General features: G+C 70.6%; 48 protein-coding genes and 1 tRNA gene (1 of these 49 only partly in view). 24 read left to right on the top strand and 25 right to left on the bottom strand.

Annotated features, from left to right (window positions below; all coding sequences use genetic code 11):
- Both ABZ027_RS27020 and ABZ027_RS27015 read right to left on the bottom strand, forming a co-directional pair.
- Nucleotides 1–2,378, bottom strand: partial view of a LamG-like jellyroll fold domain-containing protein gene (locus ABZ027_RS27020; RefSeq protein WP_356772729.1) — the beginning only. 8,680 nt of this gene lie to the left of the window's left edge; only the first 2,378 of its 11,058 coding nucleotides appear in the window; its start codon is at nt 2,376–2,378; its stop codon lies off the left edge, out of view.
- 225 nt (nt 2,379–2,603) lie between these two features.
- Nucleotides 2,604–3,347, bottom strand: coding sequence for an N-acetyltransferase (locus ABZ027_RS27015; RefSeq protein WP_356772727.1), 744 nt, complete (start codon nt 3,345–3,347; stop codon nt 2,604–2,606).
- 276 nt (nt 3,348–3,623) lie between these two features.
- Between ABZ027_RS27015 and murJ the strand changes: the two genes are divergently transcribed.
- Nucleotides 3,624–5,192, top strand: a complete 1,569-nt coding sequence (gene murJ / locus ABZ027_RS27010; protein WP_356772725.1) for a murein biosynthesis integral membrane protein MurJ — start codon at nt 3,624–3,626, stop codon at nt 5,190–5,192.
- Nucleotides 5,193–5,258: 66 nt separating this feature from the next.
- Here murJ and ABZ027_RS27005 read toward each other — a convergent pair whose 3' ends face one another.
- Nucleotides 5,259–6,038, bottom strand: a complete 780-nt coding sequence (locus tag ABZ027_RS27005) for an HNH endonuclease family protein (protein WP_356772723.1) — start codon at nt 6,036–6,038, stop codon at nt 5,259–5,261.
- A 160-nt stretch (nt 6,039–6,198) separates the two neighbouring features.
- Between ABZ027_RS27005 and ABZ027_RS27000 the strand changes: the two genes are divergently transcribed.
- Nucleotides 6,199–6,381 carry an antitoxin gene (locus tag ABZ027_RS27000; protein ID WP_356772722.1) on the top strand — a complete coding sequence of 61 codons (183 nt, stop codon included), beginning with the start codon at nt 6,199–6,201 and terminating at the stop codon, nt 6,379–6,381.
- Nucleotides 6,382–6,522: 141 nt separating this feature from the next.
- On the opposite strand, the gene ABZ027_RS26995 is transcribed toward ABZ027_RS27000, so the two are convergent.
- Nucleotides 6,523–7,437 (bottom strand): hypothetical protein, encoded by a 915-nt coding sequence (locus ABZ027_RS26995; protein ID WP_356772720.1) that lies wholly within the window; start codon nt 7,435–7,437, stop codon nt 6,523–6,525.
- A gap of 121 nt (nt 7,438–7,558) precedes the next feature.
- On the opposite strand from ABZ027_RS26995, the gene ABZ027_RS26990 reads away from it, so the two are divergent.
- Genes ABZ027_RS26990 through ABZ027_RS26980 form a run of 3 tightly spaced genes read left to right on the top strand, consistent with a single transcriptional unit; the run spans nt 7,559 to nt 9,398 of the window.
- Nucleotides 7,559–8,143, top strand: a complete 585-nt coding sequence (locus tag ABZ027_RS26990; protein WP_356772718.1) for a TetR/AcrR family transcriptional regulator — start codon at nt 7,559–7,561, stop codon at nt 8,141–8,143.
- Between the two features lie 59 nt (nt 8,144–8,202).
- Nucleotides 8,203–8,988, top strand: coding sequence for an SDR family oxidoreductase (locus ABZ027_RS26985; RefSeq protein ID WP_356772716.1), 786 nt, complete (start codon nt 8,203–8,205; stop codon nt 8,986–8,988).
- A gap of 38 nt (nt 8,989–9,026) precedes the next feature.
- Entirely contained in the window at nt 9,027–9,398 is a 372-nt protein-coding gene (locus tag ABZ027_RS26980; protein ID WP_356772793.1) for a MerR family transcriptional regulator, read from the top strand.
- Nucleotides 9,399–9,459: 61 nt separating this feature from the next.
- Here ABZ027_RS26980 and mfd read toward each other — a convergent pair whose 3' ends face one another.
- Complete coding sequence (gene mfd / locus ABZ027_RS26975; protein ID WP_356772714.1) at nt 9,460–12,999, bottom strand: transcription-repair coupling factor; 3,540 nt, start codon at nt 12,997–12,999, stop codon at nt 9,460–9,462.
- A gap of 593 nt (nt 13,000–13,592) precedes the next feature.
- Between mfd and ABZ027_RS26970 the strand changes: the two genes are divergently transcribed.
- On the top strand, nt 13,593–15,056 hold the full coding sequence (locus ABZ027_RS26970) for a DUF2079 domain-containing protein (RefSeq protein ID WP_356772712.1): 1,464 nt from the start codon (nt 13,593–13,595) through the stop codon (nt 15,054–15,056).
- A 98-nt stretch (nt 15,057–15,154) separates the two neighbouring features.
- Here the strand turns inward: ABZ027_RS26970 and ABZ027_RS26965 are convergent, their stop codons facing one another.
- Entirely contained in the window at nt 15,155–17,719 is a 2,565-nt protein-coding gene (locus ABZ027_RS26965; protein WP_356772710.1) for an FtsX-like permease family protein, read from the bottom strand.
- Nucleotides 17,716–18,504: an ABC transporter ATP-binding protein gene (locus ABZ027_RS26960; RefSeq protein WP_356772708.1), complete on the bottom strand. Its 789-nt coding sequence runs from the start codon at nt 18,502–18,504 to the stop codon at nt 17,716–17,718. Before ABZ027_RS26960 ends, ABZ027_RS26965 begins: the two co-directional genes overlap by 4 nt.
- A 458-nt stretch (nt 18,505–18,962) precedes the next feature.
- Between ABZ027_RS26960 and ABZ027_RS26955 the strand changes: the two genes are divergently transcribed.
- A complete protein-coding gene (locus ABZ027_RS26955; protein ID WP_356772706.1) occupies nt 18,963–20,456 on the top strand; it encodes an MFS transporter in 1,494 nt (497 codons plus the stop codon).
- A gap of 38 nt (nt 20,457–20,494) precedes the next feature.
- On the opposite strand, the gene ABZ027_RS26950 is transcribed toward ABZ027_RS26955, so the two are convergent.
- On the bottom strand, nt 20,495–21,715 hold the full coding sequence (locus ABZ027_RS26950) for an alpha/beta hydrolase (protein WP_356772704.1): 1,221 nt from the start codon (nt 21,713–21,715) through the stop codon (nt 20,495–20,497).
- A gap of 247 nt (nt 21,716–21,962) precedes the next feature.
- On the opposite strand from ABZ027_RS26950, the gene ABZ027_RS26945 reads away from it, so the two are divergent.
- Nucleotides 21,963–22,451, top strand: a complete 489-nt coding sequence (locus ABZ027_RS26945) for a GNAT family N-acetyltransferase (RefSeq protein ID WP_356772702.1) — start codon at nt 21,963–21,965, stop codon at nt 22,449–22,451.
- Nucleotides 22,452–22,456: 5 nt separating this feature from the next.
- Here the strand turns inward: ABZ027_RS26945 and ABZ027_RS26940 are convergent, their stop codons facing one another.
- The 3 genes from ABZ027_RS26940 to ABZ027_RS26930 form a co-directional block, all read right to left on the bottom strand.
- Nucleotides 22,457–23,344, bottom strand: a complete 888-nt coding sequence (locus ABZ027_RS26940; RefSeq protein ID WP_356772700.1) for a cellulose-binding protein — start codon at nt 23,342–23,344, stop codon at nt 22,457–22,459.
- A 211-nt stretch (nt 23,345–23,555) separates the two neighbouring features.
- Nucleotides 23,556–26,576: an SUKH-4 family immunity protein gene (locus tag ABZ027_RS26935; protein ID WP_356772698.1), complete on the bottom strand. Its 3,021-nt coding sequence runs from the start codon at nt 26,574–26,576 to the stop codon at nt 23,556–23,558.
- 8 nt (nt 26,577–26,584) lie between these two features.
- Nucleotides 26,585–27,604 (bottom strand): SMI1/KNR4 family protein, encoded by a 1,020-nt coding sequence (locus tag ABZ027_RS26930; protein ID WP_356772696.1) that lies wholly within the window; start codon nt 27,602–27,604, stop codon nt 26,585–26,587.
- A 616-nt stretch (nt 27,605–28,220) separates the two neighbouring features.
- On the opposite strand from ABZ027_RS26930, the gene ABZ027_RS26925 reads away from it, so the two are divergent.
- Entirely contained in the window at nt 28,221–28,685 is a 465-nt protein-coding gene (locus ABZ027_RS26925; protein ID WP_356772792.1) for a YwqJ-related putative deaminase, read from the top strand.
- 92 nt (nt 28,686–28,777) lie between these two features.
- The gene (locus ABZ027_RS26920) at nt 28,778–29,272 is read left to right on the top strand and encodes an SUKH-3 domain-containing protein (protein ID WP_356772790.1); all 495 of its coding nucleotides are present in this window, start codon (nt 28,778–28,780) and stop codon (nt 29,270–29,272) included.
- A gap of 24 nt (nt 29,273–29,296) precedes the next feature.
- Here the strand turns inward: ABZ027_RS26920 and ABZ027_RS26915 are convergent, their stop codons facing one another.
- Nucleotides 29,297–30,607 (bottom strand): histidine kinase, encoded by a 1,311-nt coding sequence (locus ABZ027_RS26915; protein ID WP_356772694.1) that lies wholly within the window; start codon nt 30,605–30,607, stop codon nt 29,297–29,299.
- Between the two features lie 168 nt (nt 30,608–30,775).
- Here ABZ027_RS26915 and ABZ027_RS26910 point away from each other — a divergent pair, with 168 nt between their 5' ends.
- The 8 genes from ABZ027_RS26910 to ABZ027_RS26875 all read left to right on the top strand — a co-directional run bounded on the left by ABZ027_RS26910 (nt 30,776) and on the right by ABZ027_RS26875 (nt 37,355).
- Entirely contained in the window at nt 30,776–31,636 is an 861-nt protein-coding gene (locus ABZ027_RS26910) for a hypothetical protein (protein ID WP_356772693.1), read from the top strand.
- Nucleotides 31,637–31,650: 14 nt separating this feature from the next.
- A tRNA-Gln gene (locus ABZ027_RS26905) sits at nt 31,651–31,725 on the top strand.
- 112 nt (nt 31,726–31,837) lie between these two features.
- Nucleotides 31,838–33,286, top strand: coding sequence for a bifunctional UDP-N-acetylglucosamine diphosphorylase/glucosamine-1-phosphate N-acetyltransferase GlmU (glmU, locus tag ABZ027_RS26900; protein ID WP_356772691.1), 1,449 nt, complete (start codon nt 31,838–31,840; stop codon nt 33,284–33,286).
- Between the two features lie 133 nt (nt 33,287–33,419).
- Nucleotides 33,420–34,400, top strand: coding sequence for a ribose-phosphate diphosphokinase (locus ABZ027_RS26895; protein ID WP_356772689.1), 981 nt, complete (start codon nt 33,420–33,422; stop codon nt 34,398–34,400).
- Nucleotides 34,401–34,642: 242 nt separating this feature from the next.
- Complete coding sequence (locus ABZ027_RS26890) at nt 34,643–35,236, top strand: 50S ribosomal protein L25/general stress protein Ctc (RefSeq protein ID WP_356772687.1); 594 nt, start codon at nt 34,643–34,645, stop codon at nt 35,234–35,236.
- Between the two features lie 71 nt (nt 35,237–35,307).
- Nucleotides 35,308–35,910 carry an aminoacyl-tRNA hydrolase gene (gene pth / locus ABZ027_RS26885; protein ID WP_356772685.1) on the top strand — a complete coding sequence of 201 codons (603 nt, stop codon included), beginning with the start codon at nt 35,308–35,310 and terminating at the stop codon, nt 35,908–35,910.
- Between the two features lie 53 nt (nt 35,911–35,963).
- A complete protein-coding gene (locus tag ABZ027_RS26880; protein ID WP_356772683.1) occupies nt 35,964–36,473 on the top strand; it encodes a hypothetical protein in 510 nt (169 codons plus the stop codon).
- Between the two features lie 135 nt (nt 36,474–36,608).
- Complete coding sequence (locus tag ABZ027_RS26875; protein WP_356772681.1) at nt 36,609–37,355, top strand: LPXTG cell wall anchor domain-containing protein; 747 nt, start codon at nt 36,609–36,611, stop codon at nt 37,353–37,355.
- A gap of 67 nt (nt 37,356–37,422) precedes the next feature.
- Here ABZ027_RS26875 and ppc read toward each other — a convergent pair whose 3' ends face one another.
- The gene (gene ppc / locus ABZ027_RS26870) at nt 37,423–40,176 is read right to left on the bottom strand and encodes a phosphoenolpyruvate carboxylase (protein WP_356772679.1); all 2,754 of its coding nucleotides are present in this window, start codon (nt 40,174–40,176) and stop codon (nt 37,423–37,425) included.
- A 290-nt stretch (nt 40,177–40,466) separates the two neighbouring features.
- Between ppc and ABZ027_RS26865 the strand changes: the two genes are divergently transcribed.
- Nucleotides 40,467–41,477: a fatty acid desaturase gene (locus ABZ027_RS26865; RefSeq protein WP_356772677.1), complete on the top strand. Its 1,011-nt coding sequence runs from the start codon at nt 40,467–40,469 to the stop codon at nt 41,475–41,477.
- Nucleotides 41,474–42,151, top strand: a complete 678-nt coding sequence (locus tag ABZ027_RS26860) for a TetR/AcrR family transcriptional regulator (protein ID WP_356772676.1) — start codon at nt 41,474–41,476, stop codon at nt 42,149–42,151. The genes ABZ027_RS26865 and ABZ027_RS26860 overlap by 4 nt, the downstream gene beginning before the upstream one ends.
- A 15-nt stretch (nt 42,152–42,166) precedes the next feature.
- Here ABZ027_RS26860 and ABZ027_RS26855 read toward each other — a convergent pair whose 3' ends face one another.
- Nucleotides 42,167–42,982 (bottom strand): trans-aconitate 2-methyltransferase, encoded by an 816-nt coding sequence (locus ABZ027_RS26855; RefSeq protein WP_356772674.1) that lies wholly within the window; start codon nt 42,980–42,982, stop codon nt 42,167–42,169.
- A gap of 118 nt (nt 42,983–43,100) precedes the next feature.
- On the opposite strand from ABZ027_RS26855, the gene ABZ027_RS26850 reads away from it, so the two are divergent.
- Complete coding sequence (locus ABZ027_RS26850; RefSeq protein WP_356772672.1) at nt 43,101–43,598, top strand: MarR family transcriptional regulator; 498 nt, start codon at nt 43,101–43,103, stop codon at nt 43,596–43,598.
- Here ABZ027_RS26850 and ABZ027_RS26845 read toward each other — a convergent pair.
- Nucleotides 43,557–44,324 (bottom strand): response regulator transcription factor, encoded by a 768-nt coding sequence (locus ABZ027_RS26845; protein WP_356772670.1) that lies wholly within the window; start codon nt 44,322–44,324, stop codon nt 43,557–43,559. The two genes, ABZ027_RS26850 and ABZ027_RS26845, sit on opposite strands and share 42 nt — an antisense overlap.
- A 257-nt stretch (nt 44,325–44,581) precedes the next feature.
- On the opposite strand from ABZ027_RS26845, the gene ABZ027_RS26840 reads away from it, so the two are divergent.
- On the top strand, nt 44,582–45,037 hold the full coding sequence (locus ABZ027_RS26840; protein WP_356772668.1) for a GNAT family N-acetyltransferase: 456 nt from the start codon (nt 44,582–44,584) through the stop codon (nt 45,035–45,037).
- 1 nt (nt 45,038) lies between these two features.
- Here ABZ027_RS26840 and ABZ027_RS26835 read toward each other — a convergent pair whose 3' ends face one another.
- From ABZ027_RS26835 to galT, 10 genes are all read right to left on the bottom strand, one after another.
- Complete coding sequence (locus ABZ027_RS26835; RefSeq protein WP_356772666.1) at nt 45,039–45,824, bottom strand: enoyl-CoA hydratase/isomerase family protein; 786 nt, start codon at nt 45,822–45,824, stop codon at nt 45,039–45,041.
- Complete coding sequence (locus ABZ027_RS26830) at nt 45,727–47,085, bottom strand: cytochrome P450 (RefSeq protein ID WP_356772664.1); 1,359 nt, start codon at nt 47,083–47,085, stop codon at nt 45,727–45,729. Before ABZ027_RS26830 ends, ABZ027_RS26835 begins: the two co-directional genes overlap by 98 nt.
- A gap of 141 nt (nt 47,086–47,226) precedes the next feature.
- On the bottom strand, nt 47,227–48,528 hold the full coding sequence (locus tag ABZ027_RS26825) for a cytochrome P450 (RefSeq protein ID WP_356772789.1): 1,302 nt from the start codon (nt 48,526–48,528) through the stop codon (nt 47,227–47,229).
- A 101-nt stretch (nt 48,529–48,629) separates the two neighbouring features.
- Entirely contained in the window at nt 48,630–49,232 is a 603-nt protein-coding gene (locus tag ABZ027_RS26820) for an ATP/GTP-binding protein (RefSeq protein WP_356772662.1), read from the bottom strand.
- On the bottom strand, nt 49,207–49,581 hold the full coding sequence (locus tag ABZ027_RS26815) for a DUF742 domain-containing protein (RefSeq protein ID WP_356772660.1): 375 nt from the start codon (nt 49,579–49,581) through the stop codon (nt 49,207–49,209). The genes ABZ027_RS26820 and ABZ027_RS26815 overlap by 26 nt, the downstream gene beginning before the upstream one ends.
- Nucleotides 49,578–49,979: a roadblock/LC7 domain-containing protein gene (locus tag ABZ027_RS26810; protein WP_356772658.1), complete on the bottom strand. Its 402-nt coding sequence runs from the start codon at nt 49,977–49,979 to the stop codon at nt 49,578–49,580. Before ABZ027_RS26810 ends, ABZ027_RS26815 begins: the two co-directional genes overlap by 4 nt.
- Entirely contained in the window at nt 49,976–51,199 is a 1,224-nt protein-coding gene (locus tag ABZ027_RS26805; RefSeq protein ID WP_356772656.1) for an ATP-binding protein, read from the bottom strand. Before ABZ027_RS26805 ends, ABZ027_RS26810 begins: the two co-directional genes overlap by 4 nt.
- Before the next feature lie 286 nt (nt 51,200–51,485).
- Nucleotides 51,486–52,649 carry a galactokinase gene (gene galK, locus ABZ027_RS26800; RefSeq protein ID WP_356772654.1) on the bottom strand — a complete coding sequence of 388 codons (1,164 nt, stop codon included), beginning with the start codon at nt 52,647–52,649 and terminating at the stop codon, nt 51,486–51,488.
- 31 nt (nt 52,650–52,680) lie between these two features.
- A complete protein-coding gene (gene galE, locus ABZ027_RS26795) occupies nt 52,681–53,646 on the bottom strand; it encodes a UDP-glucose 4-epimerase GalE (RefSeq protein ID WP_356772652.1) in 966 nt (321 codons plus the stop codon).
- Nucleotides 53,643–54,716, bottom strand: coding sequence for a galactose-1-phosphate uridylyltransferase (galT, locus tag ABZ027_RS26790; protein ID WP_356772650.1), 1,074 nt, complete (start codon nt 54,714–54,716; stop codon nt 53,643–53,645). The genes galE and galT overlap by 4 nt, the downstream gene beginning before the upstream one ends.
- Nucleotides 54,717–54,892: 176 nt before the next feature.
- On the opposite strand from galT, the gene ABZ027_RS26785 reads away from it, so the two are divergent.
- Complete coding sequence (locus tag ABZ027_RS26785; protein WP_356772648.1) at nt 54,893–56,584, top strand: sodium:solute symporter family protein; 1,692 nt, start codon at nt 54,893–54,895, stop codon at nt 56,582–56,584.
- A gap of 21 nt (nt 56,585–56,605) precedes the next feature.
- Entirely contained in the window at nt 56,606–56,908 is a 303-nt protein-coding gene (locus tag ABZ027_RS26780; protein WP_356772646.1) for a hypothetical protein, read from the top strand.
- The last annotated feature ends 161 nt before the right edge of the window (nt 56,909–57,069 follow it).

The raw sequence follows: 57,069 nt of genomic DNA, 5'->3' as shown, positions 1-57,069 counted from the left end.
TACCCGCCGGAGCCCAGGGACTGGGTGAACGTGTAGACGGTGTCGTCCTTGTCGGTCAGCGTGTAGCCGCCGGTGACCGTCTTGAAGGTGGCGAAGCGTCCGTTGCCGGAGGTGAAGGAACCGTCGCCGTTCTTGCCGTAGCCGACCTGCGAGCCGTCGGGGTAGGTGACCTGGACGCTGGCGACCGCGCCGGAGGCGGTGTACTGCTCGGTGGCCCTGGAGTCGAAGATGCTGGACCAGCCGGAGCCGAAGGCGCCCGTCCAGCGCGGGTCGCGGGAGTTGTAGTCGCGGTCGACGTCCAGCGACGGGCCGACGGTGGAGATCGAGGCGTCGGTGTCGGAGGTCGTGTAGTTGCCGATGGCCGCGTCGAAGCCGTGGTCGCTGCTGTTCTGCGACAGGCCGGAGGTGATCACGGTCTGCGGGACCTGCACGGACAGCTCGTACGGCGTGGCCGGCGAGTACAGGTTGGTGGCGGAGTCGTACGCCTGGACGGTCCAGGAGTAGGACTTGCCCCAGGCGAGCTTGCCGGCGGGCGCGATCCAGTCGCCGGTGGAGACCAGGCCGGAGTCGGCGACCTTGGTGCCGCTCGCGTCGTAGACCCGGAACAGGTACTGGTTGCCGCTGCCGCTGGTGGAGTTGGCGCCGCCCGCCCAGGCCGTGAACTCCGGTGTGGTGGTGCCCACCACGGCGTTGTCGGCGGGGAACTGCTCGTACAGCTGCGGGGCGGTGTTGCCGGTGTAGGTGACCTCGATCCACGGGCCCTTGTTCGGGTCGTTGAAGGAGCCGAACTGCTTCCAGTGCAGGGCGTCGGTGGTCGAGGCGTACACCGCAAGTCCGTTGTCGGCGCTCGCGCCGCTGAACCAGCCCTGGATCGCGGACGTCGACAGCGGGACGGTCACCCAGTCGCCGACGCTGCGGTCGGCGCCGGTGTTGGCGCAGGCGTTGGGCACGCTCGGGGTGGCGTTGCCGATGGAGGAGCCCTTGGCGGGGCCCGGGTAGCTGGTGACGGACTCCGGGGTCCAGGCGCTGGTCACCAGGGCCACGTCGAACCGCTCGGGGGTGCAGGTGGCGGCCCAGGTGTCGAACAGGTGCAGGGACGCGGAGGTGACGGTGGCCTTGCTGCCGTCCCAGGCGGTGTCCCAGTGGTTGACGAAGCTGTTCGCCGCGTGGGTGCCGGAGTCGTAGGAGCCGACCTTGACGGTCTGCTCGTAGGAGTGGTCGATGTTGTTGCCGGTCCCGGACTCCGCGTAGGTGGTGGTCCAGCCGTCCTGGACGGTCGGGTCGACGGTGACCGGGAACACCCGCTCGTCGCTGTGCAGCCAGGCGCTGTCCAGGGTCACCCGCAGCGCGTAGCCGTCCTCGGTGCGGACCAGTTCCGTGGTGACGTCGTGGGTGGTGGCCGGGTCACCGGAGCGGCGGTTCACCTTCGAGTCGTACGCGTACGCCGGAGGGATGCGCTCGACGGTCTTGCCGGCCGAGTCCCGCAGGTCGATCCAGCCGGTGTCGCGCTGGACGGGCGTGAGGCCCTTGAGGCTGAGGGGGAAGGTCCAGGTGTTGCCGGCGTCCGCGGAGTGCAGGACGACGGACTCCTTGACGCCGGTCGCGGTGGGGGCGACCGCGAGGTCGGTGTCGTCGAGGACGTTCGCGTACGTGACGGTCGAGCCGTCAGCGGTGCCCTGGACGGGGGCGGCGCCCTGCAGGGCGTAGGCGACGCGGTGCTTCTCGTCAGAGGTGAGGGAAGCGAGGAGGGGATCGGTGGCGTCGGCGGCGAAGTCGACGGCGAGGGAGTTGGCCTTCTCGTGCCAGCGCCCGTCCGGACCCGCCCGCACGTCGACGTCGATCGGCGCCCATCGTCCGTCGCCGACCTGGTAGTTGACGGGGGTCGGGGATATTCGGCGGGTGACGGAGCCGTCGGCGTTGTCGTAGACGGTCTCGTTGCGCGCGGACTTGGCGGCGCTGCGCTTGCTGGTCTTGGCGTTGAAGCGGGCGGCGACGGCGCTGCGCCCCTTGTGCACGGTGGCCTTGTGCGCGTGGTACCCGGGCAGTTCACCCTTGCCCTTGCCGGGGGCGTGGCCCTTGCCGCGGTGGGCCGCGGTCGCTGAGGCGGGCACCTGGTGGCGGTGGCCGGCGGCCATGCCGGACTGCTGGTGGGGCAGCTTGCCCCAGTGCGGATCGGTGAACCACGACGCCAGCGAGGACAGGCTCATGCTCGGCAGCTCGACGCGGCCCAGCTGCCTTCCCTCGGCGACGGCCTGATCGGTCGTCAGCATCAGGACGAGGGTGGTGAGCACGAGCGCGGCGACTCCGCGCAGCGCGCGGCGGGTGCGGTGGGGACGGCGTACGGAGCGCGCGCGATTGAGCGGCCGGTGGGGCAGCACGGCTTGGTCTCCAGATGAAGAGAAATCGACAAAGAAGCCTGCCGATCTTGCCATCTGTGAAGATTGTATGAATGCACCGTGGAGGCGGACTTGTGCAGTTCTTGACCACTCCTCACCGAACCTGACCGCTTTTCAGCCCGTCTGCACCTTTGCGATTTGGAAGATTCTTTGCCGGTGCCCAGGATGTGGGCCTTGGCCTTTGGTTGACGCTTAGTCAGTTGCTATTCACAAGGTGTGCCGCATCCACACATTCGGCTCGACATAGACGGCGTAGCCCCGCTCCGGCTCGCACCGCACCGGCACCAGCGCCCCGGGCACCTCGATGTCGCCCGCCCTGTCGAAGGCGAGCCCGGTCCAGCGGCGCCACTGTTCCAGCGAGCCGGACACCGTCATGGAGGCCGGTGCCACAGACTCGACGGTGGCACCGGCCCGGGCGTGGACGCGTAGCCACGGGTCGTGCGGGAGCCCGTCGGGGCGCACCCGGTGGGCGTACTCCTCGATCGGAGTGTGCGGTTCCAGGTGCTTGGCGTTGGGGCGGACCGGGGCGACGACCTCGTGGAAGCCCAGGGCCCGGGCGCTGTCGCGCATCGCCGACAGCATGCGTCCGGACAGTCCGCGACCTTGGAGGCCCGGAGTGACGGCGATGGAGATCGCGCTGACCGTGTCGGGCCGCACGCCGCGGCGCAGGTCAGCGAAGGCCCACAGGAGCACCTGGTCCCAGCCTCGGGCGGGCAGTTCGCGGCGGCCCTCGACATCGAGGGCGAACGGCACGCTGTGGGCCTGCGCCACGACCTCGCCGCGCTCGTCCTCCGCGAACAGCACGTGCTGCGGGAGTTCGGTGGCGATCCGCCCGAAGTGGGAGTCGGCCACGGCGTCCTGGCTCACGAACTCGGGCCAGCTGCTGGCCATCGCGTTGACCCGCTCGTACATGTCCGGGCGCTCGGCGAGGCTCGACACCTTCAGTTCCATACGGTCACCGTAGGCCGGGGGGCGCGGGAGGGGACATCGGATTTCGCGCGCCCTGACCCCAACGTCCCTTTGTCTGCGGCTGGTTGGTGTCCGTAGATCGTGTCGGCGTAGGTTGGCGGCATGCTGGAGGGGGCGAGGACCACGGGGAACACACCGGGCAGGACAACCGGGAACGTCACGACGGAGGCCTTATCCGACGCCGCGTCGGGGACCACCACTGAGTCGGAGTCTGCGTCGGCGTCGAAGTCGGCGGGACTGGCCCGGTCCTCGTTGCTCATGGCGGCGGGCACCGTCGTGTCGCGGGCGACGGGACTGATCCGTACGGTGCTCCAGGCGGCGGCGCTCGGCACCGGTCTGCTGGCGACCACGTACAACACCGCGAACACCGTGCCGACCAGCCTCTACACGCTGCTCATCGGCGGAGCGCTGAACGCGGTCCTCGTACCGCAGCTGGTACGGGCCCGCGCCACGCACCCGGACGGCGGGCGGGCCTACGAACAGCGCCTGGTGACGCTCGTCCTGACCGTGCTCGGGGTCGGGACCGCGCTGGCGGTGTGGGCGGCGCCGCAGATCGTCACTGTGTACGTCCGGGACACACCCGACACCCACCAGTCCTTCGCGCTGACGGTGGTCTTCGCCCGGTTCCTGCTGCCGCAGATCTTCTTCTACGGCGTGTTCGCCATCTTCGGCCAAGTCCTGAACGCCCGAGAGAAGTTCGGGGCGATGATGTGGACGCCGGTCCTCAACAACGTCGTACTGGTCGGCATGTTCGCCGCCTATCTGGGGCTGACGAGTGTCCCGGACGGGGTGGAGGACGTCACCGCGGGGCAGGTGCGGCTGCTCGGAATCGGGACCACCGCCGGTATCGCCGTACAGGCCCTGGCATTGATCCCGTTCGCCCGGGCCGCAGGGTTCCGGTTCCGGCCACGGTTCGACTGGCGTGGCACCGGACTCGGCTCGGGCATCCACGCGGCCAAGTGGACCTTGTTGTTCGTGCTGGCCAACCAGGTCTCCCTGACGGTCGTCACCAACTTCGCGGGCAGCGCCGACCAGGAACAGGCGAACTCGGGCGTCGGCTACAGCGCCTACACCTACGCGCAGACCATCTGGATGCTTCCCCAGTCCATAGTCACCGTCTCCCTGGTGACCGCGCTGCTGCCTCGGATGAGCCGTGCCGTGGCCGAGGGCCGGATCGGGGATCTGCGGGCGGATCTCTCGCGGGCCCTGCGGGTGAGCGGTGTCGTCATCGTGCCCGCCGCTTTCCTCTTCGTCGCGCTCGGGCCGCAGCTCGCCGCGCTGATGTTCGCGCACGGGGCCACCGACGCCGCCGGCGCCGAGCCGCTCGGGCAGATGTTGCAGGCTTTCGGGCTCGGTCTGATCCCGTTCTCCGCGCAGTACCTGTTGCTACGCGGTTTCTACGCCTTCGAGGACACCCGCACCCCGTTCCTCATGGCCTGCTGGATCGCCGCGGTGAACATCGCTCTGGCCACGGTGTGCCAGGTGGTGTTGCCCGTGCGGTGGGCGGTGACCGGTATGGCCGGTGCCTACACGCTGTCGTATTTCGCCGGGCTCGCCCTGACGGCACGGCTGTTGCGCCGGAAGGTCGGTGGCCGTCTCGACGACGGGGCCCTGCGTCGCACCTACGCGAAGCTGCTGTGCGCCGCCGGTCTCGCCGCCGTGCTGGGCTGGGCCGCCGCGCACGCCTGTGCCGGCTTCACCGACCCGGGCACCTGGTCCACCGCGCTCGCCCTCGTGGCGGGGACGGTCACCATGGCACTGGCCTACCTCGGTCTGGCCCGTCTGTTGCGGGTCGGTGAGCTGCGGCGGCTGCCCGGCCTGCGGTGAGCGTCACCGGCCGGGCGGCAGGCCGGCCGCCGAAGCCCGCGCACCCGTGGTCGCGCGGGCGTCGTCTCACCCGTCGCACTGCTTCAGCATCATCTGCCGGTCCGGGGCGGTCACCGGCAGCTCGTACTTGACGGCGACCTGCGCGAAGCGGACGACGTAGGCGCACCGGATCTGCTTGCTCGGCGGGAGCCAGGACGCGGGGCCGGAGTCACCCTTGGACGAGTTCGCACGGCCCTCGGCGGGGATGAGGTTGAGCGGGTCGTTGGCCAGTTGTTTCCGTTTCTCCTCCGACCAGCGCGAGGAGCCCATCTGCCAGCTGTAGGAGAGCGGCACCACGTGGTCTATCTGCACCTCGGTGGCCTTCTGCTTGCGCCACTGGATGGTCGTGCCGGTGTACGGGTCGTGCAGGGTCATGGCGACGACCACGCAGTCGGAACCGGAGCGGAAACGCAGACTTTGGCCGTCGCGTTTGAGCAGGTCGTTGCGGGTGTCACACCCGTTCCTCGCCAGCGGCACCCCGTCGGCCGTGTCCATCCAGGCGTAGCCGAACTCGTCCCGGTCGTAGCCCGTCTTGGGGCCGCGGCCCTTGGTGCGCAGGCTCTCGATGAGTTTGCGGGCGGCGGCCTCGTCGGTGTCGCTGGTGACGGGTGCGAGGCCCGGCTTCGTGCCGTCCGGATTGTTCAGTGGGCTGACGGATCGCCCGTCCGGCGCGGGTGCCGGCGCGCCGCTTTCCGGTGTGGAGCCACTCGTGTCGAGGCCTTCGCATCCGGCGACCAGCGTCACGGCGGCGCACGCGGCCAGTCCGGTCATGACGGCGGAACGCGGCCCGCCCCTCAGACGCATCATGCTGCGCCCCTCCCCTGCCTTCCGGTTCCGCCTCCGCACGGGCGGTTGTCGGGGATTCACGGTAGTGGCCAAGAGGTCCAGACCATACCGGGCCTAAATGGGCATTCCTCAGGTGTCGGGCGTATCGTCGAGTGCGAGTCGTCTCCGGAAGGAGCTCCGGATGGGCATCTTCGACAGATTCAAGAGCCAGGCGAAGGGCAGCAAGGGCAAGGACATGTCCGACGCCGCGGAACGCAAGGCCAACGAGAAGACGGGCAACAAGTACGAGCGCCAGGTCGACGACGCGCAGCAGCGCATCGAGGACCAGGCAGGCATGGATCGCGACAGGCCCGAGCAGCCTTAGGGACCGGGAGACTCACGGGGGCCATGGCGACTGTCCGCGCCGGAGACGGCGGCTGACCGGTTCACTTCGCTCACCCACCATGCCGTCGAGCGGATGGAATGCCGCCCGCGGAGGCTCACCTCCCGCGGGCGGCTTCGACGCTCACGTTTTCCCGATTCCCAGAGTCGTCTCCGAGGGCAGCAGCCCCGAGGACAGGACGGCGACCCAGAACTCGCCCAGCAGGTCGGCGAGCCGGGCCGTGTCGTCCGAACCGAGGGCCCGCCAGGGTGCGGCGGCGAGCCGGTCGGTGTCCTGCTCGACGCGGTGACGCAGTGCGCGGCCCGCGTCCGTGGCCGTGCCGTCCGCATCGACGAGGCCGCGCACTGACAGGCGCTCCCGGGCGGCCGTCCATTCGGCGGCACTCCAGCCCCGGCTCTCGAAGCGCTCGGCACTGGCGGCACCTATAGCGGCGAAGGACACCAGTGACTCCACCGGGTCCAGGCCCGCCACCAGCAGGGCGGCGACATGGCCGTCGCCACGGTGTTCCCGCAGGATCGTCGCCGCCTGCCAGAGCTGGAGGTGCGGAGCCTCGGGCCATTCCAACGCGGCGTTGGCCGCTGCCAGGGGGCGGCCCGCGGTGTTCGCCGACTCGGCCGCACGTCGGGCCAGGGCCGCCGCCTCGGCCAGTTCGGGACTGTCCGCACGGTCGCCGAACATGGCGCGGTAGGCCCGGTCGATGCCGCGTCTCCTCGCCGCCAGCATCACCTCGGGGCTCGCGATGTCCCAGGCGGGAGCCATGTGCTCGGTGACCATGCGCGGGCTGAAGCTGTAGAAGGCGGACGACACGCGTTCGCCGCCCACGGCACCCAACGGGCCAGCGCGGTAAGGGAAGTAGGTCGGCCAACGCTCGTGGACCTCGTACCCCAGAGCCGCCGCCTCTTCGAAGACCTCCGGCGCGTAGTACAGCACCGCGTGCAGAGGCTCAAGCAGGTGCCAGAGCTGACGCACACGGGAGAGTTCCACACCGCCGCCGTCCAGGGACACCGTCCCCGCGGCCTCACTGCCGTACTCCGACATGACGCGCCTCCTCGCCGTGTTCCCCACAGGGCCGATTCCCGCCCCCATAACTTGCCACTGACAAGATTGCCCGAACCGCCCTCAACTTGTCAACGCCTAGATGCGGCGTACGCTGCTTGCCATGGCCCCCACGGAAACGAAGCCCGGCAGCCGCCCCTACCACCACGGCGACCTGCGGCGCGCCATCCTCACCGCCGCACTCGACGTCATCGCCGCCGACGGCCCCTCCGCGCTGAGCCTGCGCGACCTCGCCCGCCGCGCCGGAGTCTCACACGCGGCGCCCGCCCACCACTTCAAGGACCGCACCGGGCTGCTCACGGCCATCGCCGCCGAGGGCTTCGGACTGCTCGCGGCCACACTGGCGGACGCGGCGGACCTGAAGGACGCGGGCGTGCGCTACGTACGCTTCGCCCGCGAGCACCCGGCGCACTTCCCGGTGATGTTCGCGCCCGAGCTGCTGCGCGCCGAGGACCTCGAACTCGCCGCGGCCCGCGCTCTGGCCGCCGACGCCCTGCGCCACGCGGTCTCCGCCGTACAACCCGAGGACTACGGGATCGACACCCGCCTCGCCGGGGTCGCCGCCTGGTCCCTGGCGCACGGTTTCGCCACGCTCCTCCTCGGCCACAACCTGGACGCCGCAGTGGACGACCAGAACCCCGAGGAGGTGTTCCGGACCCTGGCGGCCACACTGTTCCGCGCCCGCTGACGTCGTTGAGCGGTTGCGCTTGACCTTGACACCGGCGGCAGGGTTCGACCATCGCCCCCATGGACACCAACACGCCGCCGAGCAACCCCAACGGCAACCCCAATCCGCCTCGAACCGTCCTCGTCACCGGCGCCGGCACCGGAATCGGCCGGGCCACCGCCCGCGCCTTCGCCGCGCGGGGCGCGCACGTCGTCGCCGTGGGCCGACGCGAGGCGCCGCTCGCGGAGACCGCCGCGTACGACGAAGCCCGCATCACTCCGCTCGCCATGGACATCACGGCCGAGGACGGCCCCGAGGCGATCGTCCGTGCGGCGCGGGAGAGGTACGGCCGTCTCGACGTCCTGGTCAACAACGCCGCGATCGTCACCACCGAGTCCCTGCGCACGTACACGCGCGGGTCGGCGCACGCCCAGCTCGCGACCAACCTGGTCGCACCCGTGCTGCTCACCCAGGCCGCGCTCCCAGCACTGGAGGAGAGCCGCGGTGTCATCGTGAACGTGACGACGTCGGTCGGCCAGCGCGGCTGGCCCGGAAACTCCCTGTACGCGGCGGGTAAGACGGCCCTGGACGCACTCACCCGCAGCTGGGCGGTGGAGCTGGCCCCGCACGGCATCCGCGTCGCCGCCGTGGCCCCCGGCGCCATCGAGACCCCGATCGCGGACCACTCCGGCTACACGCCCGAGCAGCGTGCCGCGATCCGTAAGTGGCAGCTCGACCACACCCCACTCGGCCGGGTGGGCCGGCCCGAGGACGTCGCCTGGTCGATCATCCAACTCGCCTCGCCCCAGGCGTCGTTCATCACCGGGGTGGTCCTGCCGGTGGACGGCGGAGCCGTCGTCACATGAGACTGGCCGTCATGTCACAGCCCTTCCCACAGCCCCGTATGCGGATCGGTGAGCTGGCCGAGGAGACCGGCACGACACCGCGCGCCCTGCGCCACTACGAGCAGTCGGGGCTCATCACCTCCGAGCGTGCCGCGAACGGCTACCGGCTCTACGATCCCGCGACGACCGTCCGCATCCGCAACATCCGCCGCCTCCTGGACGCCGGCCTCACCCTCGACGACGTGCAGGTGTTCCTGTCCTGCCTGGACGGCGATGTCACCGCCGGGCCGCCCTCCGACCAGGCCCTGCGGGTCATCGCCGAGCGCCTCGCCGTGCTGGAGCAGCGCATCGCCGCCCAGACCGCCGTACGCGACAGGCTGGCGGCGGCGCTGCGCCAGGCCACCGGCGCACGGGCACGTCCGGTGGCCTGATCTCCTTGCGAGGGATGCCTCCGCCCCAGGGCAGGAAACCCGCGTCCCCAGGCCAGGAGCTCTACGACCCCAGGATCGACGTCAGGAACTCCCCCACCCAGCCGAGCAGTTCCCGTCCGACCAGCGGCTTGCCGCCGACCTTCGCGGTCTTCGGGCGGGGGACCAGGACCTGGTGTGCGGCCGGTTTGATGACGGTGCCCGGGTACAGCCGCTTGAGCCTGAGTTCCTGGGACTCGCGCAACTCGACCGCCGCGAAGCGGATGTTGGTGCCCTGAAGGACGATCTCGCCGACGCCGCACGCGCGGGCCAGCATCCGCAGGCCCGCCACCAGAAGCAGGTTCTCCACCGGTTCGGGCAGCTTGCCGTAGCGGTCGACGAGTTCCTCGCGTACGGCCTTGACGTCCTCCTCGGAGTTCACCGAGGCGATCGCCCGATACGCCTGGAGGCGCAGCCGCTCGCCGGGGGCGTAGTCGTGCGGGACGTGCGCGTCGACCGGGAGCTCGATCTTGACCTCCAGCGGCGGCTCCTCCTCCACACCGCCCTCCAGGGAGGCGCGGTAGTCCGCGACCGCCTCGCCGACCATGCGGACGTACAGGTCGAAGCCGACGCCCGCGATGTGGCCGGACTGCTCGCCGCCCAGCAGATTGCCCGCGCCGCGGATCTCCAGGTCCTTCATCGCCACGTACATGCCCGCGCCCATCTCCGTGTGCTGGGCGATGGTCGCGAGCCGTTCGTGCGCGGTCTCGGTCAGCGGCTTCTCCGGCGGGTAGAGGAAGTACGCGTACCCCCGCTCGCGGCCTCGGCCGACGCGGCCGCGCAGCTGGTGCAGCTGGGAGAGGCCGAAGTTGTCGCCGCGCTCCACGATCAGGGTGTTCGCGTTGGAGATGTCGATCCCGGACTCGACGATGGTGGTCGACACCAGCACGTCGAACTTCTTCTCCCAGAAGTCGACCACCACCTGCTCCAGGGCCCCTTCCGACATCTGGCCGTGGGCGGTCGCGATGCGGGCCTCGGGCACGATCTCGCGCAGGCGGGCCGCGGCGCGGTCGATCGACTCCACCCGGTTGTGGATGTAGAAGACCTGGCCCTCGCGCAGCAGCTCACGCCGGATGGCCGCGCCGATCTGCCGCTCCTCGTACGGTCCGACGAAGGTCAGCACGGGGTGCCGCTCCTCCGGCGGGGTGGTGATGGTCGACATCTCGCGGATGCCGGTGACCGCCATCTCCAGGGTCCTGGGGATCGGAGTGGCGGACATGGTGAGCACGTCCACGTTCGCGCGGAGCTTCTTCAGCTGCTCCTTGTGCTCGACGCCGAAGCGCTGCTCCTCGTCGACGATGACCAGGCCCAGGTCCTTGAACTTGGTCTCCGAGGAGAACAGGCGGTGGGTGCCGATGACGATGTCCACCGAGCCGTCTCTGAGGCCCTCCAGGACGGCCTTCGCCTCCGCGTCGGTCTGGAAGCGGGAGAGCGCCCGCACGTTCACCGGGAACTGCGAGTAGCGCTCGGAGAACGTCCCGAAGTGCTGCTGCACCAGCAGGGTCGTCGGGACCAGCACGGCGACCTGCTTGCCGTCCTGGACTGCCTTGAAGGCGGCCCTGACCGCGATCTCCGTCTTGCCGTAGCCGACGTCGCCGCAGATCAGGCGGTCCATCGGGACCGTCTTCTCCATGTCCTCCTTGACCTCGGCGATGGTGGTGAGCTGGTCGGGGGTCTCCGCGTACGGGAAGGCGTCCTCCAGCTCGCGCTGCCAGGGGGTGTCCGCCGCGAAGGCGTGCCCGGGGGCGGCCATCCGCGCGCTGTACAGCCTGATCAGGTCGGCCGCGATCTCCTTGACGGCCTTCTTCGCGCGGGCCTTCGTCTTCGTCCAGTCGGCGCCGCCCAGACGGTGAAGGGTGGGGGCCTCACCGCCGACGTACTTGGTGATCTGCTCCAGCTGGTCGGTGGGGATGTAGAGGCGGTCGCCGGGCTGCCCGCGCTTGGCGGGGGCGTACTCCACGACCAGGTACTCGCGGGTCGCGCCCTGCACGGTCCGCTGCACCATCTCGATGTAGCGGCCCACACCGTGGTTCTCGTGGACGATGTAGTCGCCCGCTTCCAGGGTGAGCGGGTCGATGGTCTTGCGGCGGCGGGCGGGCATCCGGGCGCCGTCCTTGCCGGCCGCCTTCTGGCCGGACAGGTCGGTCTCGGTCAGGACGGCCAGCTTCAGCGCCGGGTCCACGAAGCCGTACTCGATCGAACCGCACGCCACGTGTACGACGGACGGCTCGATCTGCCCGAGTTCCGCGTCCAGGCGGGCCGCGATGCCCTCGCCGCCGAGCACCTCGACGGTGCGGGCCGCCGGGCCGTGCGCCTCGGTCACGAAGACCGTGCGCCAGCCCTCGGCCAGCCAGCCCTTGGTGTCGGCGAGGGCCTTGGCGGTGTCGCCGCGGTAGGTCTCCGGGGCGTGCATGCCCAGCTTCAGGGTGTCCCCGTCCAGGGCGTCCAGTTCGAGGTCCGCCGCGAACGGCGACACCGACCACCACATCATGTCCAGCTCGCGCGCCCGCTCCCGGACGTCCGCGATGGACCACAGGGAGGCCGCGCCGACGTCGATCGGGGCCTCGCCGCCGCCTGCGGTGGCCGCCCAGGACGCCTGCAGGAACTCCTGGCTGGTGGCCACGAGGTCCGCGGCGCGGGTGCGGACCCGTTCCGGATCGCATACGACGGCCATGGCGCCCTTGGGCAGCACGTCGAGGAGGAGTTCCATGTCGTCCACCAGGACGGGGGCCAGGGACTCCATGCCCTCGACCGCGATCCCCTCGGCGATCTTGCCGAGCAGTTCGCCGAGCTCCGGGTGCTGTTCGGCGAGGTCCCGCGCGCGGGCGCGGACGTCGCCGGTCAGCAGGAGTTCGCGGCAGGGCGGGGCCCACAGGCCGTGTTCGGCGATCTCCAGGGAGCGCTGGTCGGCGACCTTGAAGTAGCGGATCTCCTCCACCTCGTCGCCCCAGAACTCGATGCGCAGGGGGTGTTCCTCGGTGGGCGGGAACACGTCGAGGATGCCGCCGCGGACGGCGAACTCGCCGCGCTTCTCGACCAGCTCCACGCGCGCGTACGCGGCGGCGGCGAGGGCCTCGACGACCTGGCCGAGGTCAGCGGTCCGACCGGTCCTCAAAGCGACGGGTTCCAGGTCACCGAGGCCCTTGACCTGCGGCTGGAGCACGGAGCGTACGGGCGCCACGACGACGGAGACCGGGCCGGTGTCGGGGTCGTCGGGGCGGGGGTGGGCGAGGCGGCGCAGGACTGCCAGGCGGCGGCCCACGGTGTCGCTGCGGGGGCTGAGGCGCTCGTGCGGGAGGGTCTCCCAGGACGGGAAGTCCACGACGCCCTCCGGGGGGAGCAGCGAGCGCAGGGCCGCGGCCAGGTCCTCCGCCTCACGGCCGGTCGCCGTCACGGCGAGGACCGGGCGGCCGGAGTCGCGGGCCAGGGCGGCGACGGCGAGGGGGCGGGCCGCGGGGGGTCCCACCAGGTCGACGTGCATACGGTTGCCGTCTGCGGCCGCGGTGATCGCTTCCGTGAGGGCGGTGTCCTTGACGACGGCGTCGAGCAGACCGTGCAGGCTCATTCGGGGGCGGCTTTCGTCCGGGGGTGGGCAACGCGAATCGCCCGACGCGGGTTAGGTCCTGGCTGACAATTCCCGTCGTCGCCCGAAGGGCGGCCGCGCGGCGTCAGGTGCGTGCTCTCGGCGTGCCGGGCGTGGACCCTCGTACTGGACGTACGTGGGTCTGCGCCCGGTGCGGCGAGAGTGCGTGCATGGCGTCGCGCGGCAGACGGGAATTGTCAGCCAGGGCCTACGGGCCGGGGGTGTCCAGCGTACGACGGCGCTGTCGCGGACGTCGGGGGCTGTGGACAACCTCCGTGGCGGGGTGCGCGTGGGCGGGGTGGGCGTGGGGTGTCCGGCCCCCGGGATGCCCCGCCCTTCCAGAGGATCCGGCCCCTGGACGCCCCGGAGGTTTCTCGCCCCCGACGCCCCTACCCTTCCCGTCCTCCAGGGGCGCTGCCCCTTCGGCCCCGTCCTGGGGCTGTGCCCCAGACCCCCTTCGGCCTGAACGGCCTTGTCTTCAAACGCCGGACGGGCTGAAGCAACCCAACCGCCGGACGGGCTGAAAGGACCGCACTCACGCCCAGTAACCTTCGGCCCACACCCCGCCCCGATTCATGAGGCCCAATATGCCGGTTCCCGCTCTGCCGTCCGCGTCCGCGCACCCCCTCATACCGGAGCCGGTCACGCATCCTCCGCGTGACCGGCTCGTTTCTCCCTCGCGGCGGGATGCGTGGGTGTTGGCCGGGGTACTTTTCCTGGCGTACGCGGTCGTGTCGCTCAGCCGGTACCGGCATATGACCAACCGTTCCTGGGACTTGGGGATCTTCGAGCAGGCGGTCCGGGCGTACGCGCATCTGCGGGTGCCGGTCGCGGATCTCAAGGGGCCGGGGTTCGACATCCTGGGCGACCACTTCAGCCCGGTGACCGCGCTGCTCGCCCCGGTGTACCGGGTCTTCCCGTCCCCCGTGACCCTCCTCGTGGCGCAGGCCGCCCTGTTCGCGGTGTCCGCGGTGCCGGTCACCCGGGCCGCCGGGGCGCTGCTGGGGCGGCGGCGGGGGCTCGCGCTCGGGCTCGCGTACGGGCTGTCCTGGGGGCTTCAGCGGGCGGTCGACTTCGACTTCCACGAGATCTGCTTCGCGGTCCCGCTGATCGCCTGGTCCCTGGAGGCCGTGCTCGCCGGGCGGTGGCGGCGCGCCCTGTGCTGGGCCGCTCCGCTCGTCCTGGTGAAGGAGGACCTGGGGGTGACGCTGGCGGCGATCGCGGTGGTGGTCGCGATACGCGCCCGACGTACGTCCTCGCGGGCCGCTTGGTACGCGCTCGGGGTCGCCGTCCTCGGACTGGCCGCCACAGTCCTCACGCTCACCCTGGTCATACCGGCCTTCAACACCAGCGGGGCGTACGGCTATTGGGACAAGGTCGGCGGCTCGGGCGGCGGTGGCCCCTTCGACGGCCTGGACACGAAACTCCGTACGCTCGCCTGGCTGTTGATCCCCACCAGTGGACTGCTCGCCCTGCGGTCCTCGCTCCTGCTGGTCGCGGTGCCGACACTGGGCTGGCGGTTCCTGTCCTCCGAGTCGAGCTACTGGGGCACGGACTGGCACTACAGCGCCGTCCTCATGCCGGTCGTCACCCTCGCGCTCGCCGACGCCCTGACCGCCGTACGGCACAGCCCGCGTCCCCGGGTGCGGTCGTACGCCCATCACCTGCCCACCGCCGTCGTCGCGGCCGCGCTGGCGCTGACCACCAGCCTGCCGTTGTCCGCGTTGACCGAGTCGGACGCCTACCGCAAGCCGGCCGGGGTGACAGCCGTCGAACGGATGCTGGCGCGGATTCCGGACGGGGCGAGCGTGGAGGCGAACATCGGTCCGATCAGCCGGCTCACCTCGCGCTGCCGGGTGTTCTGGATCGGCGAGACCCGCGGGATCAACCCGGACTTCATCGCCGTGGACAACAACAGGAAGTGGCTGAAAGACGCCGACGCGTACACCCGGAAGCTGCACCCCCACGCGACCTACACCGTCGTGGACGCCACCCACGGCTACGTCCTGATGAAGCGGGACACCGCGGGCGGCCCGTGACGTGCCGTCGGGCCCGGTGCGGGAGGCAGCAACCTCCCGCACCGGGCCCGACATCCCCCGTTCCCCCGTTCCCCCGTCCCCGTCCCCGTCCGCGGTGGCTATTCGGTAGCGATCGCGTTCAGGACGTTCATCCGGCCCGCCCGGAAGGCCGGGACCAGCGCGGCGAACAGGCCCACGAAGGCGGAGCCGATGAAGACGCCGATGATCGTCGGCCAGGGGATCTCAAGGACGTTCAGGCCCTCCAGGGCGAGCAGCTTCTGGGCCGTCGCGCCCCAGCCCATGCCCAGGCCGAGACCCAGCAGGGCGCCGAAGAGGGCGATCACCACCGACTCCATGCGGATCATGCGGCGCAGCTGGCGGCGGGAGAGGCCGATGGCCCGCATCAGGCCGATCTCCCTGGTCCGCTCGACCACCGACAGCGCCAGGGTGTTCACCACACCGAGGACCGCCACGATGATCGCCAGGGCGAGCAGGCCGTAGACCATGTTCAGGAGCTGACCGATCTGGTCCTTCAGTTCCTGCTTGTAGTCGGTCTGGTCGCGGACCTGGTACTGCGGGTAGTCGTGCATCGACTTCTTCAGCGCCGCGTACGCCTGCTCCGCCTGACCGTCCTTGGCCTTGGCGAACATGATCACGTTGGGCGGGATCTGGTCTGCCGGAACGTACGTCCGCATCGTGTCGATGCTGATGTAGCGCGCGCCCTGGTCGATGGCGGTGTCGTCGTCCGTGATGGCCTCGACCTTGAGCTTCGCCGTCCTGCCGCCCTTGAAGGCGACGGAGAGGGTGTCACCGACGTGCACACCGTGCTTGTCGGCGTAGTCGGAGCCGACCGACATGGCGTTCTTGCCGTAGGCGGCGGACAGGTCGCCGGCCGTGGTCGGGCGGCGCAGGTCCTGGGCGTACGTCGGGTCGGCGGCCGTCACTCCGTCGTCGTCGGTCTTGCCGTCGGGCGAGGTCAGGGTGGCCTCGAGTTGCTTGTAGCGGGTGACGTGGGCCAGGCCCGGGGTGTCCTGCATGGCCTTCTCGGCCTGCGGGACGATCCGCTGGTTGCCCTGGACGATGAAGTCCGCGCCGACCGACTTGTCGAGTTCGCTGGTGGCCGAGGCGACCATGGAGGAGCCGACCACCGACAGGCAGGCCACCAGGGCCAGGCCGATCATCAGGGCCGCGCCGGTGGCGCCGGTGCGGCGCGGATTGCGCAGGGCGTTGCGCTCGGCCAGCCTTCCGACCGGGCCGAAGGCCCGCAGCAGCACCGCGCTGATCGCCCGGACGACACCGCCGGCCAGCAGCGGGCCGATGACGACGAAGCCGATCAGGGACAGCACCACCCCGCCGCCGAGCATCAGCGCGCCGTCGCTCGCCTTGTCGGCACCCGCCGCCGTGAACAGGGCGGCCACGCCGGCGGCCGTCAGCACCAGCCCGATCACGCCGCGCACCAGGCCGGCCCTGCCGTCGGCCGGCGTTCCCGCGTCGCGCAGCGCGGCCATCGGGGAGACCTTGCCCGCGCGGCGGGCCGGCAGGTAGGCGGCGAGGACGGTGACCACGACGCCCAGGACCACACCGGCGATGGGGGTGGTTGCCTTCACGGTCAGGTCGTCGGTGGAGAGGTTCATGCCGGCCGCCGACATCAGCTTCATCAGGCCGATGGCGATGCCGACCCCGGCGCCCACGCCCAGGACCGAGCCGACGACACCGAGCAGCAGCGCCTCGACCAGGACCGAACGGTTGACCTGCTTGCGGGAGGAGCCGATCGCCCGCATCAGGCCGATCTCGCGGGTGCGCTGGGCGACCAGCATGGAGAAGGTGTTGATGATCAGGAAGATGCCGACCAGGAACGCGATCCCGGCGAAGCCGAGCATGGCGTACTTGATGACGTTCATGAACGAGTCGATGCCCTGGCGGTTCTCGTCGGCGTTCTCCTTGGCCGTCTGGATCTTGTACGTGCCGTCCAGGGCCTGGGTGACGTGCCGCTTGAGCTGTGGGTCGGAGACTCCGGACTCGGCGGTCACGTAGATCTGGGTGAACCGGCCGGTGGTGCCGAGGAGTTCGCGCTGGGCGGTGGCCGTGTCGAAGTAGAAGACGGCGGCACCGGGGTTGGTCACCTTGAAGGTGGCGATGCCGACGATCTTCGCCTTGAAGTCACCGGTCTGCGCGATGGTGCGCAGTTCGTCGCCCATCTTGAGGTCGTGCTTGTCGGCGGTGTCGGCGTCGACCATCACCTCGGTCGGGCCCCGCGGGGCGTGTCCGGAGGTGATCTCCATGGACCGCAGGTCGTTCCTGGTCCAGTTTCCGGCGATCGTCGGGGCGCCGCCGGTGGTCCCCATGTTGTCGTTGTCGCGGTCGACGACGGTCACGTTCATCGAACTGACCGTGCCCTCCGCCGACTTGACGCCGTCCGCCTTCTCGACCTGCGTCAGCAGGGAGGCCGGCAGGGACTCGGGCTTGCCGTTCTGCGGGGTGTCGTCGTTCTTGGCCTCCTTGGGGGAGACCGTGACGTCGGACGCGGTGGTAGCGAAGAGCTTGTCGAACGTCGTGTTCATCGTGTCGGTGAAGACGAGCGTGCCGCAGACGAAGGCGACCGACAGCAGCACCGCCACCGCCGACAGGGCCATACGTCCCTTGTGCGCGAAGAAGTTGCGCATCGAGGTCTTCAGGACGGTCATGACGTACGCCCCCGGGCGTCGAAGTCCTTCATGCGGTCCAGGACGGCGTCCGCGGTCGGCTTGTGCATCTCGTCGACGATCCGGCCGTCGGCGAGGTACAGCACCCGGTCCGCGTACGAGGCGGCCACCGGGTCGTGGGTGACCATCACGATGGTCTGGCCCAGCTCGTCCACCGACTGGCGCAGGAAGCCCAACACCTCTGCTCCGGCACGGGAGTCGAGGTTTCCGGTGGGCTCGTCCCCGAAGATGATCTCGGGTCGGGCGGCGAGCGCCCGGGCCACCGCGACCCGCTGCTGCTGGCCTCCGGAGAGCTGCGTGGGCCGGTGCTTGAGCCGGTCGGAGAGCCCGACGGTGTCGACGACCCGGCCCAGCCAGGCCCGGTCCGGCTTGCGGCCCGCGATGTCCATGGGAAGCGTGATGTTCTCCAGCGCGTTCAGCGTGGGCAGCAGGTTGAACGCCTGGAAGATGAACCCGATCCGGTCCCGGCGGAGTTGGGTGAGCTTCTTGTCCTTCAGGCCGGTGATCTCGGTGTCGTCCAGGTAGATCTGTCCGGACGTGACGGTGTCGAGACCGGCGAGGCAGTGCATCAGGGTGGACTTGCCGGACCCCGAGGGGCCCATGATCGCGGTGAACTGGCCGCGGGCGATGTCCACGTCGACGTGGTCGAGCGCGACGACACGGGTCTCGCCGGTGCCGTAGGCCTTCACGACCTGCCGCGCCCGCGCGGCAACGGCCGTACGCCCTCCAGTGCCCCCGTGCCTGGGAATGGTCACAGCCGATGTCACGGTATGTCTCCTAAGTCGGTCAGTGCGAGTCGATGTTCGGCCACCGGTCGGCCGGTGGGCGAACGTGCGGTGCAGCGGGTGGAGCGCGGGAAGAAGTGCTGACGTCGATGAGTCTGGCCCCCGGAGGGGGCCCGGCGCGCTGGTGCTCAGCGCAGTCTTTCCCTGAGGAAAACCCCACCCCCGTCGGTGTGGTGAGCCGCCCCCCAGCGGCGTAAAGCCAGGTTATGGACGCGCCTGTGCCGTCTCATCCTCCGGCGGTACGAACCCTCCCCGACCCGTAGTACGGAGGTACCCCTAGGGGTCCTCCACCGCGGGGTGGAGGCGTTCTCGGGGTCGGCTCCACCCTCCGGCCCACTGAGGCTCCACCCTGCCGTGGCGTGAGGGTCAAGCCCTCCCGCGATCACGGGCGGGATGGGAAGCTGTCCCGCGGCAGATAGGTGCAAGGGGAAGGGAACCGCGTGGGCGACACGAGACCGGCGATACGCGAAGCCGGGCGGGGCACCATCCCCGACCGGCGCGGCGCGGTCGTCGCCGCCCTGATGCTCGCGATGGCGCTGGCCGCCCTCGACGCCACCATCGTCTCCACGGCCGTACCGCAGATCGTCGGCGACCTCGGTGGCTTCTCGGTGTTCTCCTGGCTGTTCTCCGGCTACCTGCTCGCGGTGACGGTGACCCTGCCGGTGTACGGCAAGCTCTCCGACACCTTCGGCCGCAAACCGGTGCTGGTCGCCGGCGCGGTCCTGTTCCTGGTGGGCTCCCTGCTGTGCGCGCTGGCCTGGAACATGGGCGCGCTGATCGCGTTCCGGATCGTGCAGGGCCTGGGCGGCGGCGCCCTCCAAGGCACGGTCCAGACCCTCGCCGCCGACCTGTACCCCCTGAAGGAACGCCCGAAGATCCAGTCCAAGCTGTCCACGGTGTGGGCGGTGTCGGCGGTCGCGGGGCCCGGGGTGGGCGGGGTGCTGGCGGCGTACGCGGACTGGCGCTGGATCTTCCTGGTGAACCTGCCGATCGGGGCGCTCGCCCTGTGGCTGATCGTCCGGTACCTGCACGAACCGGAACGGGAGACCCGGGCCCGCGCGCGGGTCGACTGGGCGGGCGCGCTGGCCGTGTTCGCGTGCGGCGGGGTGCTGCTGACCGCCCTGGTGCAGGGCGGGGTGGCGTGGCCGTGGCTGTCGGGGCCCTCGCTCGCCCTGTTCGGGGCGGGGCTCGCGCTGGCCGGGCTGGTCGTCGTCATCGAACGCCGGGCCGCCGAGCCGATCATCCCCGGGTGGGTGTGGCGCCGCCGGACGATCGCCGCGGTCAACCTCGCTCTCGGCGCGCTGGGCCTGCTGATGGTGGCGCCGAGCGTGTTCCTGCCGACGTACGCGCAGTCGGTGCTGGGACTGGCGCCGGTGGCAGCCGGGTTCGTGCTGTCCGTGTGGACGCTGAGCTGGCCCGTCTCGGCCGCCCTCAGTCAGCACGTGTACCGGCGTATCGGCTTCCGCAACACGGCGATGCTGGGCATCGGCACGGCGGCGCTGCTCCTGTTCGCGTTCCCCTTCCTGCCGTATCCCGGCGAGGCCTGGCAGCCGACCCTGCTGATGCTGCTGCTCGGCGGCGCGCTCGGCCTCTTCCAGCTTCCGCTCCTGGTGGGTGTCCAGTCGACGGTCGGCTGGGCGGAACGCGGCACGACGACGGCGTCCGTGCTGTTCTGCCGGCAGACCGGCCAGACGGTCGGCGCGGCGCTGTTCGGGGCGGTCGCCAACGGTGTGCTCGCGTCGCGGCTCGGCGGCGCCGGCGACCTGGACTCGGTGACGCGCGCCCTGGACGGGGACCACGCGCCCGAGGCCACCCGCCGGGCCGTCGCGGACGCCGTGCACGCCGTCTACCTGGGCGCGTCCTGCGCGGCGGCGGTGGCGTTCCTGGTGCTGCTGTTCCTGGCGCCGCGCAGGTTCCCGGTACTCAAGGACTGAGACTCACCGAGGCTGACCGAGCCCCGAGAGCGCCGCCCTCAGGGCAGCCGTACGGTGACTTCCGGGTTCTCCGGTGCCGGGCCGTCCAGCACGGGCTGGGCTATGCCCTTCAGGTGCTGGTCGAAGAAGGCGGCGAGGTAGGCGCGGGTGAGGGCCTCCCCCCGCTCGAAAGGGAGCGAGGCGGTGTCGGGTATGCCGGCCAGCTCGGCGAGCAGGGGTACGTCGGTGAACGAGCCGTGGTCGGCTCCGGTGACCGTCAGCCAGCGTTTCCAGCCGTCCAGGTGGGCCCAACCCTCGTCCCAGGTCGTATCGGTGATCCTGTCCTTCGCGCCGAACATCAGGAAGGGGCGGCCGTCGAGTCCGGTCTCGGGAACGGGCGCCTTCATGGATCCGTCCATGTTCGCCCCGGCCCGCACGCGTGAGTCGGCGGCCATGGTGGTGACGGCGGCGGCACCCCCGATGGAGTGCCCGGCCATGCCGATCCGCCGCTGGTCGATCATGCGGGCGTACCGCCAGGCGGGGTGACGGCCGGTCAGCCGGTCGAGCACGAAGGACACGTCCACCGCCCGGCTCTCCGCGATGGTCTGGAGGCCTACCTCGGGCCGCTTGTCGCACACGGCGCAGGGCAGGGTCGTGCCGTCGGGCAGGGTCGTGCCGGCGTTCTCGTAGGGGTGGTCGACCAGCGCGACGACGTACCCCCGGCTCGCCAGGTCCTCGGCGAGACCGGTGAGCGTGGCACGCGGGAAGGTGAACCCGGGTGAGAGCACCAGCAGGGGGAACCGGCCGCCCAGGGGGCGCGCGTCTGGGTGCGACCAGGTGCGGACGCCGCTGATCACCTCGGGCGGGACGGTGGCGTCCGGCGCCCTCAGCCGGAGCAGGAAACTGGCCTCCTCGGTGGTCATGTACGGCGCCGTGGGGCCGGCCGTGCCGCGCCGGGCTGGGTAGTACATCGACACCATCAGCTGCCGCGCGCCCGCCTCCGGCACCCAGGGGTCGGGCCGGTCGGCGTCGACGAGGTGAAGCGTGCCGCGACCGACGGGGTACGGGCCGGCGGGGCGGGGCAGTCGGGCGGAAGTGGCGGCGGAGACCGGGGAGTTCGACGCGGTCGCGGAGACAGGGGCCGACGACTTCGACGTGGACGCGGAGACTGAGGCCGACGAGTTCGACGTGGCCGCGGAGGCGGCACCGGCGATCGGCAGGGTCAGGGTGAGCGCGAGCACGGCGGTCGCGGCCGTGGCTAAGCGGCGTGATCTGGTCATACCGAGGACGCTAGGCCGCGGGACACGGGCCTGACATCACCCCCCGGTCTCATCAGCACGTGGTCCCGTAGTCCTACGGGACCCTTACCTCAGACGGACGGCCGAGCGCCCCGGCCCACCCCCTCGGTCCACCCTCTGTCCACCCCCCTCGGTCCACCTCCGGCGGGTGCCCCGTCCGCAGCCTCCGCGTCCGCCTCCGCCAACAAATACCCACGACACCCACTCTCGCCGTGCGTACGCTGCCCCCATGCCGAACCTGGAACGTCTGCGGGCCGATCACGCGGACGCGCTGCTCGCCTTCGAGCGGGCCAACCGCGCCTACTTCGCCCGGTCCATCCCGGATCGCGGGGACGCGTACTTCGAGGAGTTCGCCGCCCGCCACAAGGCCCTCCTCGCCGAACAGGACGCCGGGCTCTGCCACTTCCACGTCCTGGTGGACGAGGACGGCGAGCTGGTCGGCCGGGTCAACCTGGTGGACGTGGCCGCCGGATGCGCCGAACTCGGTTACCGCGTCGGCGAGTTGACGGTGGGACGCGGTGTCGCCACGACGGCCGTCCGGGACGTGTGCCGACTGGCCGGGACGGCGTACGGCCTCGTCTCCCTCACCGCGCGAGCCACCCTCGACAATCCGGCGTCGCGAACCGTCCTGGAGCGCAACGGGTTCACCGAGACCGGGTCCGTCACCCTCAACGGCCGCCCGGCCGTCCGCTACCTGTGCACGGGGCTCACCGACTGACTCCCTCACTCCAGCGCGGCCCGCCCCGTGAGCGCCGTCAGGCTGTTGCGTACGTGATCCATCTGCGTCCGCACCTCGTCCCACCGGTCGCCGTGGTCGCGCAGCACCTGTTCCGTCTCCCGGGCGATCCGCTCCTCCAGCACCCTCGCCTCCGCGACCACCTCGGTCGCCCGGGCCTGCGCCTCCTCCGGCAGCCGTCGCGCCAACAGCTCCGCGTCGGCGTACGCCCGCTTCGCCTCGGACATCGCGGCCTCGGCCCGCTCCCCCCGCTCCACGGTCCGGGCCGCCAGCGCGGCCAACTGCTCCGCGGCCTCCCGCTCGGCGTCGGCCCACCGCCGGGCGTGCTCCTTCTCCTGTTCGGCGAGCATCCCGTCGGTGCGCCGCCGCAGCTCCCGCACCGCAAACAGCGCCTGAGCGCGCTCCTCCTTCACTTCACGCCGGGCGGTGATCCCGATCTCCTCAGCCTCGGCGCGCGCCGCCAGCAGCCGTTGCCGGGCCCGTTCCTCGGCCTCGGCGCGTACGGAGTCGGCGTGCGCCTGAGCGGCCTCGCGCACGCCGGCCACCCCCGCCCGCGCCTCCTCCACCAGGCGCCGCGCCTCCTGCCGCGCGCCCTCCCGCAACGCCGCGGCCTGCTCCTGCCCGAGTTCGAAGAGCCGCCGCGCGTTCTCACCGAGCGTCTCGTACGTCTGCGGGGCGAGCGCCGCCACGGTCTCCCGCAGCTCGGCCACCTGCGACTCCATCTGCTTGGCGAGCACGGTCAGCCGGGCTGCGCGTTCCCAGGCGGCGTCCCGGTCCCGGGAGAGGGCCTCGGCGTACGCGTCGACCTGCTCGGGACGGTAGCCGCGCCCTCGACCGGCCACGAACCCCCGTGCCGACACCGATGCGCTGCTCATCCTGGACCCCTCTCCGCCGAACGGATGCGACATGATGATTTCGCGCACATCTTGATATATCGGACGTAAGTGTTCATAACGCGACACTCCGAGGGCGGGTCACGGCCGCACACCGCACCCACGGGCGACAGGCGCGCACAAAAAGAGCCGGACCCGGTCACTCGACCAGGTCCGGCCCTCTCCCGACGCGGTTCGCGTCAGCGTCGTCGCGTCACAGCAGTCCGTCCCACATCTGCTCCAGCAGCACCGACCACCAGCTCTCCGGCGAACCGAGCGCCGCCGGATCGAGGGAGGCCAACTGGGCCTGGAAGTCCACGCTCCACCGGCCCGCCTGCTCCTGGTTCAGCCCGAACCTGAGCCGCCACATCCGCCCCAGCAGCGCCAGGCACCGCTGGAACTCCGGCAGCCCCGTGTTCACGAACTGCGGCGGTACGGAAGCACCGCCCGGCCCCGCCTCCACGGGCACGGCCACGATGTTCGCCGTGCCGTACTGCACGCAGATCGCCTTGCCGAAGTCACTGCCCATGACGAGGTACGAGCCCGCGTCCGCGGACGGCTGCACCCCGCGCTCGGCCGCCAACTCCGCCAGCGTCGGCACCGGCCGGCCCGGCTGGGCCTGCGCCCAGAAGAACGGTCCCATGTCCGTCGGCAGGCCCGCCACCACCAGCGAGTGCGCCACGACCGGCGGCACGCCCTGCCGGGAGACCGCGGCCTGCTCGAACCGGAACAGCCCCGGCCCGAACGCCCCCGCCAGTTCCTGCGCCACGCCCTCCGGCGGAATCGGCGGCGCCGGCTGAACCTGCGGCAGCGGGGCGCGGACCGGAGCGGGGCGGGCGGGACCGTCGGCCACCTGGTGCAACTCGCCCTGGTGCGCGATCAGTTGCCGCATGCCCTGCTGCCGGCTCGCGTGATCCGTGCCGTACGGGGCGATGCTCGCGAGCCGTGCCTGCGGCCACTGCTCGCGGATCATCCGCGCGCAGTACGCACCCGGCAGCTCGCACGACTCCAACTCCGTGTGCAGCTCCAGCACCTGGTCCGGCGGCACGTTCATGGCCCGCAGCTCGTGGAAGATCTGCCACTCCGGGTGCGGCGTCCCCGGCGCCGAACGCCGGATCAGCTGCTGCTCGGAACCGTCCTGCGCGCGGTAGCGCAGCACGGCCTGGTACCCGGGCCCGACCGTCGGCTGCACTTGCGGCGGATAGCCGTACGACTGCTGCCCGGCCCCGGACGGGGGAGGCGGCGGCATCGCGCCCGGCGGCGGAGGCGGCATGGCGCCCGGCGGGGGAGGCGGCATCGCACCCGGCGGCGGAGGCGGCATCGCACCCGGCGGGGGAGGCGGCATGGCACCCGGCGGGGGAGGCGGCATGGCGCCCGGCGGCGGCATCGCGCCGGGCGGCATCGGCTGGGGCGCGCCCGGCGGCATCGGCTGGAAGGCGCCGGGAGCACCGGGAGGTGGCGGCGGGGGTGCGCCGGGCGCGCCTACCGGGGGCCCGGACAACACGGTCTCCGCGTGGTGCACAGCCCCGCGCGGGCCTCCGGGTGCGCCCTGGGCAGCGGCGGCACCGGGGGCACCCGAGTGCTGGGGCGCGCCTGGCACCCCGGGAGGCTGCGGCGCGCCAGGGGTCCCCGGAGCACCGGGCGGGTGGGGCGCACCGGGTGTACCGGGCGCGCCCGGGGCGCCCGGAGGGGGCGGCGGGCCCGCGCCGGGGCCGGTCCGGCTCGGGTCTGCGAGCATCGTGGCGGCCTGGTGGACACCGCCGGGAGGCGTCCCGCCAGGAGCCCCCGGAGCACCGGGCGCTCCCGGAGCACCGGGCGGCTGCGGCGCACCAGGCCCGTGGGGAGCGGCACCAGGCTGAGGCGGCGCCCCGGGAGCCCTGGGCGCGTCCGGAGCGGGCGGTACAGGGGGAGCCCCCGGCCCTGCGGCAGGCGGCCCCTCGGGACCGTCGGAACCGAGCGCCGACACGAGTTGCGTAGGCACATACCCGCCCGCCGGACCCGCCGTACCCGGCGTACCCGCAGGTCGCGCCCCCGGCGTACCCGGGGCGCCCGGCGGAGGCGGCGGGTTCGCGCCCCCACCGCGCGCCCGCCGCATCGGAGGCTCCGCCTTGCTCGTCGCGGCGTCGGCGATGTCCCCGGCGTTCGGAGCGAGCGACCGTCCCGGCGCGACGGCGCCCGGGGCGGGAGGCTGCGCGGCCGGAGGCTGCGGGGCGGGAGGCTGCGGCGCCCCGCCGTCGGCCCCCTGCGGGTACCCGTACGCAGGCCCACCGGGAACAGCCGACGGCGGCGCGGGCGGCACGGCACCCGTCGAAGCACCCGCAGGCGGCGTGGTACCGGGCACCCCGGCACCACCAGGCCCCTGCGGATACCCATAGGAAGATCCATCCGGAGCCCCGGGCGTACGCGGTGTCCCCGCCCCCGACGCGTTCGGGTCGTCCACCGCCGGCGCTTCCGCCGTCCTCGGGAGTTGGCTGCCGCCCGACATCAGGGCCGTCTGGGCGTCCGGCGGTGCCGCGGGCGGCTGAGCCGCGTCGTCGGAACCGCTCAGCGGCGGCGCGAACACCGTCGCCGGCAGCGGTACCGAACGGTCCTCGCCGGCATCCGCGTTCGTGTCCGTCCCGGCCCACGGCGTCGCCCCGGGCGGCACAGCCGGCGCGTCGGCGGGCCCGCCGGACGCCCCGGAGCCACCAGAACCCGCCGCGGCCGCGGCACCCACACCTCCGGGCCCGGCCTGCGTCTCCGGAAGCGCCCCCGCCCCACCGACCGAAGCCGAAGCCGAACCGGAAGCCGATTCCGCACCCGCAGACGAACCCGCGGACGGCGACGCCCCCTCAGACGCCCCCGCCCCCCGCTGATCCGGAATCCCCAGCTTGTCCGCCGCCTCCTGCAACCACTCCGGCGGACTCAGCAGGAAGGACGTCTGGTTCAGGTCCACCCGAGCCGCCGGCGCCGGCGCCTGCTGGTCCGCCGGGTCGGGACGGCCGTACTCCTCCTCGTAGCGGCGGATCACCTCACCCACGGGCAGCGAGGGCCACAGCGTGGCCTCCCCGCTGTCCCGCGCGATCACCAGCCGTTGCCTGCCCCCGTCGCCGCGGGGCCCGTCCGCACGATCCTCGGCCCACACCACGAAGCCGCGCTCGAACTCCCGCACCCGCACCTCACGATGCTGGTATGACGGCGCCTCCCCGTTGATCCACTCTTCCGCGCGCTCCTGCGCCTGCGCGAACGTCACCATCGCTGAGCTCACTCCCCCACCGAAGAGACGGGAACGGACCGCGCGAACCCGCCGTCCACCATCAGGTTCGCCACGGTCTCCAACTCGGGCGGGTTGCCCGCCAGTCGCGACAGGAAGACGTCGAAGTCCTCACCGCACGGCAGCAACAGCCGCTCCACCCGCTCGGCCGGCGGCAGCCCCGGATCCACGTCCCGCGCGTCGTCGTACGCGCAGAACCACACCGTGCCGATCCGATCGCCCTTCACCTTCACGGCCAGCAGACCGCCCTGCACGAACCCGACGCCCAGGTAGTCCTTGGTCAGATGGTCCCGCAGGCACTTGTTGACGTACACCAGGTCATTGACCGCCGCCTCGTCGCGCACCGTGAAGAACGGCTGGTCCACCAGCAGCCCCAGTTCCGCGTCCAGCGCCGCACCCACCGGCGCGCAACCACCCGCCGCCTTCAGGAACGTCCGGTACGCACCCGGCAGCCGGTACCCGAGGTCCTCCTCGACGCCCTGCACCTGCGCCTCCGTCACCGCCACTCCGGACTTCGGCAGCCGGACGTGCGCGGGACGCGTCTCCTGCAGCGGCCTGGTGCCGCGCTTGTCCTGGGCCACCGCCGCCGTCGCGATGCCGCCGTGGTGCCGCAGCAGCGCCTTGACCTCGACCGGAACCAACTCCAGCCGCCGACCGCCGACCACGTGGTGCCACGTCCAGCCGTGCGGCGTCGCCACCGCGGGCACCGTGTCCCACAGTTCGTGCCCGGTCGCCGACAGCGCCGCGTTCGCCGACACGTAGTCCGTCAGCCGCAGCTCGTCGACACCGAAACCCGTCGGCGGCTCGGCGATGTCCACCGCCGCCCGCGCGTACGCGGAGAAGTCGGGGTAGCCGCGCTCGTCGATCCGTACCCCTCTGGGGTGACGGGCCGCCCGAACCGGATCCGGGAAGTGCACGACCTGCCCGGCGTAGGCCGCGTTCGGCGGCGCGGCTTGTCCCCCGGCCTGGCGGCCGGGAGGTGCCCCCAGCCCGAGCCGACCTGTCGTCATGGCGGTTGCCCCCTGCGGCACTCTGTACGACCCGTAGTGGCCGGCTTCCCGCCACTACGCCCCGTATCTACTGTCTCGTCCGTCACGACGACCGTCTCGACCCATGTCTCGACGCCCGCCCCGACTTCTCTGCACTTCCGTCCACGCGTTGACCGCGTGGATCGCGGTGCCGACAGCCTATGCGGTACGGCAAGACCGGTCACCGGGCACCGGCCAGGGCCCTCCACTTCCGTGACCAGCCGTCACCCTGCTGTGACAGCACGCCCGAACACGGGCGTGTCGCACCGCCCCAGCTTCCGCACCAGCCACACCGTTTGGCAGTCTGTGTCAGCCGGGGCCTACCCGGGAGGGGATGACGATCATGAACGCGACGCAGACGGGACCACACCCAGGACCGCGACCAGGCACGTCCGGAGACCCACGGACCAGCACGCAAGCGGGCCAGCACACGGGACCTCAGACGGGACCCCACAGCGGATCCCAGACCGAATCACAGCCCGGACCGCAGACCGGATCACCGGCCGGACCACAGACCGGATCACCCGCCGGACCACAGCCGGGAACGCAGCCCAGACCGCACAACGGCCCGCCCTTCGGCCCGTCCGGAGACCCCAGAATCGGCTGGAGCAGCACCGAGACCCCGCACGCCCCCGCCCTGCGGCACCGTCGCGACGGCATACTCCCCACCGTCGCCGCCGCCCTCTCCGTCCGCGGCGTCACCCTCACCGGCACCGCCGCCCGCGGCGACCAGCCGCCCGCCCTGCACCCCCTGGTCCAGGACTTCCTCGACACCCTCCCGAGCGCACAGCGGGACCGCTTCACCGGCCGCTGCGCCGAGGCCCTGCTGCTGTCCCGGCACATCGCCGCCGTCGACGCCGCCCGAAGCAAGCGAGCCGCCCGCAAACCGATGACCAACGGCGAGGCCCGCAAGGCCCTCAAGCAGGCCAAACTCACCACCCGGCGCATCCGCGAGGACGGCGACCCCCTGCACGGCAGCTTCGCGGCCCCCTGCCGGGCCTGCACGGCGCTCAGCGCCCACTTCGGCATCCGCGTCGTCGACTCCACGCAGGCGGGTGACTGAGCCGCTCACCCACCCGCCACGTACCTCCACGTGCACCGCCACACGTACATCGGCACGTACCACGGCAAGGCGCCTTGACGAACGAAGGGCAGATGCACCCCGACCGCACCTCCACCACGCGCTTCGCGGTCCCCGTCGACGCCACCCTGCGCGCCGCCGGCTGGCAACCGGGACGCTGGGACATAAAGCAGGCCGAGATCTGGGCCGACACCCTGCGTGAATACGCCTCGCCCGCCGGACACCGGCACGCCGTCTTCCCCGCCGCCGTCGAGGCCTGGGCCGAGTTCGGCGGCCTCCACCTCACCCCGACCGCCCCCGGCCGTCGGATCGCCCCCGTCGCTCTCCACTTCGACCCCCTGCACGGCCTCCACCTGGCCCGCACCCTCGCCGACCTCGGCCGCGCACTCGGCACCGAGGTCTGCCCCCTCGGCGCCGAGACCGACAGCCAGGCCCTCCTCGCCATCGACACCGAAGGCCGGGTCTACGCCCTCGACCACACCGGCGACTGGTACCTGGGGCCCGACCTCGACCACGCCCTCGCCACACTCGTCTCGGGCATCGAACCGACCCGCCTCACCACAAGCTGAACAACCGCGCCCCGCCTCCCGGCGTCAGGAAGCCGGAATCACCGCCGACACCCGGAAACCCCCCGCGTCCGTCGGACCGGACACGAACACCCCGCCCAGCGCGAGAACCCGCTCCCGCATGCCCACCAGCCCGTTGCCCCCCGACGGCAACCGCGCGGCCGCAGCGGCGGACACCTCGTCCGGAGGTTCGTTCTCCACCTGCATCGCGATCTCCGCCGCCCGATGAGCCAGCCGTACGTGCGTCTTCGCCCCCGCCGCGTGCTTGTGGACGTTCGTCAACGCCTCCTGCACCACCCGGAACGCCGTCTGCTCGATCTCCGCCGCGTACACCCGCGAGTCCCCGTCCACCGACAACTCGACGACCATCCCCGCGGCCGCCGACTGCCCCACCAGCACATCCAGATCCGCCAGCCACGGCCCGTCCGCCACGCTCTCCTCGTCCGCGGCCCGTGACGCCGCCGCCGCGGCAGCCGCCCCCACCGCCGCCAACGGCACCCCCTCACGCGGCTTCGGCGCGTCGCTGCGCAGCACCCCGAGCATCTCCCGCAACTCGGTCAACGCCTGACGTCCCATGTCGCCCACGAGCGCCGCGTTCTTCACGGCCTTCTCCGGGTCCTTGCGCGCGACCGCCTGAAGCGCGGCCGCGTGCACCACCATCAGGCTCACCCGATGCGCGACCACGTCATGCATCTCCCGAGCGATCCGGGTCCGTTCCTCACCCCGCGCCCACTCGGCCCGCTCCTCGGCCCGCTCCGCGAGCAACTGGAGCTCCCGCTCCAGACTGTCCGCGCGCTCCCGCAAGCTCTCCATCAACCGGCGCCGGGCCCCCACGTACAGCCCCAGCAGCAGCGGCGGCGCGGTCAGCCCCAGCGAGGTCGTGATCGACGCGAAGGGCACGAACCAGTCCCCCATCGTCAGATCGCCCCGGGCCATGTCCTGCCGCACCCGCACGAACGTCACGATCAACGTGCCCAGCAGCGACATGCCCGCCAGCGACCCGATGATCCGGCGCGGCAGCTCCGACGCGGCCAGCGTGTACAGGCCGACGATGCCCATCAGGAAGCCCATCTGGGCGGGAGTGATCGCGATCGACACCAGCACGACCGCGATCGGCCACCGGCGCCGCAGTACCAGCACCGAGCCGGCCAGCAGCCCGAACACGATCCCCACCGCCAACGGGATCCCCGCGTCCTGCGCGAACGGAACCCCCTCCACGGCACACTCCGCCGCGGACACCAGCGCCAGACCCACGTCCAGCACCGCGCTGCGCCACATCACCCACCACCACGGCGGCCCCTTCTCGGCCGCCGCGCGAAGTTCCCCCGTCGTGGTCATGCCCTCCAGCCTACGGTCGCCGGGCGCCCCTTTTCCGGTGAGTTTCCGCGACTGACCCGCACCACACCCCGTGACCGGACGACGACGAATCCGCCCGCTATCCCTCGAACTGCTGATTCGATCACCGTTCGACACCGGAAGATCGGATTCCGCCCGCACGGTATGCCTATGGCACATCCACAGGGCAAGTACGCCGACTTCGAGGGGCTGCGGGAGCGGGCCGTGGCGCTGCGGCGGGCGGGGCTCAGCCGACGCCAGATCCGCGACCGGCTGCGCATCGACAACAACGACATCCTCAACCGCCTCCTGGAGGGCGAGCCGCCGCCTGAATGGACAAAGCGCCCGAACGCGAAGGACGATCTGAGGGACAGGGCGAGGGAACTCCGCCTCCAGGGCTGGACGTATGACCAGATCCAGGTGGAGCTGGGGTGCTCGAAGAGTTCGATCTCGCTGTGGGTACGGGATCTGCCGAAGCCGGAGCGACGGGCCCCGACGGAACAGGCGAAGTTGGCTGCTCGGAAGCGGTGGGAGCACGAGCTGGCGGTGCGGGACGAGGGACGGCAGCGAACAAAGACCTCAGCTGCCGCGGAAATCGGCGAGCTGTCCGACCGAGAGCTGTTCCTCTTGGGGGTCGGCTTGTACTGGGCGGAGGGAACCAAGGACAAGCCGTACGACCGCCGCGAAAACGTCATCTTCGTCAACAGCGACCCAGGCATGATCAAGGTTTTCCGGGCCTGGCTGGACCTTCTCGGGGTCGACCGAGAGCGCCTGCGGTACACCGTCATGATCCATGAGACCGCGGACGTGACTGCTGCCGAACAGTACTGGGCCGATCTCGTCGGCGCCGACCGCTCCGCGTTCTACAAAACGACCATCAAGAAGCACAACCCGAAGACGGTCCGGAAGAACGTAGGTCACTCCTACCGGGGCTGCCTGGTGGTCAGAGTCCTGAAGGGAGCCGACTTGTACCGTCGCATCGAAGGCTGGTGGTCTGCCATGGTGGTGGAGGCCGAGCTGCGAACCGCGTAGGCTGCGTCCCGTGATCCCCCGTGGTGTAATCGGCAACACACGTCACTTTGGATGATGTATTTCAGGTTCGAGTCCTGGCGGGGGAGCCATTCTCGGTGCGGGCCCTGACCTCACAGTCAGGGCCCTTCCTCATGTCCCCCGCGAAACGCCCCGGTATCCTGCGGATGACCAACCCCACCCCAGAAGCCGAAGGGCAACCCCGTGAGCGCCATTCGCCCGGCAGCCGTCGTCGTTCTCGCAGCGGGTGAGGGCACCCGTATGAAGTCGGCCACACCGAAGGTCCTGCACGACATCTGTGGCCGTTCCCTCGTGGGCCATGTGCTGGCCGCCGCCCGCGAGTTGCAGCCGGAGAACCTGGTCGTGGTCGTGGGCCACGCCCGCGAGAAGGTCACCGCGCACCTCGCCGAGGTCGACACCGAGGTCCGTACGGCCGTACAGGCGCAGCAGAACGGCACCGGGCACGCCGTGCGGATGGCCCTCGACGAGCTGGGCGGCCCGGTGGACGGGACCGTGGTCGTCGTCTGCGGGGACACCCCCCTGCTGACCGGCGAGACGCTCCAGCAGCTCGCCGCCACCCACTCCGCCGACGGCAACGCCGTCACCGTGCTGACGGCCGAGGTGCCGGACGCCACCGGGTACGGCCGGATCGTGCGGGAGGGGGCGTCGGGTCCGGTCACCGCGATCGTCGAGCACAAGGACGCGTCCGAGGCGCAGCGTGCGATCCGGGAGATCAACTCGGGTGTGTTCGCGTTCGACGGGCAGTTGCTCGCCGAGGCGCTGGGGAAGGTGCGTACGGACAACTCGCAGGGTGAGGAGTACCTGACGGACGTCCTGGGGATTCTGCGGGAGGCCGGTCACCGGGTGGGTGCGTCCGTGGCGGCCGACCACCGGGAGATCGCCGGGATCAACAACCGTGTGCAGCTGTCCGAGGCGCGGCGGATCCTCAATGACCGGTTGCTGACGCGTGCGATGCTCGCCGGTGTCACCGTGGTCGACCCTGCGACGACGTGGGTCGATGTCACCGTCACGTTCGAGCAGGACGCCACCGTCCAGCCGGGGACGCAGCTGCACGGGTCCACGCATCTCGGTGAGGGCGCCGTGGTCGGTCCCAACAGCCGGCTCACCGACACCCGGGTGGGGGCCGGTGCGCGGGTCGACAACACCGTGGCGGACGGTGCGGAGGTGGGTCCGCAGGCGACCGTGGGGCCGTTCGCGTACCTGCGTCCCGGTACCCGGCTCGGAGCGAGGTCCAAGGTCGGTACGTACGTGGAGACCAAGAACGCCTCGATCGGCGAGGGGACGAAGGTGCCGCACCTTTCCTACGTCGGTGACGCGACGATCGGTGAGCACACCAACATCGGTGCGGCGAGTGTGTTCGTGAACTACGACGGCCAGGACAAGCACCACACGACGGTCGGTTCGCACTGCCGTACCGGTTCGGACAACATGTTTGTGGCTCCCGTCACGGTCGGGGACGGTGCCTACACCGCCGCGGGGTCTGTGATCACGAAGGACGTGCCGCCCGGTTCGCTGGCCGTGGCCCGTGGTCAACAGCGGAATATCGAGGGTTGGGTGGCCCGTAAGCGTCCGGGGAGCGCGGCGGCGAAGGCGGCCGAGGCCACGTCCCGTCAGGAAGAAAGCGAAGACTGACCGGAAACGGACGCGCCGGGCACGGCGTACCGTGATAGGTGCACACCCGCACCCCGCCACCGGAGACGGTCTCTCGCGATCAGCTGAGAGGGCCGTCCGGTACCCGCTGAGAAACCTCTGAGGAGACAGTGCTGTGACCGGGATCAAGACGACCGGCGAGAAGAAGATGATGTTCTTCTCCGGCCGCGCCCACCCCGAGCTTGCCGAGGAGGTCGCCCAGCAGCTGGGTGTCGGGGTCGTCCCGACCAAGGCCTTCGACTTCGCGAACGGTGAGATCTACGTTCGTTACCAGGAGTCGGCACGTGGTGCGGACTGCTTCGTGATCCAGAGCCACACGGCTCCGATCAACCAGTGGATCATGGAGCAGTTGATCATGATCGACGCGCTGAAGCGGGCGTCGGCCCGTTCCATCACCGTCATCGTGCCGTTCTACGGTTACGCGCGGCAGGACAAGAAGCACCGCGGGCGTGAACCGATCTCGGCGCGTCTGGTCGCGGATCTGATGAAGACGGCCGGTGCCGACCGGATCCTGACCGTGGACCTGCACACCGACCAGATCCAGGGCTTCTTCGACGGGCCTGTCGACCACCTGTTCGCTCTGCCGCTCCTCGCGGACTACGTGGGCGCGAAGGTGGACCGGGACAAGCTGACGGTCGTGTCCCCGGACGCCGGTCGGGTGCGGGTCGCCGACCGCTGGTGTGACCGGCTGGGCGCGCCGCTCGCCATCGTGCACAAGCGGCGTGACAAGGACGTGGCGAACCAGGTGACCGTCCACGAGGTCGTGGGTGAGGTCAAGGGCCGGGTGTGTGTGCTGGTCGACGACATGATCGACACCGGTGGCACGATCTGCGCCGCCGCGGACGCCCTGTTCGCGCACGGTGCCGAGGACGTCATAGTGACGGCCACCCACGGTGTGCTCTCCGGTCCGGCCGCGGACCGGTTGAAGAACTCCCGGGTGAGTGAGTTCGTCTTCACCAACACGCTGCCCACTCCGGGCGAGTTGAGCGGTGACCTGGACAAGATCACGGTGTTGTCGATCGCGCCGACGATCGCGAGTGCGGTGCGTGAGGTGTTCGAGGACGGTTCGGTGACGAGCCTGTTCGACGAGCAGTAGAGACAGCAGCAGGGACCGCAGGAGAGACCGCGGCGGTCCCGCGGTGAAGACCGCGGCGGTCCCGCGGTGAAGATCCTTTTGGGTACGGCCTCCCCCTCCGAGTAGACTGCCGAAGTTGCTCGGCGAGGGAGGCCGTACCTGTTCGCGCAGGTGGTGGCTGTCCGTTATCGACGCGCTCTTCGTAGCAGGCCGTTCGTGGCCGGGTGACCACGTCCGTCCTAGTTTCACGAGGAGTGATCCGCATGTCCGAGGTCAAGATCGCCGCCCAGACCCGCACCGAGTTCGGCAAGGGTGCCGCCCGTCGCATCCGCCGCGACAGCAAGGTTCCCGGCGTTCTGTACGGTCACGGTTCCGACCCGATCCACCTCACGCTGCCCGGCCACGACCTGCTGCTCGCGCTGCGTACGCCGAACGTCCTGATCGCCCTGGACATCGACGGCAAGTCCAACGAGCTGGCGATCCCGAAGTCCGTGCAGCGTGACCCGATCAAGGGCTTCCTGGAGCACGTCGACCTGCAGCTGGTCACGCGTGGCGAGAAGGTCAACGTCGAGATCTACGTGCACACCGAGGGCGAGCTGGCCCCGGGCGGCAACCTGCTGGAGCACGTCCTGAACGCGCTTCCGGTCGAGGCCGAGGCCACCCACATCCCCGAGTCGGCCACGGTCTCCATCGAGGGTCTGACCGCCGGTGACTCCATCCTCGCCAAGGACATCCCGCTGCCGGCGGGCACCAAGCTGGGCGTCGACGGTGACACCGTGGTCCTGCAGATCCTGGCCGCGCAGGCCGAGGAGGTCACCGAGGACGAGGCCGAGGGCGACGCGGCCGCCGAGGCCTGATCCTCACCTTCGTCGTTTCGTCAGCCGCTGTTCCCGTCGGGGACGGCGGCTGGCGCGTATACAAGGGAGACATGTACGTGACGACCGATGCCAACGCGCCCTGGCTGATCGTGGGGCTGGGCAATCCGGGGCCGGAGTACGCGGCGAACCGGCACAACGTCGGTTTCATGGTCGCCGATCTGCTCGCGGAGCGGATGGGGGGCCGGTTCAAGCGGGCCGGCAAGGCGCAGGCACAGGTCGTCGAGGGGCGGATCGGGCCGCCCGGGCCGGGGAACCGGCGGGTGGTGCTGGCGAAGCCGATGTCGTACATGAACCTGTCGGGTGGGCCGGTGAACGCGCTCAAGGACTTCTACAAGGTGCCGGTGGCGAACATCGTGGCCGTGCACGACGAGCTGGACATCGACTACGGCACGCTGCGGCTGAAGCTGGGCGGCGGGGACAACGGGCACAACGGGCTGAAGTCGATGACGAAGGTGATGGGTGCGGAGTATCACCGGGTGCGCTTCGGGATCGGCCGGCCTCCGGGTCGTATGCAGGTCGCGGACTTCGTGCTGAAGGACTTCTCGGGGGCGGAGCGCAAGGAGCTGGACTACTTCGTGGACCGGGCCTCGGACGCTGTCGAGGCGCTGGTGATCGAGGGGTTGGAGCGGGCGCAAAGCACGTACAACTCCTGACTTGTCCGCCCACCGGGCCTCGCTGGAGTTGACCGGGTGCAGGACCATGGCCAATGATCCCGGCCATGCCTTCGCGTGCCTCAGCCACCCCGTCCCGTCGGGCCTCGGTCGTCGCGCTGCGGTTCGGGCGGGTCGCGGCGATGGGCACGGTCGCGCTGCTGATCCTGATCGCGGGGGTGTGGGCGTCCTGGGGTTCCGCTCAGCACGTGATGCTCACCAAGGGGCGGGAGCGGGGCACGATCCAGGTGACGCGGTGCGGTGCGGACACCTGCACGGGCCCGTACACGCCGATGTCCGTCGGTTCGACGGCCAGGAGGAGCGTGGTCATCGAGCACACGGTCGCCGTGCGGAAGGGCCGGACGTACGACGTGGTGGTCAAGCCCGGCAGTGACGACGTGGTGCGTTCGGGTCCCGCCGGGATCCTCTACGCGTGGGTGCCGATGGGCGGGGCGCTGTTGCTGGCGTCGGTGGTGGTCGCGGGCGGGTTGCGACGGACGCGGGTGGCCTGGGTGATGGCGGGGTCGGGGGTCGCGTTGCTCACGGCGACTTTTGTGGTGGTCTGAGGCGCTTCGGGGGTCTCGGCTTCGGTGGCCGAACTATTCGTGCCCTCTTTGTGATTGACCTGCGGTCAGTCCGGGCGGAAGCTGAGCGGCACCCTCCACATCTTCCCTTTCGCATCTCGAAGATGGAACTGCCCCATGCGTATCCTCAGCCGCGTCGGCGTCCTGTCCGCCGCAGCGACGGCGGCCCTCCTGGCCTCCCCCCTCGCGCACGCCACACCTGTTTCCGCCGTCCCCGGCGACAACGGCACCGTGAAGATCCACGACGCCACCACCGGCGAGGAGCTCCGCAAGAACGAGCCCCACGTCTGCTCCTTCTACCTCGACGCCTTCGGTTTCGACGCCGTCCAGGAAGTCGACTGGCACATCGAGGCCTGGGCCCCGACGGCCGACGTCAAGGGCGAGACCGTGAAGTCCGGCGAGATCGCCCTGGACCCCGACGGTCACGGCCGTACCGACGACATGTCGCTGCCCGACGGGCACTACAAGCTGTTCTGGAACTTCGACGGCGAGAACGGCGCCGCCAAGCACAAGGTGTTCTGGTCGGACTGCGAGGACGACGGGGGTGGCGGTTCGACGCCGTCCGGGTCGGCCTCGCCGAGCACTTCGGCGAGCGCTTCGGCGAGCTCCTCACCAAGCTCTTCGGCGAGCTCCTCACCGAGTTCGTCGGTGAGCGAGTCGGCGGACCCGTCCGCGTCGCCGAGCCCGAGCTCGTCCGTCGGTGAGTCGACGGCCCCGTCGGCCTCCTCCTCCCCGTCCGCCCAGGGCCCCGGTGGCGGCCTCGCGGAGACCGGCAACGGGGCCCCGGTGGGTCTGCTGTCGGGGGCCGCGGCCGCGCTGGTCGCCGCGGGCGGCTACCTGGTGTTCCGTCGCCGCAGGACCTGATCACGCGAAACGGCGGTGCCCCCGGGTCTCTCAGGGCTCGGGGGCACCGCCGTTCGTGCGGGGGCCGTCAGCCGGTGTTGCGCAGGCCCGCGGCCACGCCGTTGACGGTGAGCAGGAGGGCGCGGGAGAGCAGCGGGTCGGCTTCCTCGCCCGCGGCGGCCGCGTCGCGCTGCCGCTTGAGCAGGGCGACCTGGAGGTAGGAGATCGGGTCCAGGTAGGCGTCGCGGATGGAGACGGTCTGCTGGAGGACGGGGGTGGCGTCCAGCAGTTCCGTCTCGCCCGTCACCCTGAGCACCTCGCGCACGGTGAGTTCGTGCTCGGCCCGGATCGTGTCGAAGACGTGCTTGAGCTCGTCGGGGACCAGGGTGTCGACGTAGTGCTGGGCGATCCGCAGGTCCGTCTTGGCGAGGGTCATCTCGACGTTGGAGATGAAGTTGCGGAAGAAGTGCCAGTGCTCGTGCATCTCCTCCAGCACGGCGTCGCCTTCTTGCCGTAGTCCCGCCTCGCGCAGTGCCTTGAGGCCGGAGCCGACCCCGAACCAGCCGGGGACGATCTGCCGGGACTGGGTCCACCCGAACACCCACGGGATGGCGCGCAGCCCGTCGAGCGAGACGCCCGAGCCGGGGCGGCGGGAGGGCCGCGAGCCCAGGTGCAGGTCGGCGAGCTGGTCGACCGGCGTGGAGGCGAGGAAGTACGTGGGCAGGTCGGGGTCTTCGACGAGCTTGCGGTAGGCGTCGTGGGCGGCGTCGCTGACCACGTCCATGGCCGCGTCCCAGCGGGCCAGCGCCTCGACCGACTGGCGGGGGGCGGTGTGCAGGGCGGACGCCTGGAGCGTGGCCGCGACGGTCAGCTCCAGGTTCTCCCTGGCCAGGGATGGCACGAGGTACTTGTCGGAGATGACCTCGCCCTGCTCGGTCACCTTGATCTCGCCCTCCAGGGTGCCCCAGGGCTGGGCGAGGATCGCGTCGTGGGAGGGGCCGCCGCCGCGGCCGACGGTGCCGCCGCGGCCGTGGAAGAGGCGCAGCCGGACGCCGTAGCGGTGGGCGACGTCACGCAGGCGGCGCTGGGCGCGGTGGATCTCCCACTGGCTGGTGGTGATGCCGCCGAACTTGGAGGAGTCGGAGTAGCCGAGCATGACCTCCTGGACGTCGCCCCGCAGCGCGACCAGGCGCCGGTAGGACGGGTCGGAGAGCATGTCCTCCAGGATGGTGTCGGCGGCCTTGAGTTCGTCGGTGGTCTCCAGCAGCGGCACGATGCCGACCTTCGCCCAGCCGGCGTGCAGGTCTATGAGGCCCGCCTCGCGGGCGAGGACGGCGGCGGCGAACACGTCGTCGGCACCCTGACACATCGAAATGATGTACGACTCTATGACCTCGGGTCCGAAGACCTCCAGGGCCCGCTTCACGGTCTGGAACACGCCGAGGGTCTTCTCGCCGGCCGCGTCCACCGGCGCCGGGGTGGGCGCGAGCGGGCGGCGTGAGCGCAGCTCCTTGGCGAGCAGCTTGGCCCGGTACTCGCGGGGCATGTCGGCGTACCGCCAGGACTCCTCGCCGAGGCGGTCGAAGAGCTGGCCGAGGGCGTGGTGGTGGGCGTCCGCGTGTTCCCGTACATCCATGGTGGCGAGCTGGAGGCCGAACGCGGCGAGGGTGCGGATGGTGCGGTCCAGGCGGCCGTCGGCGAAGAGGCCGCCGCGGTGTTCGCGCAGCGAGGTCTGGATCAGGGTGAGGTCGTGGATCAGCTCGGCGGTGCCGAGGTAGTCGCGGCCCTGCTCGTGCGGGATGCCCTTGGCCAGGCGCTGCTTGGTGTTCTCCAGCTTCTGCCGGATACAGGTGGCCTTGAGGCGGTAGGGCTCCTCGGCGTTGAGGCGCTTGTAGCGGGGGCTGATCTCCGGGAGGCGCTCCAGGTCGGTGCCGAGGGAGTCCAGGAGCTCGTCGGTGGCGCCGGTGTAGCGGATCGAGTTGGACAGGAAGCCGCGCAGCTCGTCGACCGTCTCCAGGGCGTCGTTGATGCCGTGCTCGTGCTGGAGGATGAGGACGTCCCAGGTGACCTGGGGGGTGACGTTGGGGTTGCCGTCGCGGTCGCCGCCGATCCAGGTGCCGAAGGTGAGCGGCCGGGCCTCGTCGGGGAGCTTGACGCCGACGCGCTCCAGTTCCGCGGTCAGGTCCTCCAGGACGTCGCCGACCGCGCCGGCGTGCAGCTCGTCCAGGTAGTAGATGGCGTTGCGGGCCTCGTCGGCAGGCTCGGGGCGTACCACGCGCAGCTCGTCGGTCTGCCAGACGAGGTCGATGTTCTCGGCCAGCCGGGTGTCGTGACGCCGGCGGTCGGACTCGATGACCGGGGTCTCCAGGAGCGCGGCGATGCGGCGGAGCTTGTTGAGGACGGAGCGGCGGGCGGCCTCGGTGGGGTGGGCGGTGAACACCGGGCGGACGTTGAGGTTGGCGACCGTCTGGCGCAGGTGTTCGGGGTCGGCGTCCTTGAGGCGGTCGGCGGTGCGGGCGAGGAGGCCGCCCTCTGCTGCGCGCCTGGCGCGCAGCTCGCGGCCGCGGTGGACCTGCTCGGTGACGTTGGCCAGGTGGAAGTAGGTGGAGAAGGCGCGGACCAGCTTGGCGGCGGTCTGCAGTTCGGTGCCGCGCAGCAGCTCGGCGGCGGCCTCGCCGTCCTCACGGGTGAGGCGGCGGACCTTCTCGACCAGTTCGAGCAGCTCGGGGCCCTCCTGCCGGACGAGGGTCTCACCGAGGAGGTCACCCAGTCGCCTGATGTCGGCGCGCAGTGCGCTGCTCGTCGGGGTGGTCGGAGTTGTCAGGTCGTCGGCACTGCTCACAGGTGCGGCTCCTTGCAGTGTTGAAGCTCGTCTGGGAGGGAACCCGGACGGCGGCCTCGGGCGGCGCTGCCGCATACGAGGCTGGACAGCCGGGAAGAGTTCAGAGCGGACCGCGCTGTCCGACCGACACAAGGATAGGTGTCCGTGTGGACGCGCAGACTGTCGGGCTCTTGCCGCCGGGCAGTGCACTGCCATACTTACGATGCCGTAGGTTACGGAACCGTAGGAAGCCCTCCATGATTCCGGTGACCTGGCATCTGCCACATTCCACGACCCCACAGGGGACGCGCATGACCTCAAGCTCCGACGTGATCGACGATCCTTCGAAGGCGACTGACGGCTCTTTGACGCCCATCGGCACCCTGGGCGGCGAACAGAAGCGTTCGATCGAGCAGATCGCGCTGCTGCTCTTCATCACCGTCCCCTTCCTCGCGCTGCTGGCGGCCGTGCCGCTGGCATGGGGATGGGGCGTGAGCTGGCTGGACCTCGGCCTGCTGGTGTTCTTCTACTTCCTGGGTTGTCACGGCATCACGATCGGTTTCCACCGGTACTTCACCCACGGTTCCTTCAAGGCCAAGCGGCCGCTGCGGATCGCGCTGGCGATCGCCGGGTCGATGGCGGTCGAGGGGCCGCTGGTGCGCTGGGTGGCCGACCACCGCAAGCACCACAAGTTCTCGGACGCCGAGGGCGACCCGCATTCACCCTGGCGCTTCGGGGAGACGGTCCCGGCGCTGATGAAGGGCCTGTGGTGGGCCCACATCGCCTGGATGTTCGACGAGGAGCAGACCTCTCAGGAGAAGTACGCCCCGGATCTGATCAAGGACGGCGCGATCCGGGCGATCTCCCGCCAGTTCGTGCTGTGGACGTTCGTGTCGCTGGCGCTGCCGGCGCTGATCGGTGGGCTGGTGACGATGTCCTGGTGGGGGGCGTTCACCGGGTTCTTCTGGGGGTCGATGGTCCGGGTGGCGTTGCTGCACCACGTGACCTGGTCGATCAACTCGATCTGTCACGCGGTGGGCAAGCGTCCGTTCAAGTCGCGAGACCGCTCAGGCAACGTGTGGTGGCTGGCGGTCCTGTCCTGCGGTGAGTCCTGGCACAACCTGCACCACGCCGACCCCACGTCGGCGCGGCACGGGGTGGAGCGGGGGCAGTTGGACTCCTCGGCACGCTTCATCCGCTGGTTCGAGATGCTGGGGTGGGCCTACGACGTGCGGTGGCCGTCACGCTCGCGTATCGATTCCCGCCGTAACACCGGGGAGGACGGCTCCCGACGGAAGAGGGAGACCGCCGAGGCGGCATGATTGACGCCGTGGCGACCGACTCCAGCAGCACCCCGAGCAATGACAAGCCGCGGCGTGCGCGTCGCACCCGGATGACCGGTGCCGAGCGCCGCGAACAGTTGCTGGAGATCGGTCGCACCCTTTTCTCGGCGAAGGGTTTCGAGGGCACGTCGGTGGAGGAGATCGCGGCGAAGGCCGGGGTGTCCAAGCCGGTGGTCTACGAGCACTTCGGCGGCAAGGAGGGGCTGTACGCGGTGGTGGTGGACCGTGAGATGCGCCGCCTGCTGGACATGGTGACCAGTTCGCTGACGGCCGGCCACCCCCGAGAGCTCTGCGAGCAGGCCGCCTTCGCGCTCCTCGACTACATCGAGGAGTACACGGACGGTTTCCGCATCCTGGTCCGCGACTCCCCCATCCCGCAGTCGACGGGCACCTTCGCCTCGCTGATCTCGGACATCGCCACCCAGGTGGAGGACATCCTGGGCCGCGAGTTCAAGAGCCGCGGCTTCGACCCCAAGCTGGCCCCCGTGTACGCCCAGGCCCTGGTCGGGATGGTCGCCCTGACCGGCCAGTGGTGGCTGGACGTCCGCCGCCCGAAGAAGGCGGAGGTGGCCGCCCACCTGGTCAACCTGGCCTGGCACGGGCTGGACGGGCTGGAGGCGAAGCCGCACTTGATAGGGCGACGGAAGAGCTGAACCGCCCGACGATCATCACGCCTCCCTGCGGGCGACCGCGAACACCCGGCGGAACGGGAACGGCGTGCCGTGCGCACGCGACGGATACGCCTCCCGCAGAGCCGCCCGGTACGCGTCCACGAACTCCTCCTGAGCCTCCGGATCGTCCGCGAGGGCGGTGAGGACGGGGCGCAGGCCGGTCCCCTTGACCCAGTCCAGCACCGGGTCCTCGCCCCGCAGCAGATGGACGTACGTCGTCTCCCACGCGTCCACCTCGCAGCCGAGGTCGGCCAGCCTCTCCAGGTAGAACCGCGGGGTGTGGACGGCGTCGTCGTGCCGGAGGGTGTCGGCGAGGCGGTCCTTCCAGCGGGCGGAGTGGGCGAGCTCGCGCATCAGCCGGTGGCTCGGGGAGTCGAAGTTCCCGGGCACCTGGAAGGCGAGGGTGCCACGGGGCGTCAGCCCCGCCACCCAGTCCGCGAACCGCTCCACGTGCCCGGGGACCCACTGCAGCGTGGCATTGCTGACGATCAGGTCGTACGGCCGGGTGGGCGCCCAGGTCCGCACGTCGGCGTGGGCGAAGTCGAGCCGGCCGCCCCCCGGGGTCGGGCCCTCGTACTCCACATGGGCCCGGTCGAGCATCTCGGGCGAGTTGTCGTACCCGGTGACGAGGGCGGTGGGCCAGCGGGCGGCGAGCAGAGTCGTCACGTTGCCGGGGCCGCAGCCGAGGTCGGCGATGCGGGGCGGGTCGGCCGGGAGGTCCGGGACGCGGGCCAGGAGGTCCGTGAAGGGGCGGGCCCGGTGGTCGGCGTGACGCAGGTACTGAGCGGGGTCCCAGGTGGTGGCGGCGGACATGTGGCCTCCTCGGTGTGACCGTGATCGAACCGTCTCAGAATCTCCGCCGATTTACCTTGATGTCAAGAGACTCGATATCAAGAGACTTCACATCGACACAACCACTACACTGATCGTCATGGAGGACGAGGTCGATCGGCTGGTCGCAGCGTGGCGCCGGGAGCGCCCGGACCTCGACGTGGAGCCGCTTGAGGTACTCAGCCGGGTGAGCAGACTGGCCCGGCACCTCGATCGGGCGCGTCGGCTGGCCTTCGCCGAGCACGCCCTGGAGCCCTGGGAGTTCGACGTGCTGACCGCGCTCAGGCGTGCGGGGACGCCGTACCAGCTCTCGCCGGGGCAGCTGCTCACGCAGACCCTGGTCACCTCGGGCACCATGACCAACCGCATCGACCGGCTGGCGAAGAAGGGCCTGGTGGAACGGCAGCCCGACCCCAGCGACCGGCGCGGTGTGCTGGTCCGCCTCACCGAGGAGGGCCAGGACCGCGCGGACCAGGCCCTGGCCGGTCTGCTGTACCAGGAGCGCGCGATCCTCGCGGAACTCTCCCGCGCCCAACGGGGCGAGCTGGCGGACCTGCTACGCCAGCTGACCGCCCCGTTCGACAACATCCCCGGCTAGGTCCACGGGGCCCACGCCCGCTCGCCGTGCCAGTGCGACGGCGGCCAGGGTGCTGTGCACGCCGAGCTTGCCGAGCACGTTCTGCATATGGGTGCGGACGGTGTGCGGGGAGAGGAACAGCCGCTCGGCGACCGCCTTGCGGCCGAGACCCGCGACCATGCAGCGCAGCACCTCCCGCTCGCGCGGGGTGAGGGACTCCACCAGCCGCTCGCTCTCGGTGCGGTGCTTGCGGGCTGCCGTCAGCTCCCGCAGCACACCGGTGAGCAGCGCGGGCGGCAGATGGGTCTCCTCGCGCAGCACGCCCCGGATGACCGTGAGCAACCGGGACAGCGAGCAGTCCTTGGCCACCCATCCGGACGCGCCGGCCTGCAGGGCCAGCGCCGCCCGCCGGGGGTCGTCCTTCTCGGCCAGCACCACGATCCGTACCGCGGGCTGCGCGGCACGCACGCCGACGACCAGCGAGATACCGTCGACGAGGCCGTCCTCGCCCACCTCCTGGACGGGCACCGCGGGCCGTATGCCCGGTATGCCGCCGCCCAGGTCGGCGTCGACGAGCAGCACGTCGTAGCGGCGCCCCTCGGCGGCCGCGCGCTCCAGGCTGCGCAGCGCGGCCGGGCCGCTGCCCGCCGCGGAGACCTCCACGTCGGGCTCGGCGGCCAGGGCGGCGGCGAGCGACTCGGCGAAGATGCGATGGTCGTCGACGACCAGCACTCGGATGCGAACCACGAAACCCCCTTCCCCAAGCTCCTGAAGAGCCGGGGATACCCCAGGTCCGGAGAACGGTGACGGAGCGCGGGTACGACGCCTGGGGATGACGTCACCGCACGGCCGCCGCCGTGAAGAGACCGCTACCCCCCATCGGGCGTCGTACCCGACTGTCTCGCCCCCTGATCAGCACCGGCCCCCACCGGTGCTGTTCATCAGAGTACGGGCGAGGGCCGAGAGCGGAAGGTAATTTGCAGAACTGACTGTCCGACGCGTTTATGGTGAGCCGCATGTTTCGTATCGAGACAGAAGTCGACAAGGAACGGCGTGATCTGCTCCGGAATCGGCTGCGGGAGACGAACACCGCCGCCTCCCCCGTCCTACGCGCCCTGCGCGCCACACCCGGCGCACGCGAGGTCCCGCTCCACATCTGGGCGCTGGACGACACCGACGCCCTGGCCGGCGGCCTCGTCGGCCACACCTGGGCGGGCTGGCTGCATGTGACGTACCTGTGGGTCGACGAACGCCACCGGGGTTCCGGGATCGGCTCCCGGCTGCTCGCCAGGGCGGAGCGAGCCGCCCGCGACCAGCGGGGCTGTTTGGCCGCACGCCTGGAGACCTGGGACTTCCAGGCGCCGCGGTTCTATCAGAAGCAGGGCTACGAGGTGGTGTCCGTGATCCCCGACTATCCGCCGGGGATCACCGAGTACACGCTGGTCAAGCGGTGGGTGTGAGTCAGTGGCCGGCGCCTTTGCGCCCGTTCTCGGCGACGACCGCCGCCATCAGTTCGGCGTCGAGTCCGGAGAGATCGGCCAGCCGTGTGGCGGCCGTGTAGGAGTTGAGCAGGGTTTTGGTGACCCGCAGGGCGGCGGGCGGGCGTCTGGTGATGGGCTTGGCCCATGCTGTGACGGCCGCGTCGAGCCCTTCGGCGGGAACGGCCTTGTGCAGGATCGAGAGGGACAGGGCTTCTTGAGCGTCGAAGGCACGGCCCGTGAGGACCAGTTCACGGGCGCGGGCGGCGCCGACCTCGTTGAGCAGCCGGGGCAGCAGACCGCCCCAGGCCATGGGCAGGCCGAAGGCGAGTTCGGGCAGCCGGAAGCTCGCGTCCTCGGCACCGACGCGCAGGTCGCAGGCGAGCGCCAGGGCGAACCCGGCGCCTATCACCTTGCCGTGGACCCGGGCGACGGTGACCGCGGGGTTGGACGTGAGCGCCTCACTCACGCGCCGGGCCTTGGCCCCCGAGATCCGGACGCCGCCGCCCGTGGGGTCCTCGCCCAGGTGCTCGGCGAACTCGGTGCGGTCGCCGCCGACGCAGAAGTCGTCCCCGGCACCGGACAGGACGAGCACCCGCACGTCCGGTTCCTGGTGCGCGAGGACGGCCCACAGGTCGTCCAGCATCGCGTCCGTGACGACGTTGCCGGGCTCAGGGGTGCTGAGTTCGATGAACAGGACACTGTCCTGCCGATGGACTCGCAAGGTCTTCAGCGAGAGGCGGGGGCGCAGGACCGGCGGGGTCGTCATCTGTGGTCACTTTCAGGGATGTCACGCGGCGGAACACCATCCGGGGCGCGTACGCCGGGGCGGAGACCGGGCGCAAAGTCTGGAAACGTTTCAGCAGCTCGGTCAGGAGCGTACGGCCTTCGAGCCGGGCCAGGGCCGCTCCCAGGCAGTAGTGGATGCCTCCGCCGAAGGTCATGTGGCTGCCGGCGCGCAGGACGTCGAAGCGTTCCGGGTGCTCGTTGCGCCGCGGGTCGTGGGCGGCCGCCCCGTACATCACGTGGACCATCTGGTCCTTGGCGATCGGGGTGCCGGCCAGGACCGTGTCGTCGGCGGCGATACGGGTGTTGATGTGCACCGGGGGGTCGTAGCGCAGCGCCTCCTCGACCGCGTCGTCGACGTGTTCGGGGTGTCGGCGCAGCCACTCCCACTGGCCGCTGTCCCTGGTCAGTAACCAGACGGCGGTGGCCATCAGCGTCGCCGAGGTCTCCAGCGAGGCGATGGTGATGAACATGACCAGGTCGTAGACGGTCCGGTCGGCGGCGGCCGGGTCACCGGGCAACTGCTCGTCCCAGTGTCTGATCCAGTCGGAGATCACGTCGTCGCCGGGGCGGGCACGGCGTTCGGCGATGAGTGCGGTGAAGAACGTCCGCATCTCCGCGGTCGCCTGGGTGGAGACGGCCAACTCGCTCTTGGTGGGAAGGAGTTCCTGGGAGTGGACCTGGCGGTGGGTGAAGTCGAGGATGTGCGCGTGGTGTCGCGCGGGGATGTCGAGCCACTCTCCGACGGTGAGGACCGGCAACTGGTCACCGACGACGGTGACGAAGTCGGCCTCACCGCCGTCGCGTATTCGATCGGCCAGTTCGTTCACGATCCTCCGGGCGTGGTCCGCGATACGGGGTGCCAGCGAGTCGAGGGTGCGGCGGTCGAAGAGGTTGCCCAGGCTGCGGCGCTGCCGGGTGTGGCTCGGCGCGTTGAGCCGGAACAGGGCCCGGCTCATCGCCTGGACGGCGGAATCCTGCCAGCGTTCGGGGTGGGGCTGTCGTTCCTGCCAGGCGAGGTCCGGCACCAGCCAGTTCCTGCCGCGCAGGACCTGGTTGCAGGCGTCGTGTCCGGTGACCAGGTAACCACCCCAGGGAGCGGGAACGACGTCGCCGAGGGCGCGGAGTCGGTCCCACACGGGCAGCGGGTTGCTTTGGCCTTCGGGGGAACGCAGGCGCCGGAGAAGGGAGATGACGGCTCGACGGTCAGTGGTGGTTCCGCTTATGTCGCCAACGGCGGTCACGCGGAGCTCCTTTATAGCTGGGCGTTTCCGTTACTTGCGGAACCTACCCTTCCCCTATGCCCCGTCATGCGCCGCTCTGTGTTGCTCCCGTCACATGCGGTGCACCGGACTCTCGGTGCACCGCCGTCAGTTGGTGATCTGTCAGACCCGGAACAGGTCGACCAGGGTGCTCCAGAAGCCCCTCTTCTGCGCCGGCTGCGCCTGCGGTACGGGCTCGACACCGGTCGGTAGGACCGGCTGCTCGGGCGCGGGCAGCGGCGCCGACGTCTGCAGGGCCGAGACCATGCGGGTGGCCGGGGTCGGGCTGAACCGCACCGGCAGGGCGGCCAGCGCGTGCTGGAACGGCCCCGGCCGGTACTGCAGGGCCTCGTCCGGCACCGCCAGGGTGAGGTCGGGCAGCGCGTTGAGGATCCGCTCGATCGCGGCGATGGCGATCACCAGGGCCGGGTCCTTGGCCGGGCAGGAGTGCGGGCCCGCCCCCCACGCCAGGTGCGCGCCCTTGTTGTGGGACTCGCGGGCCTCCTTGAGGGCCGGGTCGCTGTTGGCGCCGGCGAAGCTGATGACGACCGGCGAGTTCGCCTCGACGACCACCCCGCCGAGGTCGACGTTCTGCACCGGGAAGTGCGCGGCGTAGTTGGCGATGGGCGGGTTGTTCCACAGGACGTGGTCGATGGCCTCCTCGATCAGCATGCCGGAGCCCGCGCCCTCCTTGGACAGCAGCAGGTGCAGGGCGTGGCCGATGAGGTTGCGCTGGGGTTCGAAGCCGGCGCCCATCAGCATGACGAGCTGGTCCTTGAGCTCCTCGTCGGTCAGGCCCGCGGGGTGCTGGATGAGCCAGGAGGTGACGTCCTCGGCGGGCCGCCGGCGCTTGAGGGAGATCAGCTGCATCAGGCCGGCGGTCAGTTCCTCGTTGGCGCGCTGCACGTCGATGCCGTCGAAGAGGGCGCCCAGCGAGCTGGTGAGGGTGTCGCCGATGTCGGCGGGGCAGCCGAAGAGCTTGTTGAACAGCAGCAGCGGCAGCATCTTGGCGTAGTCGTTGATCAGGTCGGCGCGGCCGCGTTCGCTGAACTGGTCGATGAGGAAGTCGGCGATCGGCTCGACGTCCCGGCGCAGCCGCCTCATGTTCAGCCGGTCGAAGCTCGCGGTGACCGCCTGGCGCAGCCTGAGGTGCACGGCCCCGTCGGTGAACAGGCAGTTGGGCCGGTAGGCCATCATCGCCAGGATGGGGCTGTCGAGGGGGACGCGGCCCTCGTTCAGCGCCTTCCAGCGGCGGGAGTCACGGGCGAACAGGGAGGGGTTCTGCAGCACCCTGAGGGCCATCTCGTGCTCGACGACCAGGGTGGCGTCCACGCCGGGCGCGAGTTCCACGGGTCCCGCGGGACCGTGGGCGCGGACCCGGTCGTAGACCTGCTGCGGGTCGGCGGTGAAGGTGCCGTCGAACATGGGGCATCTGGCGCCGGCGGGGGCGCCCGACGAGTGGTGAGTGTCCACGGGGGAGTCCTTTGCGGGCCTGGGCCTGGCGGCCCGGCCGGGGAGGGAGTGGATCAGGCCGCGCGATCGAGCAGATGGCGGACCAGGGCGATCAACGCGTTCGCGGACGACCGCTGGTCGCGGGCGTCGCAGTAGACGACAGGGGTGTCCGGCAGCAGGTCGAGGGCCTCGCGGATCTCCGCCTCGTCGAAGAACCGGGAGTCGAAGCTGTTGACGGCGATGGCGTACTCGAGCCCGTACTCGTCGATCAGGTCGATGACGGGGAACGTCTCCTCCAGCCGCGCGGGGTCGACCAGCAGCAGCGCGCCGAGCGCGCCGCGGGCCATGTCCTCCCACAGCTGCATGAAGCGCTGCTGTCCGGGGGTGCCGAACAGGTAGAGCACGAGTTCCTCGGTCAGGGTCAGACGTCCGAAGTCCAGGGCCACGGTGGTGGTCACCTTGTCCGGTACGCCCCGCAGGTCGTCCACATGCAGGGACGCCTGCGTCATCTTCTCCTCGGTGCGCAGCGGCGTGATCTCCGACAGCGAGCCGATGAAGGTCGTCTTGCCCACCGCGAAATGCCCCACGACCAGGATCTTCGCGGCGGTGGTGACCGCGTCGGAGACATAGATCGTCCCCGTAGCGGCCGTCTCAGACGATGAGGGTTTCGAGTCCATGCAGAACCTTCTCGAGGGTCTCTCGGTCAGCGAGCTGGGCGCGGGTGGGTTCGGAGCGGCGCAGAAGGTGGCCCTGTTCGAATAAATCGGTGAGCAGCAGTCGGGCCACGCCTACCGGCAGCGCCAGATGGCCGGCCACCTCCGCCACGGACAGGTAGCCGCCCCCGCACAGCTCCCAGATGGCACGGACCTCGGGACCGGCGCCCAGGGGCAGTTCACGGTCGGGGGCCAGGGTGACCAGGGTGTGCAGGGCCAGGTCGTCCGCCGACGGCAGCCGCCGTCCGCCGGTGATGACGTAGGAACGGACGAAGTCGCTGGTGACCGGAGCTTCCTCGCCGGGACCGGTCATGCGTCCGCACCGGCGTTCAGGCGCGGCGCGGCGCTCATCGCCTCGCGCAGCGCGCTCACGGTCTTCTGCATCCGGAAGGACATGGCTTCCATGTCGACGTCCAGTGCCGCCGATACGGCCAGGTAGGCGCCGCTGCCCGCGGCCACCAGGAAGATCCATCCGCCGTCGAACTCGACGAGCGTCTGTTTCCAGGTCCCGTGTCCACCGCCCACGAACCCGGACACGGCCCGGCACAGGGACTGGATGGAGCTCATCGCCGCCGCGTTCTTCTCCGCTTCGTCACGGCTGATGTCGTCGGAGCGCTGCATCAGCAGGCCGTCGGCGGAGACCAGGATCGCATGGCGTGCCCCACGCACCTCGAGCACGCCGTTCAGCACCCAGGAGAGGTCGGGATTCACTGGTTCTGGGATCCTTCCGTGTTGTTCGAGACCCGGCCGAGGTGCGTGCCGCGGGCGAACGCGCCGATCCGTGACGCCGTCACTTCGCTGGTGTTCTCCCCGTCGGAACCCGACGTGGCGGATGCCGCCTGGTCGGGCTGGGGGACCATGGAGACGGGCCTGTTGCGCCTCCGGCGCCTGGGCAGTCCGCCCTGCGTGGTGCCGACGACGAGCGTCGGCCCGGGGGCGGGCACCGTGACCCGGGGCCGCTCGCGCTGCTCGGCCTGCTGGTCCTCCACCTCACGGTCCTCGTACGACACGGCGGGCTGGGGAGCGTCAGTGGTCAAGAGGCCCTCCGGCACACGGATCACGGCGCGCACTCCGCCATAGGGGGAGACCGAGTCGACGGACACCGAGAAGCCGTAGCGGGCGGCGAGCATCCCGCACACGGCGAAGCCGAACTTGGGCGGGTCACCGAGGCCGGTGATGTCGACGGTGCTGTCGGGCGACAGCAGGGTCGCGGCACGGGCCTTGGTCTCCTGGCTCATGCCCACACCGGCGTCGTCGACCACCAGACACACCCCCGTGGGCACGGCCTGAATGTTGATCTCCACCGGCGACTGGGGCGCGCTGTACTTGGTCGCGTTGTCCAGGAGTTCGGCGAGGACGACGGCGACCGGCTCGACGGCCTTGCCGGTGATGGAGATGCTGACCTGGGCGTTGACCCGGACCCGGGAGAAGTCCTTGATCCGGCCCTGGGCGCTGCGGGCCACGTCGAACACCGAGGCGCTCTCGTCGCGCCGCCCGAGCCAGCCCCCGCACAGTACCGAGATGCCCTTGGTACGACGGCTGAACTGGCTGCTGGTGTGGTCGACCAGCATCAGGTCGGCCAGCACGCCGGAGTCGTCGCCGTACTCCTTCTGCAGGTTGTCCAGGAGCACCTGCTGCTCCTCGGCGAGGGACTGGAGCGTGCCCATCGCCGACTTGAGGACGGCCTTGGTGTCCGACTCCGCGTCCTTGCGGACCTCCGAGAGGTCCTCCACATGCCGTGCGGTGAGGGTTTCGTAGCCCGTCTGCACCTGGCGCAGTTGACCTTGGACGGCCACCAGATTGCTTTGCAGGTTGTCGTTGTTGCGGCGGAGAGCCATGTTGGTTCTCCGCGCGCGCATCACCGCGAAGACCGCGGCGATGATCACGATGAGCAGGATCCACAACACCGGATCCTGGATGAATGACGTCATGAGACTCTCTTCAAGTCGCCTCGCGCCGGGGGCCAGAGCAACAGCCTTCCTTTGCGATGGGGCCCTAGAGACTGTCCCCCCGTACGCGTTCATGACGCGCCGTCAGCCTACTGAAAAGTACATTGATCGTATCAGTAGCAACATGGTCAACAGGCGTACCAGTCGGCGCATTTGAGGACCTTCACAAACACCACCCGGTGGATCTATCTCCCGTTGTTCATCTTGAACAAGCGTCAGCCCCACGCTCGTTGGGGAGCATGGGGCTGACGTGGGGAAACGGGGTGGCTCAGCGCAGGCGACGCGCTCCCGCCGAGGGCACCGCCTCGAACACCCGCGGCGCGGTGAAGCCGGCCGCCGCGAAGGCCTCCTGGACCGACTTGGTGATCGTGTCGACCTCGGCGGCATCCGCCAGCACGATCGCCGAGCCGCCGAACCCGCCGCCCGTCATCCGCGCGCCGAGCGCTCCGGCGGCCAGGGCGGTGTCGACCACGAGGTCCAACTCCGGGCAGGAGATGCGGAAGTCGTCGCGCAGGGAGGCGTGGCCCGCGACGAGGACAGGCCCGATCGCACGGGTGTCGCCGGACTCCAGCAGCGACACGACCCGCTCGACCCGCTCGTCCTCGGTGACGACATGGCGCACCAGACGGCGCACCTCCTCCTCGTCCCCGAGCCGCTCCAGCGCCGCGTCCAGGTCCGCGTAGGGGACGTCCCGCAGCGCGTCGACGCCCAGCAGGGCCGCGCCCTTCTCGCAGCCGGCCCGCCGCTTGCCGTACTCGCCGTCGCTGTGCGCGTGCTTGACCTGGGTGTCGACGACCAGCAGGCGCATGCCCTCGGCGGCCAGGTCGAAGGGGATCTGCTTCTGGGACAGGTCACGGGTGTCGAGGAACAGGGCGTGGCCCGACTCGCAGCAGGCGGACGCGGTCTGGTCCATGATCCCGGTCGGGGCGCCGACGTACACGTTCTCGGCGCGCTGGCACAGCCGGGCCAACTGCCAGCGCTTGAGCCCCAGTTCGTACAGGTCGTTCAGGGCGAGCGCGACCACGACCTCCAGCGCCGCCGACGAGGACAGGCCCGCGCCGGACGGCACCGTGGACACCAGGTGGATGTCCGCGCCGGTGACCGGGTGCCCCGCCTCACGCAGCGCCCAGAGCACACCCGCCGGATACGCCGTCCAGTTCCGGTCCGACTCCGGGACCAGGTCGTCCAGCCGCAGTTCGACCACAGGGGCGTCGATGTCCGCCGAGTGCAGCCGCAGCAGGCCGTCGGTGCGCCGCGACACGGCCGCGACGGCGATGTGCGGAAGGGCGAACGGCATCACGAAGCCGTCGTTGTAGTCGGTGTGTTCGCCGATGAGGTTGACCCGGCCCGGCGCCGCCCACACCCCCTCGGGACCCGCCCCGTACAGCTCCTCGAACCGCTCGGCGACAGCCCCTGCGACAGCCTCGCTCATTGCCCTGACCCTGACCTTCCGTTCGTACCGCTCACTGATTGCCGCGCCGCTGCGCGAAGTCCCACGCGTCCGTGACGATCCCCGCGAGGTCCGCGCGGGACGGGTTCCAGCCCAGCTTCTCGCGCGCACGGTCGGCCGACGCCACCAGGACCGCCGGGTCGCCGCCCCGACGCGGGGCCACGACCTCGGGGATCGGGTGGCCGGTGACCTGGCGGACCGTCTCGATGACCTCGCGGACGGAGAACCCGTTGCCGTTGCCGAGGTTGCAGATCAGGTGCTCGCCGGGGGCGGCGGCCTCGACGGCAAGCAGGTGCGCCTCGGCCAGGTCGGCGACGTGGATGTAGTCGCGGACGCAGGTCCCGTCCGGCGTCGGATAGTCGTCACCGAAGACGGAGATCGCCTCGCGCCGGCCCTGCGCGACCTGAAGGACCAGCGGAATCAGATGCGACTCGGGATCATGCCGCTCACCCTGGGCCCCGTAAGCACCCGCCACGTTGAAGTACCGCAGCGACACCGCGCCCAGCCCGTGCGCCGCGGCCTCACCGGTGATCATGTGGTCGACGGCGAGCTTGGTGGCCCCGTACGGGTTGGTGGGCTGGGTCGGCGCCGACTCGACGATCGGAGTCTCCTCCGGCTCGCCGTAGGTGGCGGCCGTGGAGGAGAAGACGAGCCGCCGTACGCCCGCCTCCCGCATGGCCCCGAGCAGCGCCATGGTGCCGCCGACGTTGTTGTCCCAGTACTTCTCGGGCTTCACGACCGACTCGCCGACCTGCGAGGAGGCGGCGAAGTGCAGCACGGCGTCGAAGGAGGAATCCAGCCACTTGGCGGCGTCACGGATGTCGCCCTCGACGAAGGAGGCGCCCGCCGGCACCCCTTCGCGGAAGCCGGTGGAGAGGTTGTCGAGGACGACGACCTCGTGGCCCGCCTCCAGCAGATGCTGGGCGACCACCCCGCCGACGTACCCCGCACCGCCCGTGACCAGGTACTTACCGCTCATGAACTCGCTACCTCCCGCAGTCGCTGTGCCGCGGCCTCCGGCCGGATGTCGTTGATGAACACGTTCATCCCGGATTCGGAGCCCGCGAGGAACTTCAGCTTGCCGGACGTACGACGGATCGTGAAAAGCTCGAGGTGCAGCGCGAAGTCATCGCGGCTGACCCCCTCGAACTCCTCCAACGCCCCGAACGGCGCCTGATGCCAGGCGGCGATGTACGGAGTCGCGGAATCCTTCTCCCCACCGGGACCATCGAAGATCCGGTCGAAGCGCCGCAGGAGTTCCAGATACACCCGGGGGAACTCCGCGCGCGCGTCCTCGTCAAGACCGAGCAGATCAGGCACCCGCCGCTTCGGGTAGAGGTGCACCTCGTACGGCCAGTGCGCCGCGTACGGCACGAACGCAGCCCAGTGCTCGCTCTCCAGGACGACCCGCTCCTCGGCGAGTTCACGCTCCAGGACCGCGTCGAAGAGGTTCTCCCCGCCGGTCGCGTCCTTGTGCGCCGCGACCGACCGCAGCATCAGCGCCGTGCGCGGGGTGGTGAACGGATAGGCGTAGATCTGCCCGTGCGGGTGCCCCAGAGTCACGCCGATCTCGGCGCCCCGGTTCTCGAAGCAGAAGACCTGCTCGACGGAGGGCAGATGGGACAGCTCCGACGTCCGGTCGGTCCACGCCTCCAGGACCAGCCGCGCCTGCTCCTCGGTCAGATCGGCGAAGGACGCGTTGTGGTCGGAGGTGAAGCAGACGACCTCACAGCGACCGGAGTCGCCGGCCAGCGAGGGGAAACGGTTCTCGAAGACCACGACGTCGTACGACGAGTCCGGGATCTCACTCAGCCGCTCACCCTGCGAGGGGCACAGCGGACACTCGTCGGCCGGCGGGTGATACGTCCGCCCCTGCCGATGCGAGGCGATGGCGACCGAGTCACCGAGCAGCGGATCCCGCCGCACCTCGGACGTGGTGACGGTCCGCTCCAGCGGCCGCCGGTCGACCGCGTCCCGGACGACATCGTCCCGCAGGTCGTAGTAGATGAGCTCGCGACCGTCCGCCAGCCGGGTCGAGGTCTTCTTCACTGCGGACTCCCTATTCGAGCCACTCAATCACCAAACAGAACCAAACACATCGAAACACAACTCCCCACAGCCGTCAACATCACAATCAAACAAAGAGCGTCAACAAAAGAGTTCAATACCTGAACTCGGAGGCAGGAGTCCCGCTACGGACAGTTCACGCAACGAAGCGAGTGCTTATGCAAACCTCCACCCGCCAGGCGGTTGACCTGGCAGCCGACCTGCGGCTCCCCACGAACTGGCTCGACTACACGATCCTCGGCGTCTACTTCGTCGTCGTCCTGGGCATCGGCTTCGCCGCCCGCAGCTCCGTGAAGACCAGCCTCGACTTCTTCCTCTCCGGCCGCTCCCTGCCCGCCTGGGTCACCGGTCTCGCGTTCGTCGCCGCCAACCTGGGTGCCACCGAGATCCTCGGCATGGCCGCCAACAGCGCGCAGTACGGCGTCTACACCACCCACTGGTACTGGGTCGGCGCCATCCCGGCGATGGTCTTCCTGGGCCTGGTGATGATGCCGTTCTACTACGGCAGCAAGGTCCGCTCGGTCCCCGAGTTCCTCCTCCTGCGCTTCGACAAGGCAGCCCACCTGCTCAGCTCGGTCCTGTTCGCCTTCGCCGCCATCCTGATCGCCGGCGTCAACCTCTACGCCCTCGCGATCATCGTCGAGGCCCTGCTCGGCTGGCCGCAGTGGGTGGCCATCGTCGTCGCCGGCTTCTTCGTGCTCGCCTACATCACCCTCGGCGGCCTCTCCTCGGCGATCTACAACGAGGTCCTCCAGTTCTTCGTGATCCTGGCGGCCCTCATCCCCATCACCATCCTCGGCCTGAAGAAGGTCGGCGGCTGGGACGGCCTGTCCGACTCCCTCACCAAGACCCACGGCGCCGACTTCATGACCTCCTGGGGCGGCACGGGCATCGGCGACCCGAACCCGCTCGGCGCGAACTGGCTGACGATCGTCCTCGGTCTCGGCTTCGTCCTGTCCTTCGGCTACTGGACGACCAACTTCGCCGAGGTCCAGCGAGCCCTCTCCGCGAAGAACCTCTCAGCGGCCCAGCGGACGCCCCTCATCGCCGCGTTCCCCAAGATCTTCATCGTCTTCCTGGTGATGATCCCGGGCCTGGTGGCGGCGGTCCTGGTCCCGAAGATCGGCACCCCCGGCTCGGACCTCCAGTACAACGACGCGATCCCGTACCTGATGGAACAGCTGCTGCCCAACGGCGTCCTGGGCATCGCGGTGACCGGTCTGCTGGCCGCGTTCATGGCGGGCATGGCCGCCAACATCTCGTCCTTCAACACGGTCTTCACCGCCGACATCTGGCAGAAGTACGTGGTCAAGGACCGCCCCGACGAGTACTACGTACGCTTCGGCCGCCTGATCACGGCGATAGGCGTCCTCGCCTCGATCGGCACGGCGTTCCTGGCCTCCTCCTTCTCCAACATCATGAGCTACCTGCAGACGCTGTTCTCCTTCTTCAACGTCCCGATGTTCGTCGTCTTCATCATCGGCATGTTCTGGAAGCGCGCGTCGATGAAGTCCGGCTTCTGGGGCCTGCTCGCGGGCACCACGGCGGCGATGGTCAACTACTTCGTCCTCTACAAGCGGGACATCATCGACATCCCCTCCGACCAGGGCGCCAACTTCGTGTCGGCGATAGCGGGCTTCGTGGCCGGCGCGGTCGTGATGATCGCCGTATCCCTCGTCACGTCCCCCAAGCCGGCCAAGGACCTCGAAGGCCTCGTCTACGGCACCCGGTCCCCCGGCATGTCCGAACCCCCGGCCGCCGGCGACGACGCCTGGTACCGCAAGCCGGCCCTGCTGGGCTGGGGCGCGGTGATCCTGGCGACCGCCTGCTACATCCCGTTCTCGTTCTGACCGCGCAAGAATCGAGCAGCCATGTCTGAGCACTCCGACAAGGACCTCCAGTGCGAGGTCTCCGACCTACAGACCAAGTCCGCGACAGCCGCCCGCCTCTTCGACATCCGCCGCATCATCGGCGCCCTGTTCGTCCTGTACGGCGTCATAGTCACGATCGCCGGCCTCACCGACGACGACGCCGCCATCGCCAAGGCCCAGGGCATCAACATCAACCTCTGGACCGGCCTCGCCATGCTTGCCCTGGGCCTCTTCTTCCTCCTCTGGCTGAAGCTGAGGCCGATGGCCCCGCCGCCCCCAGCCCCCACCGAACCCCCGGAGTAGCCTCGGCCCCTACCCGCGACCCAGCCCTGTCGGAAGCGGCCGGAGCTGCCACGCGCCCACGGCGGCAAGGGGACGGGTCGGGGGTGTCCGCCCGCAGCGGTTGTCGCGTCAACACCGCCAAGTCGGTGAGAAACCGATTCCGCGACGTTCCGAGGACGGAC

It is taken from the genome of Streptomyces sp. NPDC006332, from assembly GCF_040612855.1.
In the GTDB taxonomy this organism is placed as follows: domain Bacteria; phylum Actinomycetota; class Actinomycetes; order Streptomycetales; family Streptomycetaceae; genus Streptomyces.
This window is presented reverse-complemented; position numbering and strand designations above follow the sequence as displayed.

Bases quoted from the DNA above. Each gene is read 5' to 3' on its own strand.
- ABZ027_RS27015 (WP_356772727.1), bottom strand. From the start codon at position 3,347: ATGGAACTGAAGGTGTCGAGCCTCGCCGAGCGCCCGGACATGTACGAG.
- murJ (WP_356772725.1), top strand. From the start codon at position 3,624: ATGGCGGCGGGCACCGTCGTGTCGCGGGCGACGGGACTGATCCGTACG.
- ABZ027_RS27005 (WP_356772723.1), bottom strand. From the start codon at position 6,038: ATGATGCGTCTGAGGGGCGGGCCGCGTTCCGCCGTCATGACCGGACTG.
- ABZ027_RS27000 (WP_356772722.1), top strand. From the start codon at position 6,199: ATGGGCATCTTCGACAGATTCAAGAGCCAGGCGAAGGGCAGCAAGGGC.
- ABZ027_RS26995 (WP_356772720.1), bottom strand. From the start codon at position 7,437: ATGTCGGAGTACGGCAGTGAGGCCGCGGGGACGGTGTCCCTGGACGGC.
- ABZ027_RS26990 (WP_356772718.1), top strand. From the start codon at position 7,559: ATGGCCCCCACGGAAACGAAGCCCGGCAGCCGCCCCTACCACCACGGC.
- ABZ027_RS26985 (WP_356772716.1), top strand. From the start codon at position 8,203: ATGGACACCAACACGCCGCCGAGCAACCCCAACGGCAACCCCAATCCG.
- ABZ027_RS26980 (WP_356772793.1), top strand. From the start codon at position 9,027: ATGCGGATCGGTGAGCTGGCCGAGGAGACCGGCACGACACCGCGCGCC.
- mfd (WP_356772714.1), bottom strand. From the start codon at position 12,999: ATGAGCCTGCACGGTCTGCTCGACGCCGTCGTCAAGGACACCGCCCTC.
- ABZ027_RS26970 (WP_356772712.1), top strand. From the start codon at position 13,593: ATGAGGCCCAATATGCCGGTTCCCGCTCTGCCGTCCGCGTCCGCGCAC.
- ABZ027_RS26965 (WP_356772710.1), bottom strand. From the start codon at position 17,719: ATGACCGTCCTGAAGACCTCGATGCGCAACTTCTTCGCGCACAAGGGA.
- ABZ027_RS26950 (WP_356772704.1), bottom strand. From the start codon at position 21,715: ATGACCAGATCACGCCGCTTAGCCACGGCCGCGACCGCCGTGCTCGCG.
- ABZ027_RS26945 (WP_356772702.1), top strand. From the start codon at position 21,963: ATGCCGAACCTGGAACGTCTGCGGGCCGATCACGCGGACGCGCTGCTC.
- ABZ027_RS26940 (WP_356772700.1), bottom strand. From the start codon at position 23,344: ATGAGCAGCGCATCGGTGTCGGCACGGGGGTTCGTGGCCGGTCGAGGG.
- ABZ027_RS26935 (WP_356772698.1), bottom strand. From the start codon at position 26,576: ATGGTGACGTTCGCGCAGGCGCAGGAGCGCGCGGAAGAGTGGATCAAC.
- ABZ027_RS26930 (WP_356772696.1), bottom strand. From the start codon at position 27,604: ATGACGACAGGTCGGCTCGGGCTGGGGGCACCTCCCGGCCGCCAGGCC.
- ABZ027_RS26920 (WP_356772790.1), top strand. From the start codon at position 28,778: ATGCACCCCGACCGCACCTCCACCACGCGCTTCGCGGTCCCCGTCGAC.
- ABZ027_RS26915 (WP_356772694.1), bottom strand. From the start codon at position 30,607: ATGACCACGACGGGGGAACTTCGCGCGGCGGCCGAGAAGGGGCCGCCG.
- ABZ027_RS26910 (WP_356772693.1), top strand. From the start codon at position 30,776: ATGGCACATCCACAGGGCAAGTACGCCGACTTCGAGGGGCTGCGGGAG.
- ABZ027_RS26890 (WP_356772687.1), top strand. From the start codon at position 34,643: ATGTCCGAGGTCAAGATCGCCGCCCAGACCCGCACCGAGTTCGGCAAG.
- pth (WP_356772685.1), top strand. From the start codon at position 35,308: ATGTACGTGACGACCGATGCCAACGCGCCCTGGCTGATCGTGGGGCTG.
- ABZ027_RS26880 (WP_356772683.1), top strand. From the start codon at position 35,964: ATGATCCCGGCCATGCCTTCGCGTGCCTCAGCCACCCCGTCCCGTCGG.
- ABZ027_RS26875 (WP_356772681.1), top strand. From the start codon at position 36,609: ATGCGTATCCTCAGCCGCGTCGGCGTCCTGTCCGCCGCAGCGACGGCG.
- ABZ027_RS26865 (WP_356772677.1), top strand. From the start codon at position 40,467: ATGACCTCAAGCTCCGACGTGATCGACGATCCTTCGAAGGCGACTGAC.
- ABZ027_RS26860 (WP_356772676.1), top strand. From the start codon at position 41,474: ATGATTGACGCCGTGGCGACCGACTCCAGCAGCACCCCGAGCAATGAC.
- ABZ027_RS26855 (WP_356772674.1), bottom strand. From the start codon at position 42,982: ATGTCCGCCGCCACCACCTGGGACCCCGCTCAGTACCTGCGTCACGCC.
- ABZ027_RS26850 (WP_356772672.1), top strand. From the start codon at position 43,101: ATGGAGGACGAGGTCGATCGGCTGGTCGCAGCGTGGCGCCGGGAGCGC.
- ABZ027_RS26840 (WP_356772668.1), top strand. From the start codon at position 44,582: ATGGTGAGCCGCATGTTTCGTATCGAGACAGAAGTCGACAAGGAACGG.
- ABZ027_RS26835 (WP_356772666.1), bottom strand. From the start codon at position 45,824: ATGACGACCCCGCCGGTCCTGCGCCCCCGCCTCTCGCTGAAGACCTTG.
- ABZ027_RS26825 (WP_356772789.1), bottom strand. From the start codon at position 48,528: ATGTTCGACGGCACCTTCACCGCCGACCCGCAGCAGGTCTACGACCGG.
- ABZ027_RS26820 (WP_356772662.1), bottom strand. From the start codon at position 49,232: ATGGACTCGAAACCCTCATCGTCTGAGACGGCCGCTACGGGGACGATC.
- ABZ027_RS26815 (WP_356772660.1), bottom strand. From the start codon at position 49,581: ATGACCGGTCCCGGCGAGGAAGCTCCGGTCACCAGCGACTTCGTCCGT.
- ABZ027_RS26805 (WP_356772656.1), bottom strand. From the start codon at position 51,199: ATGACGTCATTCATCCAGGATCCGGTGTTGTGGATCCTGCTCATCGTG.
- galK (WP_356772654.1), bottom strand. From the start codon at position 52,649: ATGAGCGAGGCTGTCGCAGGGGCTGTCGCCGAGCGGTTCGAGGAGCTG.
- galE (WP_356772652.1), bottom strand. From the start codon at position 53,646: ATGAGCGGTAAGTACCTGGTCACGGGCGGTGCGGGGTACGTCGGCGGG.
- ABZ027_RS26785 (WP_356772648.1), top strand. From the start codon at position 54,893: ATGCAAACCTCCACCCGCCAGGCGGTTGACCTGGCAGCCGACCTGCGG.
- ABZ027_RS26780 (WP_356772646.1), top strand. From the start codon at position 56,606: ATGTCTGAGCACTCCGACAAGGACCTCCAGTGCGAGGTCTCCGACCTA.